We start from the raw sequence: 56347 nt of genomic DNA on the forward strand, positions 1-56347 counted from the left end.
AGGGTGCGGGCGAACGCCTGCGCCCCCGCCGACGCGGCGCCGGCGACGGTGTTGGTGTTGTAGGTGGCCAACGGGCCGTCGACCACGTAGTCGACGTTCGAGGCGGCGCTGCCCGAGCACCCGGTCAGCGCGAAGGCCGCCAGCAGCGTCGCGGCCAACGCAGCCGCCGCGGTCCCCCTCAGGTTCCCCCGGCCGGCCCCCAACATCTGGCCTACCGCCGGCCTGCGTTTCGCTTGCCGGTGGGGCGCCGGGTCCCGGTGGGGCGCACCGGGCGCGCGCCGGGCGCCGGCTTGCTCGGGGCGGCCTTCGCGGGGGCTTCGGACGCCTCGGACGCCTCGGCCGCCTCAGACGCTTCCGTGGGCTCGTCGGCGGCGGTCTCGGAGATCTCGACGGCCGAGTCGTCGGAGCGGCCGCGCCGCTTGAGGACCCGGCGGGTGTGGGTACGCACCAGCTCGGTGCGTTCGCGCAGGGTGACCAGCAGCGGGGTCGCGAAGAAGATCGACGAGTAGGTGCCCACCAGGATGCCGACCAGCTGCACCAGCGCCAGGTCCTTCAGCGTGCCGACACCCAGCAGCCACACCGCCACGACCATCAGCGCCAGCACCGGCAGCACGCTGATCAGGCTGGTGTTGATCGAGCGCATGAACGTCTGGTTGATCGCCAGGTTGGCGTGCTCGGCGAAGGTGCGCCGGTTGGTGTGCTGGAAGTCGCGGGTGTTCTCCTCGACCTTGTCGAACACGATGACGGTGTCGTAGAGCGAGAAACCCAGGATTGTCAGCAGCCCGATGACCGTGGCGGGGCTGACCTCGAAGCCGACCAGTGAGTAGATGCCGGCGGTGACGGTCAGGTCGAAAACCATGGTGGTCAGCGCGGAGATCGCCATGTACCGCTCGTAGCGGATGGTGATGTACAGGCTGACCAGCGCCAGGAACACCACCAGCGCGATCAGCGCCTTCTTGGTGATCTGGTCGCCCCAGGTCTCCGACACCGCAGTGTCGCTGATGGCCTGCTTGCTCGGCTTGCCGTCGGCGCCCTTCGGCTGGAAGGCGTCGAACAACGCGTTGCGAAGCTTGGTGGTCTGCTCGTTGGTCAGCGTCTCCGAGCGGATCTGCACCGTCGCCGAGGCGCCGTTGCCGACGATGACCACCGACTCCGCGTCCTTGCCGATCGTCTTCGCGAAGACCTCGGACACCTGCGCGGTCTGGGCGCTACCGCGCGGCATCGAGACGGTGGTGCCGCCCTTGAAGTCGATTCCGAAGGTGAAGCCGCGCAGCACGATGCTGAGGAGCGCGACCGCGACGATCGCGCCGCTGATCCCGTACCACAGCCGGCGCCGCCCGATGACCTCGAACGCGCCCGTGCCCGTGTACAGCCGGGAGATGAAATTGTGGTGCGGCAACTGGGCGCTGTCGGTCAGCGCGGTCGCATCCTTGGCGGCGCTCATGCCCTATCCCCGTCCCGTCTTCACGTCCGCGGCCCGGCGTTCGCGCGCGACCTGCTGCACGGCGCCCAGGCCGTTGTAGGCCGGCTTGGCCAGCGTCGCAGACTGGGACGCCAGGTAGACCAGCGGCCAGGTCACCAGGAACACCACCACGGTGTCGAGCAGCGTGGTGAGGCCCAGGGTGAAGGCGAACCCCCGCACCTGGCCGATCGCCAGGGCGTAGAGCACCGCGGCGGCCAGGAAGGTGACCGCGTTGCCCGACAAGATCGTCCGGCGCGCCCGCACCCAGCCCCGCGGCACCGCCGACCGGAACGAACGACCCTCGCGGATCTCGTCTTTGATGCGTTCGAAGAACACCACGAACGAGTCGGCGGTGGTGCCGATACCGATGATCAGGCCGGCGATGCCCGCCAGATCCAGGGTGTAGTCGATCTGGCGGCCCAGGATCACCAGGATCGCGAAAACCATTGCGCCGGACGCGGTTAGCGACAAGGCGGTGAGCAAACCCAACACCCGGTAGTACAGCAACGAATACACCAGAACCAGGACCAGGCCGATCGCGCCGGCGAGCAGGCCGGCCCGCAGCGAGGTCAATCCCAGTGTCGCCGAGACGGTTTGGGCCTCCGATGATTCGAAGGACAGCGGCAGCGACCCGTACTTCAGGACGTTGGCCAGCTGCTTCGCGGTCGTGGCGTTGAACGGCGGCTGGCCGCCGGAGATCTGGGTGCGCCCGCCGGGAATGGCCTCCTGGATCATCGGGGCGCTGACCACCTGGGAGTCCAGCGTGAAGGCGGTCTGGGTGCCGACGTGGGCGGCGGTGAAGTCCGCCCAGGTGTTGGCCGCCGCGGGCTTGAATTGCAGGTCGACGACGTAGCCGATGCCGCGCTGGTTCTGGCTCGACGTCGCGTCCGCGATCTGGTCGCCGCTGATGATCGACGGCCCCAGCAGGTAGGCGACCTTGTGGTCGGTCGAGCAGGTCACCAGCGGCAGCGCCGGGTCGTCGTTGCCGGCCAGGATGTCGTCTTTATCGCATTGGGTCGCCTGGAACTGCAGGGCCAGGAACTGGATGCCCTGGCGGGTGCTCTGCCGCCAGGTCTTCTCCTCGGAGATGCGCTCGGCCAGGTCCTTGCGTGGGTCCGGCGGTGCGGGCGCCTCCGGCGGCGGAGCGGGCGCCTCGGGCGGCGGCGCCGGTGCCGGGCTGGGCGCCGGGCCCGGGGGCGGGTCCTGCGGATAGGGCCGTGGTTGCGGGCGCGGCGCCGGCTGCGCGGGCGGCGCCGGTTGCGCGGGCAGCTGGGGTTGCGCCCCGCCAGGCTGGCCCGGCGCCGGCTGCTGGCCGGGCGCCGGCTGCTGGGGCGCCGGCCCGCCCGGGGGCGCCTGGGCCGGCGGCTTGGGCTGGGCGGCCTGCGCCGGCATCGAGTTGAGCACCGGCCGGATATAGAGGCGAGCGGTTTGGCCCAGGTTGCGGGCCTCGTTGCCCTCGTTGCCGGGCACCGTGATGACCAGGTTGTCGCCGTCCACCACGACTTCCGAACCGGACACGCCGAGGCCGTTGACCCGGGCGCTGATGATCTGCTGCGCTTGCGCCAGCGCCTCCCGGCTGGGCCGGGAGCCGTCGGGCGTGCGCGCGGTCAGCGTTACGCGGGTGCCGCCCCGCAGGTCGATGCCGAGCTTGGGCGCGGCCCGCTTGTCGCCCGTGAGGAACACCGCCAGGTAGACGCCGATCAGCAGCAACAGGAACACCGACAGGTAGCGGGCAGGGTGCACCGGCGCCGATGACGATGCCACTTTCCTCGTATCTCCTCGCGAATCGGTTTCTTGCCCCGGCAGAGCCTAGAAAAGCCTACGTGCCTGTCACCTACCGGCCCGGGTCGGTCAGCCCGTCGGATTCCTCCAAGTCGTCGGCACCGTCGTCGTCGCCGAACTCGTGGGCCCCGGTGGGCTCCTCGGGCAGGATCTTGTCGCGGATGGCCAGCTTCATCCACGTGGTGACCACGCCGGAGGCGATCTCCAGGTCGACCGTGTCGTCGGTGAGGGCGACGACGGTGGCTTCCAGACCCGACGTGGTGTGCACGCGGTCCCCGGGGCGCAAGGAGTCGTGCAGGTCGATGGTGGCCTGCATCGTCTTCTTCTGCCGGCGCCCCTGCAGGTAAATGAAGCCGACCATGATGAGCACGAACGGCAAAAACATGACCAAACTATTCATCGCGCCTATCTCTCTTATTCGGCATTCCGGGGCTCGAAACGACCAGTAACGGCCAGTCTGCCAGCACCCCGGGTGGCCGATGACTGGCCCCGCTGAGTGGCGGCCGACCAGATAGGCTTGACGCGCGACGTGACACTCGCGCCGCGGTGAGGAGGAGTCGTGGCCAGCCTCGAGCAGACTCGCCAGCTGGTCACCGAAATCCCCGGTCCCACATCGCTGGAACTCAACAAGCGCCGGGCCGCGGCCGTGTCCCACGGCGTCAACGTCTCGCTGCCGGTCTACGTCGCGCGCGCCGGCGGCGGCATCGTCGAGGACGTCGACGGCAACCGGCTCATCGACCTGGGGTCCGGCATCGCGGTCACCACGATCGGCAATTCGTCGCCACGGGTGGTGGACGCGGTGCGCGCGCAGGTCGCCGACTTCACGCACACCTGCTTCATGGTGACGCCGTACGAGGAGTACGTCGCCGTTGCCGAGGAGCTCAACCGGATCACCCCGGGCTCCGGCGAAAAGCGCTCGGTGTTGTTCAACTCCGGCGCCGAGGCGGTCGAGAACGCCGTCAAGGCCGCGCGCGCCTACACCCGCAAGCCGGCCGTGGTGGCGTTCAACCACGCCTACCACGGGCGCACCAACCTGGCGATGGCGCTCACCGCCAAGTCCATGCCCTACAAGAGCGGCTTCGGGCCGTTCGCCCCGGAGATCTACCGCGCCCCGCTGTCCTATCCCTATCGGGACGGCCTGCTCGACAAGGAACTGGCCACCGACGGCGCGAAGGCCGCCGCGCGGACGATCCGCGTGATCGAGAGCCAGGTCGGCGCGGAGAGCCTGGCCGCCGTCCTGATCGAGCCGATCCAGGGCGAGGGCGGGTTCATCGTGCCGGCCGAGGGATTCCTGCCCACCCTGCTGGATTGGTGCCGCCGCAACGACGTGGTGTTCATCGCCGACGAGGTGCAGACCGGCTTCGCGCGCACCGGCGCCATGTTCGCCTGCGAGCACGAGGGTCCGGCCGGCCTGGAACCCGACCTGATCTGCACCGCCAAGGGCATCGCCGACGGGCTGCCGCTGTCGGCGGTGACCGGCCGCGCCGAAATCATGGACGCCCCGCACGTCGGCGGCCTGGGCGGCACGTTCGGCGGCAACCCGGTGGCGTGCGCGGCGGCGCTGGCCACCATCGCGACCATCGAGAGCGACGGCCTGATCGAGCGGGCGCGGCGGCTGGAACGGCTGATGACCGAGCCGCTGTTGCGGGTCCAGGCATCCGACGACCGGATCGGTGACGTTCGTGGCCGCGGCGCCATGATCGCCGTGGAGTTGGTGAAGTCGGGGACGGCGGACCCCAACCCCGAACTGACCGAAGCGCTTTCGAAGGCCGCCCACGCGGCCGGGGTGATCGTGTTGACGTGCGGGATGTTCGGCAACGTCATCCGGCTACTGCCACCGCTGACCATCAGCGACGAGCTGCTGACCGAGGGCGTCGACACCCTGACCGGTCTTCTCAGCGAGCTCTAGGGCCGGTGTGCAACATCACACCCCGGGCGGGCTCGTTGAGGAATACCGTTAGTTTTGCTAACGTTTTTGACATCAGCGCAACGTCGCGCGACCCAATCACCTAGTGCTTACGCGTTAAAGGGAACCTTTATGTCGACTACCACCACGCAGGAACAATGGCTCGCCCGCCGCGTCGACGACCTCACCGCCAACGACGCACAGTTCGCCGCCGCCCGACCGGACCCGGCCGTCGCCGAGGCCCTTGAGCAGCCTGGACTGCGCCTGCCGCAGATCATCCAGACCGTGCTCGAGGGCTACGCCGACCGCCCGGCCCTCGGGCAGCGCGCCGTCGAGGTCGTCAAGGACGCCAAGACCGGACGCACGTCGCTCGAGCTGCTCCCCCGCTACGAGACCGTCAGCTACGGCGAGCTGCGCGACCGCGTCGGCGCGCTGACCCGCGCGCTGGCCCACGACTCGGTCCGGCCCGGCGACCGGGTGTGCGTGCTCGGCTTCAACAGCGTCGACTACGCCACCATCGACATCGCGCTCGGCATGATCGGCGCCGTGTCGGTGCCGCTGCAGACCAGCGCGGCGATCACCCAGCTGCAGCCGATCGTGGCCGAGACCGAGCCGAGCGTGATCGCGGCCAGCGTGAACCAGCTGCCGGACGCCGTCGAGCTGATCCTGGGCGGGCAGGCGCCGGCCAAGCTGATCGTGTTCGACTACCACCCCGAGGCCGACGACGAGCGCGAGGCCGTCGAGGCCGCCCGCGCGCGGCTGGCCGACACCGCCGTCGCTGTCGAGACCCTGGCCGACCTGCTGGAGCGCGGGAGCGCGCTGCCCGAGGCGCCGGGTGGCGGCGCCGACCCGGAAAATTCAGCCGACCCCCTGGCCCTGCTGATCTACACCTCCGGCAGCACCGGCGCGCCCAAGGGCGCGATGTACCCGGCGAGCAACGTCGGGAAGATGTGGTGCCGGTCGGCCCGGAACTGGTTCGGGCCGAGCGCCGCGTCGATCACCCTCAACTTCATGCCGATGAGCCACGTCATGGGGCGCGGCATCCTCTACGGCACCCTCGGCAACGGCGGCACCGCCTACTTCGCGGCCCGCAGCGACCTCTCGACGCTGCTGGAGGACCTCGAGCTGGTCCGGCCCACCGAGATGAACTTCGTGCCGCGGATCTGGGAGACCATCTACGCGGAATACCAGCGCCGGGTGGACCGCGGAGACGGCGAGGCCCAGGTGATGGACGAGCTGCGCCAGTACCTGCTGGGCGGCCGGTTCATCTTCGCGATGACGGGCTCGGCGCCCACCTCCCCGGAGCTGCGGGAGTGGGTCGAGTCCCTGCTCGAGATGCACCTGCTGGACGGCTACGGGTCGACCGAGGCGGGGATGGTCCTGTTCGACGGCGAGGTGCAACGCCCGCCGGTGATCGACTACAAGCTGGTCGACGTCCCGGACCTGGGCTACTTCGCCACCGACCGGCCGTACCCGCGCGGCGAGCTGCTGCTCAAGACCAACAACATGTTCCCCGGCTACTACAAGCGGCCCGAGGTCACCGCGGGCGTATTCGACGAGGACGGCTACTACCGCACCGGCGACGTCGTCGCCGAGGTCGCCCCCGACAAGCTGGTCTACGTCGACCGCCGCAACAACGTGCTCAAGCTCGCGCAGGGCGAATTCGTCACCGTCGCGAAGCTGGAGGCGGTGTTCGGCAACAGCCCGCTGGTGCGCCAGATCTACGTCTACGGCAACAGCGCCCACCCGTACCTGCTGGCCGTCGTGGTGCCAACCGAAGAGGCGTTGGCGGCCAACGACATTCAGTCGCTCAAGCCGCTGATCGCCGACTCGCTGCAGAACGTCGCGAAGGACGCCGGCCTGCAGTCCTACGAGGTGCCGCGCGACTTCATCATCGAGACAACGCCTTTCACGCTGGAGAACGGTCTGCTGACCGGCATCCGCAAGCTGGCGTGGCCGAAGCTGAAGCAGCACTACGGCGAGCGGCTGGAACAGCTCTACGCCGAGCTGGCCGAGGGCCAGGCCCACGAGCTCAGCGAGCTGCGCCGCAGCGGAGCCGACGCCCCGGCGCTGCAAACGGTCACCCGGGCCGCGGGCGCGCTGCTGGGCAGCGCGGCCGGCGACCTGTCCGCGGACGCGCACTTCACCGACCTGGGCGGAGACTCGTTGTCGGCGTTGACATTCGGCAACCTGCTGCACGAGATCTTCGACGTCGACGTGCCGGTGGGCGTGATCGTCAGCCCCGCCAACGACCTCGCGGCGATCGCCACCTACATCGAGGGCCAGCGCAAGGGCACCAGGCGGCCCAGCTTCGCCTCGGTGCACGGCTTTTCAAATAAGGAAGACGCGACCGAGGTGCACGCCGCCGACCTGACGCTGGACAAGTTCCTCGAGGCGTCCACGCTGACCGCCGCGCCGGAGCTGCCCAAGCCCACCTCCGAGGTACGGACGGTCCTGCTGACCGGCGCGACCGGCTTCCTGGGCCGCTACCTGGCGCTGGAATGGCTCGAGCGGATGGACCTGGTCGACGGCAAGTTGATCGCCCTGGTGCGGGCCCGCTCCGACGAAGAGGCCCACGCGCGGCTCGACAAGACCTTCGACAGCGGAGACCCCGAGCTACTGGCCCACTACCGGGCGCTGGCTGCCGACCACCTGGAGGTCGTCGCCGGCGACAAGGGCGAGGCCGACCTCGGCCTGGACCGGCAGACCTGGCGGCGGCTGGCCGACACGGTCGACCTGATCGTCGACCCCGCGGCGCTGGTCAACCACGTGCTGCCGTACAGCGAGCTGTTCGGGCCCAACGCGGTGGGCACCGCCGAGCTGATCCGGCTGGCGCTCACCACCAGGCAGAAGCCGTACGTCTACGTGTCGACGATCGGCGTGGGCGACCAGATCGAGCCGGGCAAGTTCGTCGAGGACGCCGACATCCGGCAGATCAGCCCGACGCGGGCGATCAACGACGCCTACGCCAACGGCTACGGGAACAGCAAGTGGGCCGGCGAGGTGCTGCTGCGCGAGGCGCACGACCTGTGCGGCCTGCCCGTGGCGGTGTTCCGGTGCGACATGATCCTGGCCGACACCACCTACGCGGGCCAGCTCAACCTGCCGGACATGTTCACCAGGATGATGCTGAGCCTGGTCGCCACCGGCGTCGCGCCCGGTTCGTTCTACGAGCTGGACGCCGACGGCAACCGGCAGCGGGCGCACTACGACGGCCTTCCGGTCGAGTTCATCGCCGCCGCGATCTCCACGTTGGTGCCGACCGAGGGGTTCGAGACGTACCACGTGATGAACCCCTACGACGACGGCATCGGCCTCGACGAGTACGTCGACTGGCTGATCGACGCCGGTTACCCGATCCAGCGCATCGCCGAGCACGGCGAGTGGTTGCGCCGGTTCGAGGGGTCGATGCGGGCCCTGCCGGAACGCCAGCGCCAGTACTCGCTGCTGCCGCTGCTGCACAACTACCAGAAGCCCGAGAAGCCGCTGCGGGGTTCGCTGGCGCCGACCGACCGGTTCCGCGCCGCGGTGCAGGAGGCGAAAATCGGCCCGGACAAAGACATTCCGCATGTCTCCCCGCCGATCATCGTCAAGTACGTCACCGACCTGCAGCTGCTTGGACTGCTGTAAACACCAATGCGATCGCCCAGCCCCCTTCGGGGCTGGGCGATTCGCTTTATCCGGAGACTCAGCCCTGCGGATGCGGCCAGCGCAGGTACGCCGCGTTCGGCGACCCCGCTTCGCGCTGGCGGCGCCAGCCACGCTCCATGCGGGGCTTGGTCAGCGCGCCCGACGACACCGCCGACGACTCCTCGAGGCCGGACGCATACGCAGGCTCCCCGCCCGGCGCAGCTGCATCGGACTCGCCATAGCCCAGTGATTCGACGTCGCGCGCGAGCCGGACGGCCGTGCGCGCCAGGACCACCCCGCCCACGAAGATGATCAGCGCGCCGAGACCCGAGAAGTAGGAAACCTCGAGCGCGGCCCGCTTGCGTTCGGTCGCGGCGATCGGGTCGCCGGCGGATCCGATGCCCAGCAGCGGAGCGATCTGCCCGCCGACCACGAACCAGGCGCCGGACAGCACCGCGAGCCAGCCGCCCAGCATCGCGGCGATGCGGTTGCCGGCGACGATCAGCAGCAGTCCCCCCACCACCGTGGCGCCGCCCGGGAGCACCTCGAGCCAGCCCCGCGCGGTCGTCCACGCCCAGTCGCGGTCGGGCGTGTACGCGAAGTTGAAGTGCGGACCGACGAACGGGATCAACGCACCCCAGGCGCCGAGGATCACCAGGATCAATCCGCTGATCGCGCCGCGCGAGCGCGGCATGGTCAACACGCCTGGATGGTCCCTATCTGCGTATTTCATTCCATCTCCTCAATTGAAGCCGGGCCGATTTCCGGCCCCCCGGGAGTACCCGACCCGGCCGCGATATAACACCGCGCGGGCAGAAGGAGCGGCAAAGCGTGACCAGTGGGGCTGCTGTTCCTGGTGTTACGAGGACAGGCCGAGCACCAGCAGCACGATGGCGATCACCGGCAGCGTGCCCTGGATCACCGCGGCGCGCGCCTTGTCACGCGCGGAGAACAGCAGCACCATCGCGGCGGCGGCCATGGATCCCACGCCGGCGAGAACGAGCGCGACGCCCACGGCCTTGTCGCCCATGATCACCGGGGGAATGCCGAGGATGGTGACGATCGCGAGAAACAGGTTGTAGAAGCCCTGGTTGAAGGCGAGCAGCCGGGTGGTCTCGGCCTCCTCGGGCGTCGTGCCGAAGATGGCGCGGGTGCGCGCCGAGGTCCAGGTCAGCGACTCCATCGTGAAGATGTACACGTGCAGTAGGGCGGCCAGCCCGGCGAACACCAACCCGGCGGTGATCATCGCTCCTCCTCGCTAGTCGAAGACCCAAGAACCATACCGAGCCGCCGTCGCCCTGGCGCGCAAAAAGCACCGGCGGCCCCTCAGGAACTACCGGTGCTCTCGCGCGGTCAGCGGGCTGGCACTAGACGCCGGCGTGATGGTGCCGGCGGAACAGGCCACCGCGGTGGAAGAAGCCGCCGCGGGCGGGCTCCTCGGCCCGCACGTCGCGAGGTGATTCGTCGTACCCGGCCGGTTCCGGTGCCGGCGTCGCGGCGACCGGTGCCGGTTCGGCCACTGCGACGTCCCGGACGTCGCGCGCATGCCGGACCGCGACGCGCGCCAGGGCGGCGCCGCCGAGGAACACGATCAGCGCGCCCAGCCCGGTGAAGTAGGTGACCTCGAGCAGCGCCCGTTTCAGGTCCGTCGCCGCCACCGGCTGGCCGACGTCGCCGATGTTCAGCGTCGCGGCGAACGCCCGGCCGACCACGAACCAGGCGCCGGCGAACACCGCCAGCCAGCCGCCGAGCATGGCGCTGGACCGGCTGCCCGCGACGAGCAGGATCAGGCCGCCCACCGCGGCGACGACGCCGGGCAACACCTCCAGCCAGCCTTTGGCGGCCGTCCACGTCCAGGCCGGGTCGACGGAATACGTCCACCTGATCAGGGGTCCGATGAACGGGGCCAGCGCCCCCCATGCACCCAAGAGGATCAGGAGCAGCCCGGACACCGCACCGCGGGTGCGTGGCATGTATGCCGTGCGTGGGCTTTCATAGTCAGGACCAGTGCGCCTCATCAGAATCTCCTCCGCCGAGCGGTTTGCTGATGCTGACGGGTACCCGGGTCGGCGGTGGCGTAACCGGCGCTAGTCGAAGAGGCCCGGTTGCCCGAGGCCGGCCGCCCCGGCGGGCGGGGTCAGGCCCAGGTGCGTCCAGGCCTGGGCGGTGGCCACCCGGCCTCGCGGGGTGCGCGCGACCATGCCCGCCCGCACCAAGAAGGGCTCGCACACCTCCTCGACGGTCGCGGGCTCCTCGCCCACCGCCACCGCCAGCGTCGAAACCCCGACCGGGCCGCCACCGAAGCCGCGGGTCAGCGCCGACAGCACCGCCCGGTCCAGGCGGTCGAGGCCGAGCTCGTCGACGTCGTAGACCGCCAGCGCGGACTTGGCCACGTCGCGGGTGATGACGCCGTCGGCGCGGACCTCGGCGAAGTCGCGCACGCGGCGCAGCAGCCGGTTGGCGATGCGCGGGGTCCCGCGCGAGCGGCGCGCGATCTCGGTGCCCGCGTCGGCGCCCAGCTCGATGCCGAGGATCCCGGCGGACCGGGCCAGCACCCGCTCCAGCTCGGCGGGCTCGTAGAAGTCCATGTGCGCGGTGAATCCGAACCGGTCGCGCAGCGGGCCGGTCAGCGCGCCGGACCGGGTGGTCGCGCCGACCAGCGTGAAGGGGGCCACCTCCAGCGGAATCGACGTCGCCCCAGGCCCTTTGCCGACCACCACGTCGACCCGGAAGTCCTCCATGGCCAGGTAGAGCATCTCCTCGGCGGGCCGCGCGATGCGGTGGATCTCGTCGATGAACAACACGTCGTGCTCGACCAGGTTGGACAGCATCGCGGCCAGGTCGCCGGCCCGTTCCAGCGCCGGGCCGGACGTCACCCGCAACGACGAGCCGAGCTCCGCCGCGATGATCATCGCCAGCGAGGTCTTGCCCAGCCCCGGCGGGCCGGACAGCAGGATGTGATCCGGTGTGCCGCCGCGGTTCTTGGCGCCCTCGATGACCAGTTGCAGCTGCTCGCGCACGCGCGACTGCCCGATGAACTCCCGCAGCGAGCGGGGCCGCAGGCTGACGTCGATGTCGCCCTCGCCGACGGTCAGCGCCGGCGAGACGTCGCGTTCGGAGAAGTCGTCGCTCACCGGGACTTACCCAGCAGGGACAGGGCGGCCCGCAACGCGCTGGACGTCGTCGCGTCGTGATCGCCGGCCAGCACCTTGTCGGTGGCCTCCTCGGCCTGCTTGGCGGCGAAACCCAGCCCGACCAGCGCCTCCACCACGGGGCTGCGCACCGCGTGGCCGTTGACCAGCGGTGCGCCCCCGGCCACGACCCCGCCGACCTTGTCGCGCAACTCCAACACCATCCGCTCGGCGCCGCGTTTGCCGATGCCGGGCACCCGGGTCAGGGCGGTGACGTCGCCGTCGTGCAGCACCTGTCGCAGCGTGGCGGCGTCGTGCACGGCCAGCGTCGCCATCGCCAGCCGGGGCCCGACCCCCGACACCGACAGCAGCGTCAGAAACAGGTCGCGGGTCTGCGCGTCGATGAACCCGTACAGCGTCATCGAGTCCTCGCGCACGACCATCGCGGTGATCAGCCTGGCCTCGGTCCCCTGCCGCAGCGTCGCCAGCGTCGACGGCGTGGCGTTGACCCGGTAACCGACGCCGGCCGCCTCGATCACGACGTGGTCGAGCGCCACCTCGAGCACCTCACCGCGCACCGATGCGATCATCGGGCGACCGCCTTGCGCTTCGCCGCCAACTTGGCCCGGTAGGCGTGCCGTTGCTGCGCCGCCAAGGCCTCCGCCTTGGCCATCCGGGCGATCATCGGCGCCCGCCAGCTGTGGCAGATCGCCAGCGCCAGCGCGTCGGCCGCGTCGGCCGGCGTCGGTTTCGTCTGCAGCGCAAGGATTTTGGTGACCATCGTGGTGACCTGCGCCTTGTCGGCCAACCCGTTGCCGGTCACCGCGGCCTTCACCTCGGTGGGGGTATGGAAGTGAACGTCGATGCCGCGCCGGGCCGCCGCCAGCGTAACCACGCCGCCGGCCTGCGCGGTGCCCATCACCGTCGACACGTTGTGCTGGGAGAACACCCGCTCGATGGCCACCACGTCCGGCCGGTGGGTGTCCAGCCAGTGCTCGACGGCATCGCTGACGGCCAGCAGCCGCTTGGTCAGCGGCGCGTCCGACGCGGTACGCACCACGTCGACGTCGAGCGCCACGACGTTGCGCCCGCCGCCGCTCTCCACCACCGCCAGGCCGCATCGGGTCAGCCCCGGGTCGACGCCCATCACGCGCATTTGCCGGCTCCTTCGTACGAACAGCTGTTCGATAGCCTAACCGGCGGCACCGACGGCACCCGGCAGGACACGCTGCCACCGGGTAAAAGCTGTTAACTTATAGCCTCACGTTCGCTCTAGCAGTGCGGCAACGGAAGGTTTGGCGTGGGAACACTCCTGCTCGTCCTCGCGGCGGTGCTGTTCATCGCGTCGGTCGTTGTGCTGGTCATCGCTTTGCGGCGGCCCAAGAAGCCTGCCCGCTCGGCCGGGCGTGCCGATCCGCTGTCGTTCAACGCCATGCCGCAGTTCGGGCCCCGCCAACTCGGGCCCGGCGCCATCGTCAGCTACGGCGGAGTCGACCTGGTGGTCCGCGGGTCCGTGACGTTTCGCGAGGGCCCGTTCGTGTGGTGGGAGCACCTGCTGGAGGGCGGCGACCAGCCGATCTGGCTGAGCGTCGAGGAGGACGACGGGCGCCTGGAGCTGGCGATGTGGGTGACCCGCAAGGACCTTTCGTTGCAGCCGGGCGACCAGTACGTCATCGACGGCGTGGCGTTCCACGAAACGGAGCGCGGCCGGGCGTCCTACACGACCGAGGGCACCACCGGCCTGCCCGCCGGCGGTGAGATGGAATTCCTCGACTGCACCAACGCCGACGAGACGGCCCTGCTCTCCTTCGAGCGCTGGGCCCCGGACATGCCGTGGGAGGTTTCGACGGGCAAGTCCGTGGTGCCCGGCGAGTTGACCGTCTACCCAGCGCCCCCACCCTCCTCGCCGTAGGAGCGCGTCGGTGCCCCTCCATCAGCTCGCCGTGACTCCGGCGGACGTATCCGGGGAAAGGCTGGGGCTCGCGCTCAACGCGCCCGCGCCGGCGCCGCTGGCCACCTGTTCCCTCGAGCATCCCGGCGGCGGCGCGCTGCTGCTCGGTGTGCTCGGCGCGTCGCATGTCGTCGCGGTCGAGCACGCGAAAGGCCGTTTCTCCGAACAGGTTTCGTGCACCGCCCGCGGCATCGGCGGCGACCTGCCGCGGCGCACCGACGCGCCCGGTTACCGCCTGCGGTCGCGCACCGAGACGCACGACGAGGCGAGCTTCCGCCGGCTGGCCGGCGAGCTTCGCGAACGCTGCGCGCGGCGGCCGGGCTGGCTCGGGGGCACCTTCCCCGGCGACGACGCCGCGCTGACCGCCCTGGCCGCCGAGCCCGACGGCGCCGGATGGCGTTGGCAGACCTGGCATCTGTACCCTCGGCCGGGCTCCGGCGGCGTGGTGGTGCACACCGACAGCCGGTGGCGCCCGTGAGCCGCAACCGCCTGTTCCTGATCTCCGGGGCGCTGGCCGTCGCGGCCGTCGTGTCCCTGGTCTTCGGAATCATCTTGCAGCAGAAGGACATCGGGTCCTACATCGCGAGCCACTACCACGAGTACTCCCACGACGTGAACGGAACGCGCTACCAGTGCAGCGGATCTCCCGATCAGGTGGCCGACGCGCTCGCCGACTATCAGGCCCCCGAGGCGCGCGCCGCCAACGGCGACAGCGAATACCTGCGCTACAGCAACAACATCGTGATCGTCGGGCCCGACGGCAACAATCCGTGCAGCATCCGCGTCGAACCGCTGAGCGCCGGATACAGCCACGGCGCGTTCATCTTCCTGGGCCCCGGGTTCTTCCCCGGATCCCCGTCGGGCGGCGCCGGCGGCACTCCCGGTGGCCCCGGCGGGACCAAGTGACGACCTAAGGCAGTAAACGCAAAGGAGACAACGATGAACCTCGCCGTCGAGATCGGCAATGTCGACGTCAATCCCGTCTTCAGGGGCGCGGTCGCGACGATCCTCTATTTCGCCGTCGGGATGGCGGTGCTTTTCGTCGGGTTCTACATGGTCGACTGGCTGACGCCGGGAAACCTGCGCCGACTGGTGTTCATCGATCGCCGCCCCAACGCCGTCATCGTCGCGGGCGCGATGTACATCTCGCTCACCGTCGTCATCATCACCGCGATCGCCAACAGCTACAGCCAGCTGGGCCAGGGGCTGCTCGGTGTGGCGGTGTACGGGCTGATGGGCGTGATCCTGCTGGGGATAGCGCTGCTGGCGATGCACCTGCTGATCCCGGGCAACTTCCACGAGCACATCGACGAGCCCACCCTGCACCCCGGGTCCTTCGCGGTCGCCCTGATATTGCTGGCCGTTGGAGGGGTGACCGCCGCGGCGGTGTCATGACGTCCCAGGGCCGTTGGCGCGCGGTCCTGTTGGCCGCCGTGGCGGCCTGCGCGGCCTGCGGCATCATCTACGAACTCGCGCTGCTGACGCTGTCGGCCAGCCTCAACGGCGGCGGCATCGTCGCCACGTCGCTGATCGTCGCGGGTTACATCGCGGCGCTGGGCGCGGGCGCGCTGCTGGCCAAGCCGCTGCTGGCGCACGCGGCGATCGCCTTCATCGCCGTCGAGGCGCTGTTGGGCATCATCGGCGGCCTGTCGGCGGCCGCGCTGTATACGGTGTTCGCGTTCCTGGACGGTTCGACCGGCTCGACGTGGGTGCTGGCGGCGGGCACGGCCCTGATCGGCGGGCTGGTCGGCGCCGAGGTGCCGCTGCTGATGACGCTGCTGCACAGCGGGCGGACGGCCGGCCCCTCCGACGCCGGCCGCACCCTGGCCAACCTCAACGCCGCCGACTACCTCGGGGCGTTGCTGGGCGGGCTCGTCTGGCCGTTCGTGCTGCTGCCGCACCTCGGGATGATCCGCGGCGCGGCGGCCACGGGCATCATCAACCTTGCGGCGGCGGGGATCGTGGCGGTCTTCCTGCTGCGCCGCATCGTGTCCGGGCGGCAACTGGCCACGGCGCTGTGCGCGCTCGCCGCCGCGCTCGGACTGCTGGCCACGCTACTGGTGCGCTCGACCGACATCGAAACCACGAGCAGGCAAAGGCTTTACGCCGACCCGATCGTCGCCTACCGGCACACCGCGTACCAGGAGATCGTGGTGACCCGGCGCGGCAACGACATGCGCCTCTACCTCGACGGTGGCCTGCAGTTCTCCACCCGCGACGAGTACCGCTACACCGAAAGCCTGGTCTACCCGGCGCTGGGTGGCGGCGCCCGCTCGGTGCTGGTGCTGGGCGGCGGCGACGGCCTGGCCGCGCGCGAACTGCTGCGCCAGCCCGGCGTCGGCAAGATCGTGCAGGTCGAACTCGACCCCGCCGTCATCGAGCTGGCGCGCACCACCATGCGCGACGCCAACGGCGGCTCGCTGGACAACCCGCGCGTCAAGGTCGTCATCGGCGACGCGATGACCTGGCTGCGCGGCGCCTCGGAAACCGGATTCGACGCGGTGATCGTCGATCTCCCCGACCCCGACACGCCCGTGCTGGGCCGGCTGTACTCCACCGAGTTCTACGCGCTGGCCGCCCGCGCGCTGGCGCCCGGCGGGCTGATGGTCGTGCAGGCGGGCAGCCCGTTTTCCACGCGGACGGCGTTCTGGCGCACGGTGTCGACGATCCGGGCCGCCGGCTACGCGGTCACGCCGTATCACGTGCACGTGCCGACCTTCGGGGACTGGGGCTTCGTCTTGGCGCAACGCGGCGACGTCGCGCCCGTGCCGCGGATGCCGCCCGACGCTCCCCCGCTGCGTTTCCTCAACCAGCCGGTGCTCGACGCGGCCACCGTCTTCGCCGGCGACATCGGGGCCCGCCCGCTCGAGCCGTCGACCCTGGACAACCCGCGCGTCGTCGAGGACATGCGGCACGGCTACGACTAGGGCGACTGGTCCGCCCGCACCACCCACACCGCGGCCCGGCCTTGGGGACGCTGGTCGACGCGCACGTCGACAAAACCCGCCGCCCGGCACTGCGCCGCGAACGATTCGGCCTGCTCCTCGGTCCAGCCGTGGCTGGCCAGGCCCGTGGCCCCGGGCTCCACGCGGCGCTCCAGCACCAGCAACCGGCCCGACGGCGCGAGAGCGCGACGCAGCTCGGCGAGCCCCGCGGTGACGTCTTTCCAGTGGTGCACCGTCTTGAGCGACCACGCGACGGTCGCCCAACCGTCGGCGACGGGCAGCGCCTCGGCCCCGCCTGGGGACCAGGTGATCCTTTGGCGGTCGCGCGTCACGGCGCGGGCCAGACGCAACATCACCGGGGACGGGTCCACCCCGACGACCCGCGCACCCCGCGCGGCGGCGGCCCGCGCGGCATTGCCTGGGCCACAACCGATGTCGAGGACGCGGTCGGCGTCCGACACCCCGGCAAGATCGACGGCCAGGCGCGCGTTGCCGCGACCCAAGACGAGTATGCCGAGGGCGGTCACCAGACCGATCGGGCCGCCGAAGCCCGCGTGGTCGGCGTGATGGTTGACGACGGGTGGCTCGGTCACTCGTCGTCGAGGGCGGCCAGCACCTCGTCGGAGAGGTCGACGTTGGTGTAAACGTTCTGCACGTCGTCGCTGTCCTCCAGCGCGTCGACGAGCTTGAATACCTTGCGCGCGCCGTCGAGGTCGACGGGGACGCTGACCGACGGCTGAAAGCTGGCCTCGGCCGACTCGTAGTCGATGCCGGCGTCCTGCAGCGCCGTGCGCACCGCGACCAGGTCGGTCGGCTCGGAGATGACCTCGAAGCTCTCGCCGAGGTCGTTGACGTCCTCGGCGCCCGCGTCGAGCACGGCGGTCAGCACGTCGTCTTCGGTCAGGCCGTTCTTCTCCAGCGTGACCACGCCCTTGCGGGAGAACAGGTAGGCCACCGACCCGGGGTCGGCCATGGTGCCGCCGTTGCGGGTCATCGCGACCCGCACCTCGCTGGCGGCGCGGTTGCGGTTGTCGGTGAGGCACTCGATCAGCACCGCCACGCCGTTGGGCGCGTAGCCCTCATAGGTGATGGTTTGCCAGTCCGCGCCGCCGGCCTCCTCGCCCGCGCCGCGCTTGCGGGCACGCTCGATGTTGTCGTTGGGAACCGAGGTCTTCTTGGCCTTCTGGATCGCGTCGTAGAGCGTCGGGTTGCCGGCCGGGTCACCGCCGCCGGTGCGGGCCGCGACCTCGATGTTCTTGATCAGCCGGGCGAACTCCTTGCCGCGGCGGGCGTCCTTGACGGCCTTCTGGTGCTTGGTGGTGGCCCACTTGGAATGGCCGCTCATCGGTGTTGCTACCTCTTCTTTTGCATTCTGGTGCTCGATAACTCGCCCAACGAGTCTACGTGGCGCTAGATGCGGCCGAGCGTCACGCCAGCGTGGCTCTCGCGGCCGAACGTCACGCCAGCGTGGCTGTCGCCCGTCAGGCCTCGCCCCGGACGATGTCGACGAACATGTGGTGGATGCGACGGTCGCCGGTCATCTCGGGGTGGAAGGCGGTCGCCAGCATCGGGCCCTGCCGCACCGCGACGACGTGCCCGGCCGCGCGGGCCAGCACCTGCACCCCGTCGCCGGTCCGCTCGACCCAGGGCGCGCGGATGAACACCGCCCGCACCGGCCCGTCCAGGCCTGCGAACGGTATGTCGTCCTCGAACGAATCCACCTGACGCCCAAAGGCGTTGCGCCGCACCGTCATATCGATCGCGCGCAGCGGCAGCGCCTGCCGCCCCCGGGCGCCGGCGTCCAGAATGTCGGTAGCCAGCAGGATCATGCCGGCGCACGCGCCGTAGGCGGGCAGCCCGTCTGCCAGTCGCCGCCGCAACGGCTCGAGCAGCTCCAGGTCGAGCAACAGGTGGCTCATCGTGGTCGACTCCCCGCCGGGAATCACCAGCCCGTCGACCGCGTCCAGCTCCTCGCGGCGGCGGACCGGCATCGACTCGGCCCCGGCCTCGCGCAACGCCGCCAGGTGCTCGCGGGTGTCGCCCTGCAGCGCCAGCACCCCGATCCGGGGGGCGCTCACGGCTGGTACCCGCGCCGGTAGCGGGTCAGTCCCTCCTGCATGACCGCCGCGACCATCTCGCCGGTCTGGGTGAAGATCTTGCCCTGGCACAGCGCGCGACCGCCGCTGGCCGACGGCGACGACTGGTCGTAGAGCAGCCACTCGTCGGCCCGGAACGCGCGCATGAACCACATCGCGTGGTCCAGGGACGCCACCTGCAGGTGCTCGCGCACGTCGAGGTGCGTGACCTGCGCCGACCCCAGCAGCGTGAGGTCGCTCATGTAGGCCAGCGCGCAGATGTGCAGCACCGGGTCGTCGGGCAGCGGGTCGCGGTGGCGAAACCACACCTGCTGCTGGGCGGCCTTGACCGGCGAGAGCTGCAGCTGGTCGCGGGGCACGATGCACACGTCCCACTCCTCGAACTGCTTGAACCCGGCGTCGTCGAACACCTTGATCGAGTCCAGGCCGGGCAGGCCGTCGGGCGGCGGCGCGGCCGGCATGGGGTCCTGGTGGTGGATGCCCTCCTGATCGGCCTGGAAGGACGCCGACATGGAGAAGATGGTCTCGCCGTGCTGGATGGCGTTGACGCGCCTGGTCGCGAACGAGCCGCCGTCGCGGATGCGCTCGACGAGGAAGACCGTGCGCTCCTTGGCGTCGCCGGGCCGCAGGAAGTAACCGTGCAGCGAGTGGACCTGGTAGCGCGGGTCGACGGTGCGCACCGCCGAGACCAGCGACTGTCCCGCCACATGGCCGCCGAAGGTGCGCTGGAAATATCCCGACTCCGGGCTGAACACGCTGCCGCGGTAGATGTTGACCTCGAGTTGCTCGAGATCGAGGATCTCTTCGATCGCCACGGGCCGTTTTACCAGCCGCGTTCGGCCAGGCGATGCGGCTGCGGGATCTGCTCCACGTTGATGCCCACCATCGCCTCGCCCAGCCCGCGCGACACCTTGGCCAGCACGTCGGGATCGTCGTAGAAGGTGGTGGCCTTGACGATCGCGGCGGCGCGGTGCTCGGGCGCGCCGGACTTGAAGATGCCCGAGCCCACGAACACCCCCTCGGCACCGAGCTGCATCATCATCGCCGCGTCGGCCGGGGTGGCGATGCCGCCGGCGGTGAACAGGGTGACCGGCAGCTTGCCCGCCCGGGCCACCTCGACGACGAGCTCGTAGGGTGCCTGCAGTTCCTTTGCGGCAACGAACAATTCGTCCTCGGACAGCGACGTCAGGCGGCGGATCTCGCCGCCGATGGCCCGCATGTGCGTGGTGGCGTTGGACACGTCGCCGGTGCCGGCCTCGCCCTTGGAGCGGATCATGGCCGCGCCCTCGCCGATGCGCCGCAGCGCCTCGCCGAGGTTGGTCGCGCCGCATACGAACGGCACGGTGAACTTCCACTTGTCGATGTGGTGGGTGTAGTCGGCGGGCGTCAGCACCTCCGACTCGTCGATGTAGTCCACCCCGAGGCTCTGCAGGATCTGCGCCTCGACGAAGTGGCCGATGCGCACCTTGGCCATCACCGGGATGGTCACGGCGGCGATGATGCCCTCGATCATGTCGGGGTCGCTCATCCGCGACACCCCACCCTGGGCGCGGATGTCGGCGGGCACCCGCTCCAGCGCCATCACCGCGACGGCGCCGGCGCCCTCGGCGATGCGGGCCTGCTCGGGCGTGACGACGTCCATGATGACGCCGCCCTTGAGCATCTCGGCCATGCCGCGCTTGACGCGCGCCGTGCCGGTCTGGTTGGCCTGGCCACCATTTGCCTGGGCGGTGTCCACTTCTCTCCTTCGCTCCGTCAATGCCTGCACCAGTCTAGTGGTGGCCAACAAACCGGTTTTTCCAGCTCGGGGGCCGGACCTGTTCTAGGGTCGGTTACTTAGCGAGAAAGAACCCCGCGATGAATTTCGCCGTGCTGCCGCCGGAACTGAATTCGGCGCAAATGTTCGCCGGCCCGGGCCAGGGCCCGATGCTGGCGGCGGCGACGGCCTGGGACGGGCTGGCCGAGGAACTGCGCGCCGCGGCGGGCTCCTTCGCGTCGGTGACATCCGAGCTGGCCGGCGACGCCTGGGCGGGCCCCGCGGCGACGGCGATGACGCGCGCGGCCGCCCCGTACGCGGCGTGGCTGAGCGCCGCAGCGGGTCAAGCCGAGCACACCGCCGCCCAGGTCCGGCTGGCCGCCGACACCTTCGAGGCGGCGCTGGCGGCCACGGTGCACCCGATCGCGGTGGCCGCCAACCGGACCCGGCTGGTGTCGCTGGTCGGGTACAACCTGCTGGGCCAGAACGCCCCCGCGATCGCGGCCGCCGAGGCCGAGTACGAACAGATGTGGGCCCAGGACGCGGCCGCCCTGTCGGAGTACTACGCCGGCGCCTCGGCGGCGGTCGCGCAACTGGTGCCGTGGCAGGGCCTGCCGCAGAACCTGGGCAGCGGAAACGTCGGCGTCGGCAACATCGGGATCAACAACGTCGGCAATGGCAACATCGGCATCGGAAACCTCGGCAACGCGAACTTCGGCATCCAGAACACGGGCAATCAGAACATCGGCATCGGGAACACAGGCAACTGGAACATCGGCTTCGGGAACCCGGGCAACGGCAGCGTCGGGGTCCTGCTCGTCAACGAAAACCAGGTGGGTGCCGGCGGGGCGACGGCGTTGATCATGGGCGGCACCGGCCTCGGCCCGCTGCCCCGGCCCATCGGTGTGCTGACCGCCGAGCAGTTCATCACGCACACCCATCCCGACTACCTCGCGCAGTTCGTCGTGACGCCCTCGAAGTTGTTTCCCTTCACCGGGCTGGACAGCCTGACGCTCGACCAGTCCGTGGCCCAGGGGGTGCAGAACCTGAACACCGCGATCGCGGCGCAACAGGCCCTGGGAAACCACGTCATCGTGTTCGGCGGCTCGCAAAGCGCCGTGGTGGCCACCCTCGAAATGCGCTACCTGGAAACCCTGCCGATCGGCGTTCGGCCGGCACTGGACCAACTGTCCTTCGTGCTGATCGCCAATCCCGACCGGCCCGACGGCGGGTTGCTGGCGCGGCTGCCCGGTTTCTCCATACCGGGCATCGGCTTCACGTTCTACGGCGCTACCCCCACCAACGCCTACCCCACCGTCGACTACGCGGTCCAGTACGACGGCGCCGCCGACTTCCCGCAGTTCCCGATCGACATCCTCGCCGACGCCAACGCCGTCGCGGGGTTCCTGTTCGTGCATCCCGCCTACGACACCGTGACGGCCGCGCAGATCGCGTCGGGTGTGGTCCAGCCGGTGTCGCCGGCGGACACGCAGACCACCTACATCCTCATCCCCAGTCACAATTTGCCGCTGCTGGACCCGCTGCGCGCCGTTCCCCTGGTGGGAAACCCGCTGGCCGACCTGGTCCAGCCCGACCTGCGGGTGCTCGTCGAGCTGGGCTACGACCGCACCGCCTATCAGGATGTGCCCACGGCGTTCGGGCTGTTCCCGCAGATCGATCCGGGCACGGTGGCCGCCGAGCTGCAGCAGGGGGCGGTGCAGGGGATCACCGACGCGCTGGCCGACGTGGGGCTGCCGCTCTGAAATCTCAGAGAATGGGCTGCGGCATCCCGGCGTTGGCGGCGGCGCCGTCCGCCAGCCGATTGGCCGCAGCCAGCAGCTCGCCCAGTTGCCGCGGGTACACCTGCTCGCCGGCCGCGGTCAGCTCGGCGATGTCGTTCGCGTCACACCAGCGGGCGCCGTGAATGTAGCTGCGTTCCAGCTCGGTTCGCCCCGCCAGGGACGGCTCGAACCGGCGGGTGCGGTGCAGCAGGTAGAACTCCTCGCTCTCGATCAGCGAGCCGTTGAACTCGAAGACCTCGTCGCGCCGCCAGACGGGTCCGATCATGTCGGCCGGCTCGACCCGCAGGCCGGTCTCCTCGGTCAGTTCCCGCGCGGCGGCCTCGACCAGCCGCTCGCCGCTGCCCACCTCGCCGCCCACGGTGAACCACCAGCGGGGCGCCCCGCCGTCGGGAAACGCCGGGTTGGCCGGGTCCGAGCCGCACAGCAGCAGCACGGCGCCGGACTCGTCGAGCAGCACCACCCGCGCCGAGGTGCGGTGGTTGGGCACGCCGCGCTCGCCGTGGGCCAGCGCGTGCGGGCGCTCCAGGATCTCGAAATAGCTTGGCAGCGTGGCGGTTCCGCCCAGCCGAAGGGTGCGGACCAGGAATCGCTCGCGCAGCGCGAGGGTGTCGCGAACGGCGTCGTTGTGGAAGCGGCGCGCCAGCACCACACGGGCCTCGGCGTCGGCCAGCTCGGCGATCAAACCCGCGGGCAGCGACGCGGGATCGACCACCGCCAGCGCGGCCGACAGCTCGTTCTCCGCGTTCTCGCGGGCCTGGCGCGGCGCGCGTTCGGCGGCGTCGGCCAGCGCCGCCAGCCGCCTGCCCTCGGCGGAATTGCCATACCCGTCGATCGCCACGGCCCGCGCCACCACCGAGCGTCGCGCCAGCGCCCCGTCGAGCGCCTGCCACGACAGGTCGTAGCGGACGTGCAGCCGGTCGAGCCGGTGGGCCGTCCGGTATGCCCAGCCGCCGGCGAAGGCGACCACGGCCATCAACGCCACGACGGCGATGACGAGCCACGTCATCAACTGGCCACCTGGACCTTGGCTCCCGACCCGGCGACCGTCTCGTACACCCGCATGATCTGGCTGGCCACCACCGACCAGTCGTAGCGGTGGACCTCGCTCGAGCCGGCCGCCACGTAGCGTTTGCGCAGCGCGTCGTCGGCCAGCACCTCGATCAGCGCGTCGGCCAGCGCGGCGCCGTCATCGACGGGCACCAGCCGCCCGCATTCGCCCTCGCACAGCACGCGCCGGAACGCATCCAGGTCGCTGGCCACCACCGGCGTGCCGGCGGCCATCGCCTCGACCAGGACGATCCCGAAGCTCTCCCCGCCCGTGTTGGGCGCGCAGTAGACGTCGGCGCTGCGCATCGCCGACGCCTTGCCGGCGTCGTCCACCTGGCCAAGAAAACGGAGGTGGCGGATCATTCCGCCTGCCTGCTCGCGCAATTCGTCCTCGTCGCCGCGACCGACGATCAGCAACTGCATGTCCGGGTTGCGCTCGACCACGCGGGGCAGCGCCTCGAGCAGCACCGTCATGCCCTTGCGGGGCTCGCCGTAGCGGCCCAGGAACAGCACCGTCTTGCCCGGCCGCGGGTATCCGTCCAGCGGCGGTGCCGAGGCGAACGACTCCACGTCGACCCCGTTGGGGATCTCCACCGCGTCGGTGCCCAGCGCCTCCATCTGCCAGCGGCGGGCCAGGTCGGACACCGCGATCCGGCCGACTATCTTTTCGTGCATCGGCCGCAGGATGCCCTGAAAGACCGACAGGGTAAGCGATTTGGTGGTCGACGTGTGAAACGTCGCGACGATCGGGCCCTCGGCGATGTTCAGGGCCAGCATCGACAGGCTCGGCGCGTTGGGCTCGTGCAGGTGCAGCACGTCGAAATCGCCGTCGGCGAGCCACTTCTTGACCTTGCGGTGGGTGGCCGGGCCGAACCGCAGCCGGGCCACCGACCCGTTGTACGGAATCGGGACGGCCTTGCCGGCGGAGACGACGTAGTCGGGCAACGAGGCGTGCGGCGAGACGGGGGCCAGGACGCTGACCTCGTGCCCGCGGGCGCGCATCACCTCGGCCAGTTGCAGGACATGAGACTGCACCCCGCCCGGCACGTCGAACGAATACGGACAGACCATCCCGATTCGCATCAGGTTTCCCTCAGCCTCGCCTGCTTCGCGTCCGACAGGTCCGCCAGCCATTGCGGCTGCATCATGTGCCAGTCCTCGGGGTGCGCGGCGATGTTCTCGGCGAACTGATCGGCCAGCGCCTGGGTGATGGCGCGGACGTCGCCGCTGCTGCAATCCAGCGGCGGGTGTATCGATACGCGCCAGCCGTCGGCTTCGTTCCAGCAGTGCGCCGGGCACAGGGCCGCCCCCGTTTCGATCGCGAGTTTCGCCGGCCCGGCCGGCATCCGGGTGAGTTCGCCGAAGAATTTCACTTCGACACCGGTGCGGGTCAGGTCGCGCTCGGCCATGAGGCACACCGGCCGGTTGGCCCGCAGCCGCTCGCACAACAGGTCGAACGGCGGTCGTTCGCCGCCGGACAGCGGAATCACCTCAAAGCCAAGGCTTTCCCGGTATCCGATGAAACGCCGGTACAGCGATTCGGGTTTGAGTCGCTCGGCGACGGTGGTGAAGGTGCCGCGCGTCTGCACCAGCCAGACCCCGGCCATGTCCCAGTTGCCGCTGTGCGGCAGCGCCAGCACCACCCCGCGGCCGGCGGCCAGGGCCGCGTCGATATTCTCCGCCCCGCGGAATGTCTCGTCGATCCGGCGGGCCAGCTCGCGGTGGTCCATCGTCGGCAAGCGGAAGGCCTCCCGCCAGTACCGGGCGTAGGACGCCAGCGAGGCCCGCATCAGCTGGTCGGGCACCTGATCCGGCGTCACGCCGATCACGCGGGCCAGGTTCTTGCGCAGCTGATCGGGCCCGCCACCGCGCGCCGCGTAGCGCGCTCCCGCGTCAAAAGCGTTGCGCGCGGCGAACTCCGGCATCGCCCGCACGGCCATCCACCCGGTCGCGTACGCCCAGTCGGCGGCCGTGCCGCGGGTCAGGCGGACCAGATCCATGATCACGGCATGGGCTCCGTCGCACCGGGGGAAGTGCGCACCGTGCGTAGTCGCTGCACGCAGGTGACCACGCTGGCCACCGCCAGCAGCCACATGGCCACCGGCAGCGCGGGCGGCCAGGCAATGTAAGGGAAGTCGGAGATGCCGGCGCCGACGAGCACGATGATCAGCCGTTCCGGACGTTCGATGATGCCGCCGTCGCCGCGCAGCCCGCTGGCCTCGGCCCGGGCCTTGATGTAGGAGATCACTTGCGAGGTGACCAGACAGATCAGGGTCGCCGCCACCAAGAGCTTGTCGTGCAGGCCGAAGGCCGCCCACCACAGCAGCCCGCAGAACACGGCGCCGTCGCTGACCCGGTCACACGTCGCGTCCAGCACCGCGCCAAAACGCGTGCCGCCGCCCCGTTCCCGGGCCATCGCCCCGTCGAGCATGTCGAACAGCACGAAGAACCAGACCACCAGCGTGCCGGCGAACAGCTTGCCCATCGGGAACAGCGTCAGCGCCCCCGCGACGGCGACGACGGTGCCCAGGATGGTGACGGCGTCGGGCGTCAGCCCGAGCCGAAGGCATGCCCGGGCGGTCGGGGTGGTGAGTCGCGCGAACGCCGCCCGCGACAGGAACGGCACCTTACTCACTGTCGGGCCCACTCCGTGGCCAGCAGCCGGCGGGTGTCGCGCAGCAACTGCGGGATCACCTTGGCGCCCCCGACGATGGTGATGAAGTTCGCGTCGCCGCCCCAGCGCGGCACGACGTGCACGTGCAGGTGCTCGGCCAGCGAGCCCCCGGCCGACGTGCCCAGGTTCATGCCCACGTTGAAGCCGTGCGGGCGCGACACGTTCTTGATGACGCGAATCGCCTTCTGGGTGAAGGCCATCAGCTCCGCGCTCTCCGCCTCGGTCAGGTCCTCGAGCTCGGAGACGCGGCGGTAGGGCACCACCATCAGGTGCCCGGGGTTGTAGGGGTAGAGGTTGAGCACCGCGTAGACGAGTTCGCCGCGCGCCACCACCAGGCCGTCCTCGTCGGAGAGCTGCGGGATGTCGGTGAACGGCTGCTCGGTCTTGCCGTTATCGCGCTTCATCGGCGCCTCGGCCAGGTAGTTCATCCGATACGGCGTCCACAGCCGTTGCAGGTGATCTTGCTCACCAACGCCCCGGTCGAGGATCGTGTCGTCGCGCTCGGAGTCACTCACCGCGGGTTACCTTCACCAGTTCGGCGGTGGGAGTAGCGTTTTCGCGATCGGCAATCCACTTCACGATCGCATCCACGGCGCTGTCTCGATCCACGCCGTTGATCTGCGTGCGGTCACCGAAGCGGAAGCTCACCGCGCCAGCCTGCACGTCGCGGTCACCGGCCAACAACATGAACGGGACGCGCTGGTTGGTGTGGTGCACGATCTTCTTGGCCATCCGGTCGTCGCTGCCGTCCACCTCGACCCGGACACCGTGCGACTTCAGCTGTGCGGCAACGTTTTCCAGGTACTCCACGTGCTCGTCGGCGACCGGGATGCCGACCACCTGCACCGGCGCCAGCCACGCCGGGAACGCCCCGGCGTAATGCTCGGTGAGGATACCGAAGAAGCGCTCGATGGAGCCGAACAACGCGCGGTGGATCAGCACCGGCCGCTGCCGCGAGCCGTCCGCAGCCGTGTATTCGAGTTCGAAGCGGTCCGGCATGTTGAAGTCGAGCTGGATGGTCGACATCTGCCAGCTCCGGCCCAGCGCATCCTTGACCTGGACCGAGATCTTGGGGCCGTAAAACGCCGCGCCGCCAGGGTCGGGAATCAGCTCCAGCCCGGAGGCCACGCCGACGTCGCGCAGGACCTCCGTGGCCTCGTCCCACATCTCATCCGACCCGGAATACTTCTCCGGGTCCTTGGTGGACAGCTCCAGGTAGAAGTCGTTGAGCCCGTAGTCGGCCAGCAGGTTGAGCACGAAATGCAGCACTGACGCCAGCTCGTCGCGCATCTGCTCGCGCGTGCAGTAGATGTGCGCGTCGTCCTGAGTCATGCCGCGCACCCGGGTCAGCCCGTGGATCACGCCCGACTTCTCGTAGCGGTACACGCTGCCGAACTCGAAGAGCCGCAACGGCAGTTCGCGATAGGACCGTCCGCGCGACCGATAGATCAGGTGGTGCATCGGGCAGTTCATCGGTTTGAGGTAGTAGTCCTGGCCCGGCTTGCGCACCGTGCCGTCCTCGTTGAACTCGGCGTCGAGATGCATCGGCGGGTACATGCCGTCGGCGTACCACTCCAAGTGACCCGACGTGATGTAAAGCTGCTCCTTAGTGATGTGGGGGGTGTTGACGAACTCGTAGCCCGCACGCTCGTGCTCGCGGCGCGAGTAGTCCTCGAGCTCGCGGCGCACGATCCCGCCCTTGGGATGGAAAACCGCCAGGCCCGAACCGATTTCGTCGGGGAAGCTGAACAGGTCGAGCTCCGCGCCGAGCTTGCGGTGGTCGCGGCGCTGGGCCTCCTCGATCAGCTCCAGGTGCTTTTCGAGCGCCTCCTGTGACTCCCACGCGGTGCCGTAGATGCGTTGCAGGCTCGCGTTGCGTTGGTCGCCGCGCCAGTAGGCCGCCGAGCTTCTGGTCAGCTTGAACGCGGGGATGTGCTTGGTGGTGGGGATGTGCGGCCCGCGGCACAGGTCACCCCAAACGCGTTCGCGGGTGCGGGGATTGAGATTGTCGTACGCGGTGAGCTCGTCGCCGCCGACCTCCATGATCTCCGCGTCACCGGACTTGTCGTCGACGAGCTCGAGCTTGTAGGGCTCGTTGGCGAGCTCGGCGCGCGCCTGGTCCTTGGATTCGTAGACGCGCCGGTCGAACAGCTGGCCGTCCTTGACGATCTGGCGCATCCGCTTTTCCAGCTTGTCCAGGTCCTCCGGCGTGAACGGCTCCGGCACGTCGAAGTCGTAGTAGAAGCCGTCGATGATGGGCGGCCCGATGCCCAATTTGGCTTGTGGGAAGAGGTCTTGGACGGCCTGGGCCAACACGTGCGCGGCCGAGTGCCGGATCACGCTGCGGCCCTCGTCGGTGTTGGCGGCGACGGGGACGACCTCGGCGTCGGCGTCGGGCGCCCAGCTCAGGTCGCGCAGCTTGCCGTCGGCGTCGCGCACCACCACGATCGCGTCGGGCGCGCCGCGCCTCGGCAGCCCGGCCTCACCGACCGCGGCGGCCGCGGTGGTCCCGGCGGGCACCCGGATCGGGGTCGCCGGGGCAGGGCTGGCGGCGGCGCTCATCGGGTCGGTTCTCCAACGTCTAGGTGATTAGTCGTTGCAATGCTATCGGGGTCGACGACCCTCAGGGCTGGCCAGGCTTGAGCCGCACGAACAGCGCGTCAGCCTCGGTCAGCAGGGTGTCGCCGTCGCTGAGCCGGCCGGACACGAAGATCTTGCGTCCGTCGACCCGGTCGATGCCGGCCTCGAACTGTAGTTCCTTTTCGATCGGCACGATGTGGCGGTAGTCGATCTTGAGGTACGCGGTGCGTTGGCGCGGACCGCCGGTGATCACCGAGGACGTCAGCCCGAGCACGCTGTCGAACAGCATCCCCAGCGCCCCGCCGTGCACGGCGCCGTTGCGCCCCAGGTGGAACCGGGTGAAGCGCGCCCAGCCGTGGATGCGGCCGTCGTCGCCCTTGGTCGCTTTCATCGGGATGCTCAAGATGTTGCCGCGCATCGGCAGGTCCATCCGGCGCCCGGACGGCGACTCCCACTCGTCGGCGTCGTAGGGGCTCAGTAACGCGGACAGCTTCTCCAACTGGTCGGCGGCCTCGGTGATCACCGCGTCGGGCGCGTCGACAGCGCGGGCGTGGTCCTGCAGCCGGCGGACCGCGTCGATGAACCGGCCGTAGTCGGGGCCGCCCTTGGTCGTCGGCTCGGGCGGGTTGAAGCCGCCACCGGGGTGTTTGTGATGGTCGCCGGCCACCAGGACACCGTATCGGTGTCAGGGGGGATTAACCGTGCTGGCCGGGCGCGCCGGTGCCACCGCCGGTTCCGTTGGCGCCCGCGTTGCCGTTGCTGGTTGACCCGGTGCCGAAGGCGCCGCCGGCACCGAGCGCGCCGCCCGTGCCACCGGTTCCCCCGGCGCCGCCGACGCCGGCGGCGCCGCCGACGCCCACCGGGCCCATCAGCAACCCGCCGGTCCCGCCCGCGCCGCCCAATCCGCTCCCGCCGCCGTTGCCCCCGCCGCCGCCCGTGCCGCCGTCGCCGCCGCTACCGCCGGAGCCACCATGGTTGAAAAGGGCAGCCGAGGCGTTGCCACCCGGACCCCCGTTGCCGCCAATACCACCCACACCACCGGTGCCGCCCATGCCGCCCACGCCGGCATTGCCGCCACTACCGCCGGAACCCAGCAACCCGGCGGCACCGCCGTTACCGCCTCCGCCACCGGCACCGCCGTTGCCGCCCACGCCGCCCACCCCACCGCCGCCACCAGTGCCGCCGGCGTTCCCAAACGCGCGGCCCGTGCTGAGGAGAGCGTCTCCACCAGCGCCGCCGGTACCGCCCAGGCCGCCGGTGGCACCGGTGCCCCCGATACCCCCTGCGCCTCCAGTGCCGCCGGCACCACCGTCGCCGACCAAGAGGCCGCCGTGACCGCCGTTGCCGCCCGCGCCCCCGATGCCGCCGACGCCGCCGGCCGTGCCGGTGCCGCCACCGCCGCCGGAGCCACCTAGGCCGCCGAGGCCGGTTCCGTTCTGGAAGGCTTGCCCGCCGTTGCCTCCGGCGCCGCCCGCGCCCCCGGGCGCCGAGCCCAAAGTCCCGTTGCCGCCACGGCCCCCGACGGCATCGCCCGAGCCGCCGGAGGGTCCAGCGGCCACGCCCCCGAGGCCGCCGGCACCCCCGTTGCCGCCCGTGCCGCCGGGTCCGCCAGCACCACCAAGAGCGTCTCCGGTGCCACTGGTGACGTTTGCCAGCCCGCCAAATCCGCCCGTGCCGCCGGTGGCGCCGAGTCCGCCATCAACGCCGGCACCGCCGGCGCCCCCACTGGCACTGGCATTAGCCACAGATTCGGAGACACCCGCGGCACCCATGGCCGCTTGGCCGCTGACCGTGGGATTGACACCATTGGCCCCGGTCAAGCCGGTGCCGCCCTGCCCCCCGGAGCCGCCATTGCCGAAGAGGAAGGCGTTGCCGCCGGTGCCACCGTGCCCGGGCAGGCCGCCGTTGATGCCGGCGAGCGCGGCCCCTCCCTGCCCACCGATCCCGCCGCTGCCGGACAACAATCCGCCCCTGCCGCCGGTGCCGCCGGTCGCCCCGGCCCCACCCATGCCGCCGGCGCCGCCGTTGCCGAGCAATCCTGCGGCGCCGCCGTGGCCACCGGACTGGCCGGGCAAACCGTTGCCACCGGGACCTCCATTGCCGAACAGCAAGCCGCCGGGTCCGCCGGCCTGTCCCGGGCCTCCGGGGCTGCCGTCGCCGATCAGCGGGCGCCCCAAGACCGCCTGGGTGGGGGCGTTGATCACGCCCAGCACGTCTTGCTCGACGGTCTGCGCCGACACGTTGGCGGCCTCCGCGGCGACATACGACCCCGCACCGGAACTCAGGGCCTGCACGAACTGCGCGTGAAACGACGCCGCCCGCGCGCTCAACGCCTGAAAGGCCTGCGCGTGGCCGCCGAACAGCGTTGCGATGGCCGCCGACACCTCATCCGCGCCCGCCGCCAGCAGTGAAGTCGTCGGGCCCGCCGACGCCGCGTGGGCCTGGCTGAGCGCGGACCCGATCCCCTGTAGGTCCCCCGCCGCCGCCGACAAAAACTCCGGTGCGGCAACCACAAACGACATTTCGGCCCTCCCACCACGTGCAGCCGTATCGGGCCCGTCGGCGCGGCGACGCGGCTACAGTAAGGCCGCATGGGCCGCCCGGAGCGTTTCCCTCCACAGTGTGCGCTGGCGGGCGGGCGCGGTTGATCCGGAATTTTCCCTGTTTTTGCTAAGCGAGTGGCCGTGGAGTGTTTGCTGGAGCGACAGGCGGCGCTGGCCGAGCTGACCGGGCTGGCGCACGCGGCGCGTCGCGGCGCGGGCCGCGTGGCGTTGCTGCGCGGAGAGGCCGGAGTCGGCAAGACGGCGCTGATCAACGCCTTCACGACTGCGCTGGACGGTTCCGAACGGCTGTTGGTGGGCTGGTGCGATCCGCTGGCGGCGCCGCGCCCGTTGGGCCCGGTGCTCGACGCGCTGGCCGGATTCGGGCCCGTGGCGGCCGGCGGTCTCGTCACGGCGATCGAATCCGGCGACACCGGTGCGCTGTATCGGCGGCTGCTGGCGATATTGCGCGACGGGCAGCGCTGGGTGTGGGTTATCGAGGATGCCCACTGGGCCGATGGTTCGACGTTGGATTTGATTCGCTTCCTGGCCCGGCGCATCGCGTCGCTGCCGCTGATGTTGGTGATCTCCTACCGCGACGACGAGATCGAACGCCAGCTCCCGCTGTCCGTGGCGCTGGGGGATGTGGCGACCTGCGCCGCGGTCAGCCGTGTCGCGCTGGAGCCACTAAGCCGAGATGCGGTGGCAGTCCTCGCCGCCGGCAGCGGGTTCAATGCCGACCAGCTACACCGCCTCACCGGGGGAAACCCCTTCTACGTCACCGAGGTGTTGGCCTGCGGCGTCGACGCGCTGGATCGGAATGTCTTGCCGAGCAGCGTCTCAGAAGCGGTGTGGGGCAGGCTGGTTCGGCTGTCGAGGGGGGCATGCGAGACCGCACAAGCGGTCGCGGTCTGTGGGCCGCGCGCCGACGCGGCGCTGGTCCAAAAGGTGTGCCCGGGCGCCGGCGCGGCTCTGGACGAATGCGTGGACGCGGGGGTGCTGGTCGCCGAGGGGGACGCGATCGGGTTCCGCCACGAGTTGGCGCGGCTGGCCACGCTGGCTCGCATCCCCGACTATCGGCGCCGGCTGCTGCACAAGCGCGCGCTCGTCGCATTGGCCGAACCACCGATTGACCCGAACATGTTGCCGGCGCTGGTCTTTCACGCCGACCAAGTCGGCGATGGTGACGCGGTGACGCGTTACGGCCCGACGGCGGCGGAGCGGGCCGCGGCGCTGGGCGCGCACGCTGAGGCCGCCGAGCTGTACGGCTTGACGCTGCGGCATCGCGGCACCGCCCCTCCCGAGCAGGAGGCGCAGTGGCTGGAGCGCCACGCATTCGAAAGCTACCTGTGCGGGCTGGCGGCGGCGTCGATGTCGTCGTGGCGCGCGGCCATCGATGTCCGCCACCAACTCGGTCATCCACTCGAAGAGGGCGATGACCTGCGCTGGCTGTCCCATCTGCTGGAACCGCTCGGACGCACCTCCGAAGCCATCGATGCGGGCCGCGCGTCACTTCGGCTACTCGATGATCTCGGTCCCTCCCCGCAGCTGGCCTGGTCGCTGATCAACATGGCGCACTCCTGCACCGTGGTGAGCTACGACCTGTCAGCAGCCGCCGAATATGCCGACCGCGCACTGACTCTCGGCGTCCAATTGGGCGACCCCGGCGTCGTCATCCGGGCGCGCGGCTATCAGGCGATGGGCCGCGTATTCCGTGGGAACACCGGCTGGGATGACTTCGATGCGGTCTGGCGCGACGCACTGGGCAGGCCGGACCTGACCGAACATGCGGCGGTGTTGGGCGTACTCATATCCTCGGCCGCCGCGCTGCGACGCGAGCCCGCCCGCGCCGAGGGCTATCTCAGCCGTGCGGCGGCGTTCTGCGACGACCACGACTTGGTCATGTTCCAGGCGCTGATTACCGGAGCGGAGGCGCTGACCATGTTGCACCGGGGCCGTTGGGCCGAGGCCGCGCGGCTCGCCGAGCAAGTCCTGACCCGCACGGATCTGAGCCCGCAGCATCGAATCCTGCCGCTCGTTGTGCTTGCGCTGACCCGCGCGCGCCGCGGCGAGCGGCCGGGGGACCTGCTCGATGAAGCCCTCGAGTCCACCGCGGGCAACGTATTAGGGCTGCAGGTGCGGGCAGCGCGGGCGGAGGCGGCGTGGTTGGCCGGCGACGACGACACCGCGCTCGCCGAGGCCCGGGCGGGGTTGGCGGCCCGCCCCACCGAAGCCGATGCGTGGTTGGTCGAACCCCTGCGGCGGTGGATGTGCCTGGCCGGCGGTGACGCCGACGATGCTGGCGACTGGCAAGCAGCCGCGGCGGCGTGGACAGGCCGCAACTGCCCCTACGACGCGGCGATGGCTGCGCTGAGCGGCGACATCGCCGCGGTGGAATCGGCGTTGGCGACGTTCCGCCGCCTCGGTGCGCGCGCCTCGGCCCGTCGCGCCCAGCAGCGCCTGGCGGCGTTGCGCGGCCCCACCCGTCGCGGCCCCGGCGCCAAGACGCTTGCCGACCCCAACGGGTTGACCCGCCGCGAACGCCAAGTGCTCGAGCTACTCGCCGCCGGGAAAAGCGACGCACAGATCGCCGCCGCGCTGCATATCAGCCCCAAAACCGCCGGCGGCCATGTGAGTTCGATCCTCGTCAAACTCGGCGTCGCCAACCGCACACAAGCCGCTACACACGCCCGGCAAACGAGCGACGCCTGACCGCGCCGGCTGGACGGGGGTCCGCTGGGGATCAGCCGTGCTGGCCGGAGTTGCCCGTGCCGCCCGTGTTGCCGTTGGTGCCATTGCCGCCGGCGGTGGACGTGCCCGACCCTCCCGCGCCGGCCAGGCCGAATCCGCCTCCGTCGCCGCCCGCGCCGCCGCCACCACCCAGGCCAGCGGTGCCGTTCGTTCCCGCACCTCCGAAGAGCGATCCACCACGCCCACCGATGCCGCCGACGCCGGTGCCCCCGCCGTTGCCCCCAGTTCCGCCGGTACCACCGTCGCCGCCGGTGCCGCCGCCACCGCCGGTGCCCGTGAAGCCGACGGCGGCGTTGCCGAGGCCGCCCCCACCCGCGTGCGCGCCCGTGCCACCGAGGCCGCCGCGTCCGCCGGCGCCGCCGGTGCCGGCGGTACCACCACCGCCGCCGCTTCCGAACAGACCACCGGCGCCCCCGTCGCCGCCTACGCCTCCGGCACCGCCGGTTCCGCCGGTTCCGCCGGTTCCGCCGAAGCCACCGTCGCCGCCGTGGCCGCCGGTGGCCAGACCGCCGGCGTTGCTCTGGGCACCGCCGCCGGTGCCCCCGAAGCCACCGTTGCCCCCCGTGGCACCGATGCCGCCGTCACCGCCGGTGCCGCCCGCGCCGCCGAGGCCGCCGTTGCCGACCAAGAACCCGCCATGACCACCGTTGCCGCCGGCACCCCCAATGCCGCCATTGCCACCCGACGCGCCGGTCCCGCCCACGCCGCCGCTACCCCCAACATTGGCCAGGGCACCACCGTTAGACGCAAGAGCGAAACCGCCCATGCCGCCGTTCCCACCCGCACCTCCGGCCGCGCCCGCCGCGGTCCCGTTACCGCCCGAGCCCGAGAAGGCGCCACCCGTACCGAGATTTAGGGCGCCACCGCCTTCACCGCCGGCGCCGCCATTGCCGCCAGCACCACCGGCCCCGCCATTACCAGCAATAGCAAGACCGTTGAGGGACACCTCCGCGCCCCCGCCCAGCCCGCCTGTGCCGCCGGTGGTGGCGAGTCCGCCACTGACGCCGTCACCGCCGTTACTGGAAATGGCGTTGGTGTTTGTCGTATCCGTCTGGACTCCGGACGTTCCAGTGGCAGCTTGGCCGCTAATGGCGGGATTCACACCGTTGGCGCCGGCCAGACCGGTGCCGCCCTGCCCACCGGACCCTCCACCGCCGAACAGGAAGGCGTTGCCGCCCGCGCCGCCGCGCCCGGGCAGACCACCGTTGATGCCCGCGAGCGCGGCACCGCCGTGGCCGCCGACACCGCCGTTGCCGTACAGCCACCCGCCCGTTCCTCCGGCGCCGCCGGCCGCGCCGGCCCCGCCCATTCCGCCGGTTCCGCCGGTGCCGATCAACCCGGCCGGTCCGCCGTTGCCGCCGGCCTGGCCGGGCAGGCCGTTGCCACCCGGGCCGCCGTTACCCCACAACAACCCGCCGGCCCCACCGGTCTGACCAGGGGCCCCGGGGTTGCCGTCACCGATCAGCGGGCGCCCCAACACAGCTTGGGTGGGCGCGTTGATCACGCCCAGCAAGTCCTGCTCGACGGTCTGCGCCGAGACGTTGGCGGCTTCCGCGGCGGCATACGTCGCCGCGCCAGCGTTCATCACCTGCACGAATTGGTTATGGAACGCCGCCGCCTGGGCGCTGAGAGCCTGAAAGGCCTGGCCGTGCCCGCCGAACATCGCCGCGATGGCCGCCGACACCTCGTCGGCGCCGGCCGCCAGGAGGCCGGTCGTCTGGCCAGCCGCCGCGGCGTTCGCCTCGGTGAGCGTGGCACCGATGCTCTGCAAATCCCTTGCCGCCCAAGACAACATGTCGGGCGCCGCAACCATAAACGACATCGCCGGCCTCCGATCTCGGCCCGAAAACGAAGGTTTTCAGTGTAGGACCGGTGCGGCGGCTCTGTATTTAGTTGGAAACGGATTGGGGACCAAAGTCCTCAGACCGTCCGCTGGGCTCCCGCGGCCGCCAGGGTCTCGAACTCGTCGTCGGTCAGCGTGATCTCGGCGGCCGCGACGTTCTCCTCTAGGTGCGCGACGCTGGACGTGCCCGGGATCGGCAGCATCACCGGCGAGCGCTTCAGCAGCCAGGCCAGCGCCAGCTGCGACGGGCTCGCGTCGTGCTCGGCGGCGATGCGCTGCAACGGCCCGTCGGGCGCCGCGAGCGGCCCGGCGGCCAGCGGGAACCACGGGATGAAGCCGATGCCCTGGCGGGTCGCGGCGTCCAGCAGCGGCTCGGCGCCCCGGGACGCCAGGTTGTACATGTTCTGCACCGACACGATCTCGGCGATCTGCTGGGCCGCGGTGAGCTGGTCGACGTCGATCTCGGACAGGCCGATGTGGCGGATCTTGCCCTCGTTCTTCAACTTGAGCAGCTCACCCACCTGGTCGGCCAGCGGGAAGTTCGGGTCGATGCGGTGCAGCTGAAACAGGTCGATGGTCTCGACGCCCAGGCGGCGCAGGCTCATCTCGCATTCCTGGCGCAGGTAGCTGGGATTGCCCAGCGGGACCCAGACGTCCGGGCCGGTGCGCAGCAGCCCCGCCTTGGTGGCGATCACCAGGCCGTCATAGGGATGCAGCGCGTCGTGGATGATCTCCTCGGAAACGTAGGGCCCGTAGGAGTCCGCGGTGTCGATGAAATTCACCCCGAGCTCGACGGCGCGGCGCAGGACCCGCACGCACTCGTCACGGTCGGCGGGCGGCCCCCACACGCCCTTGCCGGTCAGGCGCATGGCGCCGAAACCGAGTCGGTTGACGGTCAGGTCGCCGCCGAGGGTGAACGTTCCGGATGCTTGGGCAACAGTCTGAGTGGTCACTTCCTCGACCGTACGCTGAACACGTGGACCTGGAAACGCTCGAAGAACTTCCGCTCACTTACACCGAGGTGGGCGCCACGTCCGACGGCGAGCTGCCCGCGGGATACGACCATCAACACGTCGAACGCCAAATCGGCACGGGCCGAGAGCGTTTCGAGCGGGCCGCCGACGCCGTCATGCGCTGGGGCATGCAACGCGGCTCCGGGCTGCGCGTGCAGGCCAGCTCCGACGTCGCCATCGTCGACGCGGTGTTGGTGGTGCGGATGGGCTTTCTGCCGGCGCCGTGCCGGGTCGTCTATGTCGTCGACGAGCCCGACATCCGCGGCTTCGCCTACGGCACCCTGCCCGGGCATCCGGAGTCCGGCGAGGAACGCTTCGTCGTGCGCCGCGACCCGGCCACCGACGCGGTGTACGCGGAGGTGTCGGCGTTCTCCCGGCCCGCGGCCTGGTGGACCAAGGCCGGCGGGCCGGTCGTCAGGGCGGCCCAGCGCGTCATCGCCCGGCGCTACCTGCGCGCGGTGTGACGCTCGCTAAGTGCCCCAGCCGCCCAGCAGGCGCTCCGCACCCGCGCACATCTGCTCGATGATGTCCCCCACCGACGCGTCGTCGCGGATCATCCCGACGCCCTCGCCGGCGTCGACGGGGGCGACGCGGCGATCGTCGGCGGCGACGGCGGCGGCCAGTTCGTCGCATGCCGACACATCGAGCGCTTCTTCGTGGCCCGTCCAGCGCGCGACGAAGTCGTTGGCCAACACGCGCGACGGGAACTTCGCCGGCCAGGGCAGCCCCCTGGCGACGTCGAAGGCCCGGGTGACGGCGGTGTCGGTGGCCCGGGCGGCGATCAGCGCGCGGCGGCTGCCGTCACCGGTGAGCGCCTCCGGGCAGGCCGCCAGTCGGGTGCCCACCCACGCCCCGCTGGCCCCGGCGGCCAGCACGGCGGCCAGGCTCCGCGCCGAGGCGATGCCGCCGCCCGCGAGCACCGGCACCGCGACCGCGTCCAACACGTCGTCGAGCAGCGGCAGCGTCGCGAGTTTGACCTCGCCATGCCCGCCGCCCTCGGCCCCCCGCGCGACGAGGATGTTGACGCCGGCGTCGACGGCCTTACGAGCACCCAGGCCGTCGTAAACCTGTGTTACGGTGGGGATTCCGGCGTCGTGCGCCTTCGCGACCCACGACCAGTCGGTGCCGAAACTGACCGACAGCAGCGCGGGCCCGGCCGCCAGCGCATCGTCGAGCAACCCCTCCTGGGTGCGAATCACCCAGTCCACCAAGCCGATTCCGAATCTTTCCGGCACGTGCCGCAGCTGGGCGCGCAGCAGTTCCCTGTTGCCGTCGCTGCCCATCCCGACCATGCCCAGCCCGCCGGCCGCGGTCACGGCGGCGGCCAGCCGGCCACCGGCCACCCCGCCCATCGGGGCGTTGACGATCGGCACCCGCAGCCCGAAACCTCTTGACCAGGGCGTGGATAGCATCGGTGCTAATGGGCCCCGGGCTGGCTCTTCAGCACCGTCAGCATGACCACCGAATCCTCGACGGCGTGCAGCGCGTGCCGCTCCGCCGGGATCGCGACGTAGTCGCCCGCCTTGCCGTCCCAGGCGTCGCCACCGGTCGTCAGGCGCACGTGACCCTGCAGCACCTGCAGCGTCGCCTCGCCGGAGCTGTCGTGTTCCGACAGGTCGTGGCCGGCGATCAGGGCCAGCACGGTCTGCCGAAGCTCGTGGGTGTGACCACCGTGGATGGTGTGCGCGGCGCGTCCGCTGTGCGACCGCCCGGCCTCGGCCAGTTTTTCGGAGGCCAGTCCGGTCAACGAGATGGATTCCATGGTCGTCCCCTTCCGTCGTGCAAGCCCGCGATCAGACGGTCAATAGCAGTATCCCCGCCACGAGCAACGCCGCGGTCTTGACCGCCTCCAGGCCGACGTAGGCGTAATGCGCGTGGGACCGCGGCCCCTCCGATCCGGCGAGCACCGCATCGGAGCGGCGGGTCAGCGCCGGGCGCACCGCGATCAACTGGATCGCCAGGGCGACGAAGGCGACGGCGAACGCCGCCACGATCCGCGGCGGGGTGGATCCCCCGGTTCCCGATGCCACGATCGCGACGATGACGAGGGCGAAGGCGACCTCGACCGTGTTGAGCGCGCGAAAGACCAGGCGCCCGATGCCCAGCCCGATCTGCAACGTCACGTTGGGCGCGCGGAACTTCAGCGGGGCCTCGAGGAACGAGATGGCGAGCACCATGCCGAGCCAGACGAAGGTGACCGCGACCGCGATCGCCGATCCGGTGCTCACCGGGCGGACCCGGCCGGCGAGATGTGGGCCAGGCACAGATCCGGTTCGACGAACGCATCGAGGCGGTCGACGGAAATCGGTGCCCTCCAGGTCTCCAGGGCTCCCTGCATCAGCCCGAGGTGGATGGGGCACACGACGGCGCTGCGGGTTTCGGCCAGTTCGAGGAACGGGCAGTGCCGCAGGCCCACCACCTGCTCCCCGTCGGACGTCCGGCGTTCCGGGGCGAACCCGAGGTCGTCGAGCACTCCGACCAGCCGGTCGACGGCCTCCTCGGCGCTGCGGGCCTTCGGCGCCTTGGTGCGCGATTCGACGCTGCGCCCCCACGCCTTCCCCGCGGCCACCGCCTTCGCGCGCGGATTGCGGTCGGCGGCCAGCGCCTCGGTCAGGACCTCGGCGAGCATGCGGTAGTGGCGCGTCCCGCCGCGATCCATCTGCCGCACCGCCTGGAACATCAGCGGTGGGCGCCCGGGGCCCTTGGGGTCGTGCTCGACCTGCTCCACCTGCCGGCTCGCGAGCAGGCTGTCGAGGTGGAAGCGCACGGTATTCGGGTGCACGCCAAGCTGTTCGGCGATCGCGACGATGCTCAGCGGAACGGGCGACGACCGCAATAGCCGCAGCACCTCGCGGCGGCGGCGACCGGTGTTTTCTCCGACTGACGTAATGCCGCTCACGCTCCTTTGGTCTCGTCGGCCCTGGCTTGGGCGGCGACCAGCGGTGTGTCGACACCGAGCGGCCCGACTTTGGCCGCCCCGCCCGGCGATCCCAACGGCCCGTCCCGGCCGGGCAGGACTTCGGTGAAGAACGCCTCATTATCGGCCAGGTAGGGGTGGAGCTCCGCAGGCAGGTCGTCTTCGTAGTAGATCGCCTGGACCGGGCACACCGGCTCGCACGCGCCGCAGTCCACGCATTCGTCGGGGTGGATGTAGAGCGACCTGCCGCCCTCGTAGATGCAGTCGACGGGACACTCGTCGACGCAGGCCCGGTCCATCACGTCGATGCACGGCTTTCCGATCACGTACGTCATGCGCTACAGTTTACACAATCTTACTTGTAAAAACCAAGGAGTTGCGGAAACCACATGGCCGACACCGAAGTTGACGTGCGCGAGTTGCGCAAGCAGGACAAGCACCCGACGATCTTTGCGGCCTACGGCGCACGACCCCAAGCACCTGCGGGCCGAGTTCGACGCCGACCTGCCCGGTAGCTACGGCTGGGAATACCTCGAGAAGGGTCCGAAGGTCTGGCGGATCCGGATCAGCAAGCTCTTCGCCGCGAAAACTTCTGTGCCACTCTGCTCGCCGGATCGGTGACAAACGCCCCTGCTGGAACCCACCCGGCCCCGATACGGTCGTGCGTGAACGGCCACGCCGAGGAATCGAGGACTGGTGATGTCATCGCAGCACGCACATTTGGGAATCGTCGTCGGAATCGACGACTCGCCGGCCGCCAGGACGGCGGTGCAGTGGGCGGCACGCGACGCCGAGCTGCGCAACGTTCCGCTGACCCTGGTGCACGCGGTTTCCCCGGAGGTTTCGACCTGGCTGAGGACTCCCGTGCCCGCCGGCGTGCTGCGCTGGCAGCAGGAACACGGACGCCGGCTGATCGACGAGGCGCTCAAGGTCGTAGAAGCGGCCACACAGCACGGCGGTCCGGCCGGCATCCACACCGAAATCTTTTCCTCGGGGGCGGTTCCCACGTTGATCGACTTGTCCAAGGACGCGGACATGTTGGTCACGGGGGCGCAGGGCAGCGGCCGGTGGCCCGGCCGGCTGCTCGGCTCGGTCAGTTCGGCTCTGCTGCGTCACGCGCATTGCCCGGTCGCGATAATCCACGAGGACCCGCCGCGCGCCGGCCAGGGACCGGTATTGCTCGGCGTCGACGGCTCACCGGCATCCGAACCGGCGACCGCGATCGCCTTCGAAGAGGCCTCCCGCCGGAACGCGGACTTGGTGGCCCTGCACGCGTGGAGCGATCTCGATATCTCGGAATGGCCCGAACTTGATTGGCCCGCAACCCAATCCGCGGCCGAAGAGGTATTGGCCGAGCGGCTGGCGGGCTGGCAGGAACAATACCCCGACGTGCGGGTAACCCGTACCGTCGTGCAGGCCCAGCCGGCGCGCCAGCTCGTCGCGCAGTCCGCGGACGCGCAGCTGGTGGTGGTCGGCAGCCGGGGCCGCGGTGGTTTCGCCGGGATGCTGGTGGGATCCGTCGGCGAAGCCGTCGCCCAAATGGCGCAGGCGCCGGTGATCGTGGCGCGGGACGCCCCGGCCTAGTTGCCCAAACCGTGGTCCCCCACGAGGTGGGCATCGTCGGGGCGGAATCGCAGCCGCCCCGCCACCACTGAACCGGCGACGTCGGTGAGCGACTTTTGGTGGTTGTAGCCATACCCGCGCAACCGCACCAACGCCTGCAGGGGTGACACGCCGAGTTGCTCGGAAAGCAAGCCTGCCGCTTGGTGTACCTCGGCGTGCCACAGCACCGGACCGGGCCCGTTGGCGTGCTGCGCTTCCGGTGGCGGGACGCCACATTGGGCGTCGAGCACGAGCAGCAGCGCGGTGTCGGCATAGATCAACGCGTCCAGCAACCGGCCCTGGTCGAGGTGGCCCGTGGCGTCGCCGTAGAGGTCGAGCACCCCGACCTCGATGGCGCCCAGCGCCAGAGGAAGGCTGTACATCGCGCGTATCCCGAGGCGAGTCGCTTCCGGTGCGAAGATCGGCCAGCGACGCTCGCTCAGCGGCGCGGCCAGATCACTTACGAGGATCGGCCTGCCGCGGGCCAGCGCATCGGCCCCCGGGCCCTGCCCCAGCGTCACCTGCAGCTCTTCGGCCTCGCCGGCTCGCGAATCGCTGACATATGCGGGTTTCAACGTCCAGCTGTCGCTCGTCAGAAGCAGACCGGCGGCGCTGGCACCGACTGCCTCCATGCAGGCCAGGCACGCGTGCCCCGGGGAGATCGGGGCTCCGTCGCGCCCTGCGAGCGACGCGATCGACGCCCAGATCCGGGAATTGCGTTCACCGTTCAAGCCCCAGATGATTCCGGCACCATCACCGGCCCGTAAGAGCCGAACGTCACTTCCTTGCGCCGGCCCGCTAGCGGACGACGAGCACCGAGCATTCGGGGTGGTGGAAAAGCGGGTGCCCGTGCGGGCCGACCAGCCGGGCCAGCTGGCCGGCCTCGTCGCCGCTGATTACGGCGAGCAGAACTCGCTCGTCATTGGCGGCCAAGAAACCGGCGATGGCTTGCTTGGTGGTGATCGGGTAGACGCGAACCTCGGGGTTCCGCCGCCGCCAGTCCTCCACCCGGCGTTCGAACCGACCGTCGGCGTGCTCGGTGAGATCCTCCGGTCGCCCACCGAGGACGAGCATGGGCGCCCGCCGCAATTTCGCCTCCCCCACAGCGTGTTTGACGACGACGTCGTTGTCGTGGGCGTCGGTCATCCGGACCACGATCCAGTTGATGTCCGGCGGCGGCTGCTCGACATCCGTACGCAGGATCGCCACCGGGCAATGCGCCTTCTCGGCCAGCTCGGTCGCCGTCGAACCCAGGATCGAGCGGGCGTAGCGTCCGATTCCGGTGGACCCGACGCAGATCATCTCGGCGTCGGAGGACGCCTCGACCAGCAACGCGCCGGCCGGCCCGCGACCGATGTCGGTTTCGACGGCGACGGGTTTTCCGCTGGCCTCGATCGCCGATCGCGCCGCCCGAAGCGAATTCTCGGCATGGGTGAGGTCACGGGCGTAGTCGTCCGGGGACGGGTGCGTCGGCTTCATGACCGCGACAAGACGCAGCGGCACGTGGCGGCTGATGGCCTCGTCGACACCCCACAGCGCGGCCGGGATGGCCGCCGGCGAGCCGTCGATGCCCACAATGATCGGTTTCATAACCCTCCCAACACCTTTCGGCCGCTAAACGGGAGACGTCGTGGCCGGTCCATGGTGGGCGAGCCGGTAGACATCCATCAGCCGCGTGAGGTCGCTCGGCGTGACAATGCCGATCACCTCGCCGCCGTCGCGCACCAGCGCGCGGCTGCGGGGACCCGCCGGCGCCATCCGCTCGAGCAGGGCGGTCAGCGGCTCCCGCGGCCCGGCGGTGGGCACCGCATCCAGCGGCAGGGCGATGTCCCGCACCCGGGTGCTGCCACGCGCGGTCGGCGCGACGTCGCGCAGCTGCGTCAGGGAGACCAGCCCCACGATCGATCCGTCGGGGTCGGCCACAGGATATGCCGAATGACGGTCGCCCAGCACATAGCGCTGGATGAAATCCTCGACCGTGATCCAACCGGGCGCGGTGTGTGGCCGCGCGGTCATCGCGTCGGAGACGTGCACCCCGGCGAACAGCTGTTGGGTCGAAATCCGCATCTCCTCCTCGCGACTGGCCACGAAGATGAACCAGCCGAGAAAGGCCAACCAGACGCCACCCACGAGGCCGCCCGCGACGAATTGGGCTAAGCCCAAAGCGATCAGGACGAACGCGACGATCCGTCCGGCACGCGCCGCGCCGATCCCGGCGCGCACGATGTCGCCGTGGCGGCGCCACAGGTAGGCCCGCAGCACGCGGCCGCCGTCCAGCGGGGCTCCCGGCAACAGGTTGAACACGCCCAGCAAGAGGTTGATGAAGGCCAGCCACGAGGCGACGCCGACGACGACGGGAGCGGCCCGAACGGTGTCCAGCACCGCGACCAGCCCGCCGAAGCCCGCCGCCAGCGCCAGGCTGGTGACTGGCCCCGCGATCGCGATCCGGAAGGCCGACTTGGGTGTCTTCGCCTCGCCGCCGAGCGTGGTCACCCCGCCGAACAACCAGAGCGTCACGCTTCCCACAGCTACACCTGCGCGACGCGCCACGACCGCGTGCGCAAGCTCGTGGGCCAACAGCGACGCCAGCAGCACCAGCGCGCCACAAACCCCGGCGAGCCAATAGGCCAGGGGCGTATACCCTTTGACGGTGCTTGGCAGCGTGCTGGCGAGGCTCCACGTGAACAGCCAAAGGATGACCAGGACGCTCCAGTGCACCTTCACCGGAAAACCGGCGACCCGTCCCAACGGGATCGCATCGCGCACTTTCAACCTCCAAAGTCGTGGGCCGACAACACCTGCTGCCGAAATTAGGACCGCGCCGTGCCCGCCACTAGGGTCGTTGGACCTCCCCTGGCGGCCAATGGACCTGCCCGACGGGAGTCTGCTGAGTACCCAGGTCGTTCACCGAAATTCAGCTTCCAGAAACCCGATGGGGACTTGAGTCCCTATCGCAGCATCGCCCTCTGTGATCGGATTTAAGTGTCTTTCAGGCAACTCACAACACATTCAGGAGAACACAATGACCACCACCCTTCCTGCGACCCAGAAGCCACAGCATTCGCTGTTTCCCGAGTTTGCGGACTTCTTCGCGGGGTTCCCGTCGTTTGCGGGCATCCGCCCAATGTTCGACACCCGGCTGATGCGGCTGGAGGACGAGATGACCGACGGCCGCTATGTGGTCCGCGCCGAAATCCCCGGCATCGACCCGGCCAAGGACGTCGACATCACCGTCCGCGACGGCCAGCTCACCATCAAGGCCGAGCGCAGCGAGAAAAAGGAATTCGACGGCCGTTCGGAGTTCTCGTACGGCTCCTTTGTCCGCACGGTCTCACTGCCGTCCGGCGCCGACGAGGACGACATCAAGGCCACTTACGACAAGGGCATCCTGACTGTGTCCGTGGGAGTTTCGAAACCCGCTTCCGCCGAAAAGCATGTGCAGGTAGCGACCGGCTAAAGCCGAATCCGAATAGCGACGGGCCCGGGGATCTCGATCCCGGGCCCGTCTCCGTTAACCGTGTTCAACAGCCGACGGCGTCGGCGTAATCGTCTGAGACCGCTCGACCCGGTGCTTGACGCCCAACAACAAAGCTCGTGTGCCCAAGGCAATCACCGGCCTGACGAGTTCCAGGGCAAACACCTCGCCGGGGTAGCGCAGGGCGATCCTGACGCGGGTGAGGAGCCTTACCCGGTCTTCCCAGTGCGGCTGAATGTGGAAGGACCACACCACATTCCAGCGCAAGTCCGCTCGAGTGGCGTTGAGCGCGATGTACTTCTCGCCGACGAGCTCGGCGACGTTCAGCGTCACCCCGTCGGGGAAGCCCATCCAGCCTTCGGGTGCCAGGCGCACGACGTCCCCAACCGCAAGTTGTTGTGATTCCGGTTGGGCTTGATCGGCGCCGCGGCGCCGCTGACCCGCCTGCAAAAGCTCAGACCAGACGGCCGACACCGGCGCATCGATGTACACGGCCTCCGTTGTCTGAATAGCCGGGTCCGTCACCAAACTGTCGCCGGGCAGCGCCATCCGGCACTCCGCCTTGGTCGCACCCCAATTGCGGTAGTACCGTCGCGCGGCGTAGAGCAGCCCAAGGAGCGCCGCCGTCTCGGTGATCCGTCTTATCGCATTGGCCATGACGCCAGTCTTCGTCGTCGGCCGCGCCGTCCGACAGAGTCGATGGTCCTCGCGACCGGGCCAAATTTGCTCCGATGCCCGGGCTGTCGAGGACTTTGGGCCCTATCCGCAATATGCGCGTGACTCAACAATGACTTTGTCTGACGTAATTTGGCAGCGGCGGTTTGCGGCTGAACAAAGGAGCATGGCGGTTATGGGTGGCAACCCATCATTGTTGTTGACCGACACTGACGTAGACGCCTTGGCGCGGGAATTTCTGGTCTCGCGCTACCTCGGCCCCATTTATGCCGACTGGTCGCCCGACCGGCGGCTGGACACCTTCCTGCGGCGACGCGGCCTGTCCCGTGTTGCCGACAACGGCGATCTGTCCACGATCGTGCTTGATCGCATCATGGCTCAGGTAAGCGCCGCGCCGCGCTCCTAGCTTCGGGACCAACGGCACTATCGGCGCTCGCGCCGCGGACGCATATTGATGCGCACCAGCGTGGATCGGAGATGATTGCCGATGGAACAGCTAACCACCATGGAGGCCAGCTTCCTGGAGGCCGAAGACGCCGATCGACATTTGAGTCTGGCGATCGGCACGCTGGCCGTGATCGATGGGCCGATGCCCGACGTGAAGACGTTCACCGCGGCACTGCACGAGCGGATACAAAGCGTCCCTCGGTTCACGCAGCTGCTGCATAAGCACCCCTTCGAATTGGCGGCACCCGAATGGATCGACGACGCCCACTTCGACATCGCCCATCACCTCCGGCGAACGGCACTGCCGCGGCCCGCCGACGACCCCGCGTTGTTCCGGCTGATCGCCGACCTCATGGAGCGCAGGCTGGATCGAGACCACCCGCTGTGGGAGTGCTGGGTCATCGAAGGCTTGCCGGAAGGGCGCTGGGCTGCCCTGGTGAAGGTGCACCACTGCATCGCCGATGGGATCGCTACCGTGCAGATGTTGACCACTATCGCCGACGCCGCCGCGGGTGAGACGTTCGCCAGCGACATCCGCGCCGCCAGGGAGCTGACGTCGTCGATCGTTCTTTCGGCGGGACTCAGTCGCAACCCGCTGACCTGGGCCGGAGGCCTGTGGCGCGCGTCGCTGGCTACCACCTCGGCGGCCGCACAGACAGCCAGGGGCGCAGCCGAATTCGTCACCGGTCTCGCAATGCCGGCGACGGGATCCTCGCTGCACGGCTCCGTGGCCAACAGGCGCCGCTACAGCGCGGTGCGGGTGTCACTCAAGGAAGTCGACGCCGTGTGCGAGGCCTTCGGCGTGACGCTCAACGATGTGGCACTCGCGGCGATCACCGACAGCTTTCGCACCATGCTGCTGCGTCGCGGCGAGAAGCCCCGGCGCAACTCACTGCGCACACTGGTCCCGGTGTCGGTGCGCACGCCGGATGCCATGAACCGCACCGATGTTCGCGTCTCGGCGATGCTGTCAGCCCTGCCCGTCGAACAGCAGGATCCTGTCAAGAGGCTAAGGCTCGTACACGCCCGACTGGACAGGCTCAAGGGCAGCGGTGAGCGGCAAGCCGCCAACGCCTTCGTCGCGCTGACTAATTACCTACCATTTGTCGTAAGCGCATGGACGATTCGGCTGTTGACGCGCCTGCCGCAGCGCAGCATCGTCACCCTGGCGACTAATGTGCCCGGCCCCCGCCAGCGGCTGCAGGTGCTGGGGCGCCCGGTGGAACAGCTGTTGCCGGTACCGCCGATCGCAATGCAGTTGCGCACCGTGATCAGCATGCTCACGTACGTCGATGAGCTGGTCTTCGGCATCACCGCGGACTACGACACCACACCCGACGTCGACGAACTCACCAGGGGCATCGAACTCGGCGTCGCGCGGCTGGTCACCCGCGCCCTGACACGCAAGCCGGCAAGGAAGCGCGGCCGTCGTCCGGCCAGGCTGGCCCGCTAGCGCTGTTGTTCTGAAGGCAGATAACGCTTTTCCACCGCCTGCACGAGTTGGTCGCGGATGCGTTCCACGTCCGCCGCGCGCCGCGCCTCCAGCTCGTCCTCCCAGGCCGCCACCCGCACCGCCAGATCCTTATCGGCGATGGTGCCGTCCAACCAATGCGAGAAGTCGCCCCGTTCGAGATGGTATTCGAGCGCCTGCTGGTCGAGATGTCTTATCGCACTGCAGAAGTCATGCATGCTTGCGGCCGCCGCGACGGAATCGCCGTTGGTGGTGCGAAAGTAGAACCGCCGTTCGGGCGGGAGCCGGACATCGGCGTATTTGTGCCGGTGCCGTACGTGTGCGGTGTGGCGCTCCGCGATGGTGAAACCGCGAGGCGGCCCCGATCCGAAACGGATGGTGGCCCGCCGTCGTGCGGCGATGTCTGCCGCGATGTCGGTATAGGCGAGGGTTATCGCGACGTCGCTGCTGTCGATCTCATGTGCGGGAAGCGCTGCCGGGGCAAACGAACACAACACGTAACCGCCGCGGCGCGCCCAGTGCGCTTCCTCCTCGTTGCCGAGGAGATGGGCCTCGTCGTAGATCACCCAGTGCGGGAAGCCATGCCGTTCGCGGTGCGCCTCGGCGGTCGACCGGAGTCGGCGTACATAGTCGCTCTTGCTCGGCTCGGCCAGTCCCGACAGGTCGACCACCACGCTGGAGTTTGGACGCAGTGCGTGGACGACCTCGGCCGGTTCGGGGAGGTGGTGACCGCCGTCGACGACCTGCACCTGATTGAGCTGCTGCAATTGCAGGTGATCGCCCTCGGGGTCGATGACAAGCACGCAGTATCCGGCCAGGACCCATCGTTCGGCCAGCAGGCCGAGCAGGTAGCTCTTTCCCGACGCGGCCGGCCCGGTAACGAGAATGCGGCCCTGGCTTCCCGGCAACCCTGTCGTGGTCCCGTCGTCAAACGTTCCGATGTCGACCCAGCGGCGCGGCGGGCACCAGCGTTGTGCGCCGGAAAGATACGGGTGGCTGAGCAGCTCTGCGACGCCCGCACCATCCGGTCGATCCAACACGACATCGGCGAATCGCCGGACCGACGGGACGGCGTCCGCCACCGCGGCACCGACCTCGGCGACACCGAGTAACGACAAGTCGTTCTCGGCGTCGCCGACCGCAACGGTGTTGTGCGGGGACAGGTTCATCTTTGCCAGTAGGGCGCTCAGCCCGGTGCCTTTGGTGACTCCTGCCGGCAGCACCATCAGCGCGCCCCGATTCCGTATCACCTGATAATCCATCCCGAGTTCGCCGATCACCTCGACGACGGTCCCGGCGTGCTCGCCGTCAACGGCCACCAGCACCTCGCCGCGCCGGCACGGGACGCCCCGGGTGGCGAGCGCCTGATCAAGGCCGCGATCCACCGGTTCCGCCAGCGCATGCGTCTGTCCGCCGATGACCACCACCGCTCCGTCTTCCAGTACCAGCGCATCGAAATGGTCGGCTATCTGGGGGAACTCGGCACGCAACTCGGCTCCGATGCGGCCGGTGACGAGCACGATGGTCAGGCCGTCTCGCCGGGCCCGATCGATCGCCTCGACGGCTTCCGGGCCCAGGTTGCCGCGCGAGGTCAGGGTGCCGTCGAAATCGACTGCGACGACTTTGAAAAATGCCACAGCCTTCCCATCTGCCTTGTTCCCCATGGCGAACCCTAGGCCGGCGGCATGGAGCTTTGTAGGGCCGTTTGGCCTCCGTCGGAACCGCGGGGCTGAGTCAATCCACGGTAGCGACGGATTCGAGCTCGGTCAGGCACTCCTCGGTGAGCGGGATCAGCGTGTCGATGTCGGGCACCACATCGGCACCCGCGACGTATCCGAATCCGATCCGGTCGGCGTATGAGCATGTGGTCACGTTGAGTGCCATACCGTCATAGACCGTCGATACCGGATACATTTCGTCGACATGCGCACCGTTCCAATACATTTCGGCGCCGGGCCCTGGCACGTGCGAGATGGGCAGGTTGTATCCGGTGCGCACCTTCGGCATGAACGACAGCAGCGGCATGACAACGGTCGCGGCGATGTTCGGCGCGGCCGTCAGCAGCGACGCCGCCGATCCGCGCTTGGCGACCCAGCGCTTTCCCTCCGACATCGACCGGTGGATCAGGTCCAGCCGTGTCGCCGGGTCCTCCATATGGGTGCCCAAGGGACACGCCCACAGCCCGAACATGTTGCCGTGCTGGTCATTTGCCGCGTCGTACTCGCGATCGCGCACGGTGATCGGGCAGACGCCCACCAGTGACTGCTTGGGCAGCTCGCCCCGCTTTAGCAGCCAGCGACGCACCGCCCCGGCCACCATCGCGGTCACCACGTCATTGCCGCTGACACCGGTGGCCTGTTGCACCGTGTGGATGCGGTCCTTCGGCCAGCTCCCGGCCGCGACGGCGCGCCCGGGGCCCAGGCGGCCGTTGAACCGGGTGTAGGGCGCCTCGAAGGGCAAAACGGTCGTGTGCCCGACCAGCGTGTCGAGGACGGTCGACAGCTCGCCCGTGACCACCCGCCCGACGAGCCCGGCGCTCGACGTCGCCGTGCCGAGCAGTGATCGCAGCGGCGCGACAAGACGCGCGGCCAGCCCCGTCCCCTCCGACTGCGGCGAGGATTCGTGACGGCGGTCGGCGTAGAAGGGCGGCATCGACCGGTCTGCCGGATCGGTGCTCAGCGCGTCGCCGATCATCTGGAAGCCGGCCACCCCGTCGATGACGGTGTGGTGCACCTTGATGTAGAACGCGAAGCGGCCACCGGCGAGGCCGTCGATCAGGTACGACGCCCACATCGGCCGGGACCGGTCGAGCCGCTCCGCGTCCAGCTCTCCGACGAGCCGCCAGAAATCGTCGGGGTCTCCCGACACGGTGCGGCGCTGGCAATGCCGGCTCAGGTCCAGCACGTCCAGCTGACGCCAGACCCAGACGCCGCCGGTGTCCAGGCCGCGGTGCGGATACCTGCGCAGCCGGGGATCGACCGGACCCTTGCCGGCGAGGGCCTCGCGGTACAGGTCCTCGACGTAGTCCGGGCCGGCGTCGTCCGGCGGTGACAGAATCAGCACCGCGCCGACGTGCATCGGGCTGGCCACCAGCTCCGCGGCCATCATCGCCACGTCCAAGGGGTCCAGCGGATCCATGATGTTGCGCCTAAGCCGGGCGGTCGCGCCGCGTCGGCGGCGCGTCAAGTAGCCCCGACTGCTGCAGCGCATCCCACACGAAGTTCTGCACCGGCCGCGACCGGAAGAATCCGGTGTGACCGCCGGGATACCAGACGATTTCGGGTTTGCCCCAGTGTTCCCAGAGGCGGACCACCTGCTCGCGCGGGTGCACAACCCGGTCGGCGACGCCGGCATAGATGAACCGGCCCGGCATCGGCACCAGCGGACTGAGCGACAGCGGCGACGTCATCCGTCCGATGGGTTCGGCCAGCTCCATCGTGCGCCGGCGGGGGTCGTCCTCGCTGAGACCGGAGTGGCGGCCGAGCAACTGCACCAGGTCGGCCACCGGAACGCCGAGGATCGCGCAGGTGAGGCCCTTTTCGAGGCTAGCGACCAGCGACGCGATGTAGCCGCCGAGGGAAAGGCTGTTCAACCCGATCAGCGACTCGGGCTCCTGCAACCGGACCCAGGACAACAGCCGCCGGATGTCCCACACCGCCTGACCCGTGGCGTGCACGTCGTCGAGGATGTCCTCTCCCGGAAACACCGCGGTCTTGGGCAGGCCGCGGGCCCGGGGGCCGTGCATCGGCAGTACCGGCATCACGACGTTCAGCCCGAGCTCGTCGTGCAGCTTCCAGGCGCGAAACAGGGCGAGATCCAGCGCGGCCCGGCCCATTTCCGTCCCGTGCACACACACCAACCAGGGCCGCGGTTCCGGATGGCGGAGTACCAGGGCGTATTCGCGGTCGTTTGCGGTGTAGCTCATCCAACGCTCCGCGCCCGGTTCACCCGGCCGCGGCAGATACCCGCTGTCGAACGATATGCGATAGAGGGAGCGGGTGCGCCCCTTGACCTTTCGGACCGTGACGTCGGAAAGCGGCGGCGGCGTGCCGAAGAATCTCTTCGGGTGATCGAGCCATCCCCTTTTGCCGTAGAACTCCAGCGCCGCAAGCACCTCGCTGGTGATGCGCTCGAAAATCTCGGGCCGGCTGACCGGGCGGCGTGCCTTGAGGCCCATCAGGACGATCTCGTCGCGAAACGCCTGCGCGGCCAGGGCGAGGGTGGGCCGCGCAATCGGAAGTTCGCCGGGCGCCTTTCCGAGGTAATCGCGCCACGACTGCGCGACGTATCGGCCGGTGCCGGCGAACGGTTCGACGGCCTTGCCCAAACCGTCGACGGCCGGTGCGCTCCAGCGAGGAACGCCCGATACTTCCCGTCCGTGGCTGTCGGGTGTGGCCATGGCCGCACGCTAGCACCTCGCCGATCCGGCACGTTAGGGACCTACGGCCCTGCGAAAGTCACGAAAGTCCTTGACCGGCAAGCACAGATCACCGGGACTTTTGGCTCTCGTGCCGGGGGCTTTGTGAGTCGTAACGTCGGGGCGTCGGCACGCAGCCGACGACAGGAATCCAGGAATATCACAAGGAGTTGACAATGACAGCACCCGAAAAATCAGAGCCGCGCTGGGCGGAGCTTTCCGACGACGTGCTCGAGTCCGTCGAGAACGGCCGCAAGCAGGCCATCGACGCCGTCCGCAAATTCGTCGATCAGATCAGCCCCGTGCTCCCCGAGCAGTCGCACCGCAAGACCGTCGTCGATGCCGCCCTCAACCTCGCCGACGAGTTGGGCGCCGCGCGCATTGAATTCTTCCGCAGCGTGGTGCACAGCGCGGGCCAGGCGGTCGGCAAGCACAGCGAGTGAATCTCATCATTCGTGGCCGGGCGGTTCGACGAGGCACCGCCCGGCCATCCACTTTTCGGGCACCAATCACTCGACGTCCGCCTCCCCCGACAGATCCAAGACGACCTTCCGCGCGGCGCGCTGCAGTTCGACTGCCGCAGACCAGTCGGTACCCGAAGGCCGGATCGGCTCACCAACCGCGATGTCGACGCTCCCCCGCCGCGGGAAGTGATGTTCCGGCCGCAGTATCGTCCGCGTCCCGCGGATGGCCACCGGGACGACTGGCACGCCGGTTTGAGCGGCCACCGCGAACGCTCCCATGTGGAAGGGCCGCAATCCTGGAGCACGTGCCAGCCGACCTTCGGGGAAGATGACGAGTGACTGCCCGGCTCCCACCAGGGCTGCGAGCCGGCCGACGTCGGCCACGCCGTGTTCACGCTCGTGGCGTTCGACGAACTGATGGCCCAACCTCCTCAGCACGAACCCGTTGAGCCCCTGATGCTCCAGCACTTCGGCGGCAACGAAGCGAAACGACTGCGGCATCACCGCGGCCAGCGCCAGCGGGTCGATCCAGCTGGGGTGGTTGGCCACCGCGATGGATGTCCCGGGTGGGAAGCGGTCGAGGCCATGCACGCTGATCGCCGTGCCGGTCAAATGGGCCAGTAGCCGGACCGCTTCGCGTGCTACCCGCCAGCGCCACCGCGGTCGCGGTAGCAGTAAGAGCGCGAGTGCCACCGACAATCCGAGGATCGCGTACACCACCCATGCGTAGGCGGCGAATGCCACGGCCCCCGCCGCGCGACGTGCGCGACGCAGCGACGGCGCCGCACCGCGAAGGCGAAGGCGGGCCAATTCCCACCACACCGCACGCGGTCGCGCACCGATCCTGCCGGCCTGGTAGATCGCCCGGCTGGCGGCCCGCCTGATCTTTCCGCTCGAGGTCTTCAGGACCGTGCGCGGTGGCGCCAGAATTACGTCGTCGGGAGCCACCCCCAGCAGATCCACTGCGGTGGCGGCGATTTCGGAGCGCAGTGCGCTACGGACGTCGTCTCCGATCGCCCGGGTTTCGGCCAAGACGACGAGTCGCTCGGGCCCGCCCGATGCGTCGGGCGAGGCGAACACGGCCACACATCCCTTGCGGACGCCTGGGAGGTTGCCGACCGCCTCTTCGAGCTCGGCCGGGTGCAGGTTGCGACCGGCTCGGATGATCACATCCTTGACCCGGCCGGTGACGTATACGTCGGCGCCGGCCAGGTAGCCCAGGTCGCCCGTGTCGAGCCAGCCCTCGTGGAACAGCGCACGCGTCGCCGGCGCGTTGTTGAGATAGCCGGCGGTTGCCGACGGACCGCGAAACTCGATGCGGCCCTCGCGGCGGTCGCCCAGCTCGTTGCCGGCGGCGTCGACGACGCGAATCTCGTGCCCTGGCAGGGGTTGGCCGCACGCGACGAAACGAAGGTCGGGCTCGCCCGGCTCCGCCGGCTCGGCACGCCCGGAGCCCACGAACGCGTCACGGCGGATCCGGTCGATGAGCGGACCCCGTCCCAACGGCGGGAAGGCCAGGCCCACGGACGACTCCGCCAACCCGTACACCGGCGTCATCGCCTCCCGCCGAAACCCATACGGGGCGAAGCGATCACCGAACCGCTCGATGGTTGCGGCGCTGACGGGCTCGGCGCCGTTGTAGGCCAGCCGCCACGAGCTCAGGTCAAGCCCTGCGATCTCGTCGTCACGGATCTTGGTGAGGCACAGCTCATAGGCGAAGTTCGGTCCGGCCGACATTGTCGCCCGGTTGGCGTGAATCGCCCAGAGCCATCGCGACGGTCGGATCAGGAACGACTGTGGGCTCATCACCACCAGCGGGACACCGAAATACATGCAGCCGAGCCACGCGCCGATCAAACCCATGTCGTGATATAGCGGCAGCCAACTGACGAAGGTGTCCGATCCGCATGCCCCCGCCGCCTGACCCATCACCCGGATGTTGGCCAGCAGGTTCCGGTGTGTGAGCGCGACCCCCTTGGGGTGTCCGGTGCTGCCCGAGGTGTACTGCACCAGCGCGAGATCGTCGGCGCGCGGTCTCGGGAGAGGTGGCAGCGGGTCTTCGCTTGCGCCGGTGAGGGATTCGGGTACGACGACGTGACGCAGGCTTTCGACGTTCGCGCGCAGCAGGTGCGCCAGCGGAACGGCCTCGGGCACGGTCACGAGCATGGTTGCCCGGGCGTTGGCGAGGATACCGGCGGTGCGGCGCAGGTGATCGGCCAGCTGGGAAGGCCGTGCCGGCGGGTAGACCGGGACCGGGACGGCCCCGGCGATGACCACCGCGGCGAAGGTGACGAAATACGCCCGACAGGTGGGCAACATGATCGCGACCGTCTCGCCCGGCATGATCTCGTGCTCGATCAGCCCGGCAGCCACGGCGGCCGCCTCCCGGTGCAGCGTGGCATAGGTCAGGTCTACGGGACCGACGGCCTCGTCGAGGATGCGGATGTGTGTGCGGTCCGGTGTCGCGTCGACGTGCCAGCTGAGGGCGTCATTCAGTGTTTGCGCCGTTTCGGGCACCATGCCGCCCGGCACGGGCGAAGGGAGCGGGACCACGTCACGGTCTTCCCCGACGGCGGGACCGCCGCGGGCGACCGCGGCTATCAGGTCGCGCGGCGTCTCCGCGCTGGCCAGGATGTGCGGCGGGAGGGCCACCCCGAATTTGTCCTGAACCCGCAGCAACAGTTCCGCCAGCTCGAGGCTGCCGATGCCGAGGTTCTCGAAGGTGCTATCAAGCGTGACCGCGGGCGGCTTGGCGTGTGGGTGAACCTCGGCGACGAGGCCGCGCACCAACGCGAGGGTGTCAGCGGCGCGCTCTTGGGTTGGCATTGGTCATGAAGCGGCCTGGGGGCGCTCGACGCGTTCGCGAAGGCGCGCAACAACTTCCGCAGCTGAATCGAGGTCGCGGTCGTCGGGCCGTCCCCTGTTGATGCCGCCGATGAATCCGAACGGTCCCATGGTGTCGAAGCCGCGACAGGAAAACGAACCGATCACCTCAAAGCCCTTCGCTTCGAGGTGTTTCCGAACCGGTTTGTTGTAGTCCAGCAGCGGAACCGCCCGGGCGCCGCTGGTGAAGAAGGTGAACGCTCGCACGTGATCGACGGTCGGGAGGCGACGGATCAAGTTCCGTAGCCTCTCGTCCACCGCCATGTAGTAGATGCCGGATCCGAAGCCGACGAGATCGTACTGGTAAATCGTTTCGGGGTCGACTGACTCCGGTTCGACGACCTCGGCACCAAGCACCTCTGCCATCCGGTCGGCCACGCGCCGGGTGTTGCCGTGCGATTTCGAAGTGCAGACGATGAGCGACTTCATTGCCCAACTCCTTTGAGAACTTGGCCCGGAAGCATCCATACTGGGCGCCCGGCCCGCCATCGGATAAGGGCGCAAAGGCACGAAGCCCCGGGGCATAAGTCACTTCGAAGCCGTCATTGGGTCAGTCGAAAGCCTGGATCACCTGTCGGGCCACCATTCGGATCTGCGTAAGGGTTCCTGAATCGATGGGCAGGTCATCGGGGGCCGGGATATCCCCCGTCGTGGCAAGGACGCCGGGTTCCTCGTGCTCCCAACGCGCATTGACCTTGTCGCCCAGCACGCGCGCGGGCGGGTTGTCGGCGAGCACCCGGGCGTGAAAGCGTTTGACGCCGTCGACACGGGCGGCGACCGCCAGCGCGCCGAGCAACAGGGTGCCGATCCCGCGATTCTGATAGGCGTCCGCGACGGTGAGAGCGACCTCTGCCGAGGCCGGGTCATCTTCATCACGAATGAACCGGGCGTCTGCGATCACCGGCCCGCCCTCACAGTCTGTGATGACCCAGACAAAGTGGTCGACATAGTCGACTTCGAAGAGATAAGCCAACCGGGCGAGGGTGGGCGCACCGCCCTGGTAGCGCCGATACAGCGTCTCCCGCGAAAAGGAACCACTGCTCTTGAACCGCTCGGCATCACCGGGCAGCACCGGACGCAGCAGAAG

At 69.7% G+C, this 56347-nt stretch carries 56 protein-coding genes (2 of these 56 running past the window's edge); 16 read left to right on the forward strand and 40 right to left on the reverse strand.

Annotated elements, in window-relative coordinates; genetic code table 11:
- From AC5Y5E_RS07060 to yajC, 4 genes are all read right to left on the reverse strand, one after another.
- Positions 1-206: the 5' portion of an ABC transporter substrate-binding protein gene (locus AC5Y5E_RS07060; RefSeq protein WP_499902269.1), read on the reverse strand. 1453 nt of this gene lie to the left of the window's left edge; only the first 206 of its 1659 coding nucleotides appear in the window; the start codon lies at positions 204-206; its stop codon lies beyond the left edge, outside the window.
- Positions 207-211: 5 nt separating this feature from the next.
- Positions 212-1444, reverse strand: coding sequence for a protein translocase subunit SecF (gene secF, locus AC5Y5E_RS07065; RefSeq protein ID WP_499902270.1), 1233 nt, complete (start codon positions 1442-1444; stop codon positions 212-214).
- 3 nt (positions 1445-1447) lie between these two features.
- The gene (gene secD, locus AC5Y5E_RS07070; RefSeq protein ID WP_499902271.1) at positions 1448-3226 is read right to left on the reverse strand and encodes a protein translocase subunit SecD; all 1779 of its coding nucleotides are present in this window, start codon (positions 3224-3226) and stop codon (positions 1448-1450) included.
- 70 nt (positions 3227-3296) lie between these two features.
- Positions 3297-3644 carry a preprotein translocase subunit YajC gene (gene yajC / locus AC5Y5E_RS07075; protein WP_499902272.1) on the reverse strand — a complete coding sequence of 116 codons (348 nt, stop codon included), beginning with the start codon at positions 3642-3644 and terminating at the stop codon, positions 3297-3299.
- A gap of 159 nt (positions 3645-3803) precedes the next feature.
- Here yajC and gabT point away from each other — a divergent pair, with 159 nt between their 5' ends.
- Positions 3804-5153 (forward strand): 4-aminobutyrate--2-oxoglutarate transaminase, encoded by a 1350-nt coding sequence (gene gabT, locus AC5Y5E_RS07080; protein ID WP_499902273.1) that lies wholly within the window; start codon positions 3804-3806, stop codon positions 5151-5153.
- 129 nt (positions 5154-5282) lie between these two features.
- Positions 5283-8780 (forward strand): carboxylic acid reductase, encoded by a 3498-nt coding sequence (gene car / locus AC5Y5E_RS07085; RefSeq protein ID WP_499902274.1) that lies wholly within the window; start codon positions 5283-5285, stop codon positions 8778-8780.
- 58 nt (positions 8781-8838) lie between these two features.
- Here the strand turns inward: car and AC5Y5E_RS07090 are convergent, their stop codons facing one another.
- The 6 genes from AC5Y5E_RS07090 to ruvC form a co-directional block, all read right to left on the reverse strand.
- On the reverse strand, positions 8839-9513 hold the full coding sequence (locus AC5Y5E_RS07090) for a hypothetical protein (protein ID WP_499902275.1): 675 nt from the start codon (positions 9511-9513) through the stop codon (positions 8839-8841).
- A gap of 126 nt (positions 9514-9639) precedes the next feature.
- Positions 9640-10026: a DUF1304 domain-containing protein gene (locus AC5Y5E_RS07095; protein ID WP_499902276.1), complete on the reverse strand. Its 387-nt coding sequence runs from the start codon at positions 10024-10026 to the stop codon at positions 9640-9642.
- Positions 10027-10147: 121 nt separating this feature from the next.
- Entirely contained in the window at positions 10148-10798 is a 651-nt protein-coding gene (locus AC5Y5E_RS07100) for a hypothetical protein (protein WP_499902277.1), read from the reverse strand.
- A 69-nt stretch (positions 10799-10867) separates the two neighbouring features.
- Positions 10868-11914 carry a Holliday junction branch migration DNA helicase RuvB gene (gene ruvB / locus AC5Y5E_RS07105; protein ID WP_499902278.1) on the reverse strand — a complete coding sequence of 349 codons (1047 nt, stop codon included), beginning with the start codon at positions 11912-11914 and terminating at the stop codon, positions 10868-10870.
- On the reverse strand, positions 11911-12501 hold the full coding sequence (ruvA, locus tag AC5Y5E_RS07110) for a Holliday junction branch migration protein RuvA (protein WP_499902279.1): 591 nt from the start codon (positions 12499-12501) through the stop codon (positions 11911-11913). Before ruvA ends, ruvB begins: the two co-directional genes overlap by 4 nt.
- Positions 12498-13067, reverse strand: coding sequence for a crossover junction endodeoxyribonuclease RuvC (gene ruvC / locus AC5Y5E_RS07115; RefSeq protein WP_499902280.1), 570 nt, complete (start codon positions 13065-13067; stop codon positions 12498-12500). The genes ruvA and ruvC overlap by 4 nt, the downstream gene beginning before the upstream one ends.
- Positions 13068-13211: 144 nt before the next feature.
- Between ruvC and AC5Y5E_RS07120 the strand changes: the two genes are divergently transcribed.
- From AC5Y5E_RS07120 to AC5Y5E_RS07140, 5 genes are read left to right on the forward strand one after another with little or no spacing between them, the layout of a single operon-like run.
- Positions 13212-13823: a DUF4178 domain-containing protein gene (locus tag AC5Y5E_RS07120; RefSeq protein ID WP_499902281.1), complete on the forward strand. Its 612-nt coding sequence runs from the start codon at positions 13212-13214 to the stop codon at positions 13821-13823.
- A gap of 10 nt (positions 13824-13833) precedes the next feature.
- Positions 13834-14340, forward strand: a complete 507-nt coding sequence (locus AC5Y5E_RS07125; RefSeq protein ID WP_499902282.1) for a DUF2617 family protein — start codon at positions 13834-13836, stop codon at positions 14338-14340.
- Positions 14337-14768 (forward strand): DUF4247 domain-containing protein, encoded by a 432-nt coding sequence (locus tag AC5Y5E_RS07130; protein WP_499902283.1) that lies wholly within the window; start codon positions 14337-14339, stop codon positions 14766-14768. Before AC5Y5E_RS07125 ends, AC5Y5E_RS07130 begins: the two co-directional genes overlap by 4 nt.
- Before the next feature lie 33 nt (positions 14769-14801).
- Positions 14802-15257, forward strand: coding sequence for a DUF350 domain-containing protein (locus AC5Y5E_RS07135; protein ID WP_499902284.1), 456 nt, complete (start codon positions 14802-14804; stop codon positions 15255-15257).
- Complete coding sequence (locus tag AC5Y5E_RS07140; protein ID WP_499902285.1) at positions 15254-16789, forward strand: polyamine aminopropyltransferase; 1536 nt, start codon at positions 15254-15256, stop codon at positions 16787-16789. Before AC5Y5E_RS07135 ends, AC5Y5E_RS07140 begins: the two co-directional genes overlap by 4 nt.
- On the opposite strand, the gene AC5Y5E_RS07145 is transcribed toward AC5Y5E_RS07140, so the two are convergent.
- From AC5Y5E_RS07145 to pdxS, 5 genes are all read right to left on the reverse strand, one after another.
- Positions 16786-17400 (reverse strand): class I SAM-dependent methyltransferase, encoded by a 615-nt coding sequence (locus AC5Y5E_RS07145; RefSeq protein WP_499902286.1) that lies wholly within the window; start codon positions 17398-17400, stop codon positions 16786-16788. The genes AC5Y5E_RS07140 and AC5Y5E_RS07145 overlap by 4 nt on opposite strands.
- On the reverse strand, positions 17397-18152 hold the full coding sequence (locus AC5Y5E_RS07150; RefSeq protein ID WP_499882006.1) for a YebC/PmpR family DNA-binding transcriptional regulator: 756 nt from the start codon (positions 18150-18152) through the stop codon (positions 17397-17399). The genes AC5Y5E_RS07145 and AC5Y5E_RS07150 overlap by 4 nt, the downstream gene beginning before the upstream one ends.
- A 136-nt stretch (positions 18153-18288) precedes the next feature.
- Positions 18289-18885, reverse strand: coding sequence for a pyridoxal 5'-phosphate synthase glutaminase subunit PdxT (gene pdxT, locus AC5Y5E_RS07155; RefSeq protein ID WP_499902287.1), 597 nt, complete (start codon positions 18883-18885; stop codon positions 18289-18291).
- A complete protein-coding gene (tesB, locus tag AC5Y5E_RS07160; protein WP_499902288.1) occupies positions 18882-19718 on the reverse strand; it encodes an acyl-CoA thioesterase II in 837 nt (278 codons plus the stop codon). Before tesB ends, pdxT begins: the two co-directional genes overlap by 4 nt.
- Positions 19719-19726: 8 nt before the next feature.
- Positions 19727-20641: a pyridoxal 5'-phosphate synthase lyase subunit PdxS gene (gene pdxS / locus AC5Y5E_RS07165; protein WP_499902289.1), complete on the reverse strand. Its 915-nt coding sequence runs from the start codon at positions 20639-20641 to the stop codon at positions 19727-19729.
- Positions 20642-20760: 119 nt separating this feature from the next.
- On the opposite strand from pdxS, the gene AC5Y5E_RS07170 reads away from it, so the two are divergent.
- Positions 20761-22422, forward strand: coding sequence for a PE-PPE domain-containing protein (locus tag AC5Y5E_RS07170; RefSeq protein WP_499902290.1), 1662 nt, complete (start codon positions 20761-20763; stop codon positions 22420-22422).
- A gap of 4 nt (positions 22423-22426) precedes the next feature.
- On the opposite strand, the gene AC5Y5E_RS07175 is transcribed toward AC5Y5E_RS07170, so the two are convergent.
- The 8 genes from AC5Y5E_RS07175 to AC5Y5E_RS07210 form a co-directional block, all read right to left on the reverse strand.
- Positions 22427-23467: an NUDIX hydrolase gene (locus tag AC5Y5E_RS07175; RefSeq protein WP_499902291.1), complete on the reverse strand. Its 1041-nt coding sequence runs from the start codon at positions 23465-23467 to the stop codon at positions 22427-22429.
- Positions 23467-24591: a glycosyltransferase family 4 protein gene (locus tag AC5Y5E_RS07180; protein WP_499902292.1), complete on the reverse strand. Its 1125-nt coding sequence runs from the start codon at positions 24589-24591 to the stop codon at positions 23467-23469. Before AC5Y5E_RS07180 ends, AC5Y5E_RS07175 begins: the two co-directional genes overlap by 1 nt.
- Entirely contained in the window at positions 24591-25508 is a 918-nt protein-coding gene (locus AC5Y5E_RS07185) for a phosphatidylinositol mannoside acyltransferase (RefSeq protein WP_499902626.1), read from the reverse strand. The genes AC5Y5E_RS07180 and AC5Y5E_RS07185 overlap by 1 nt, the downstream gene beginning before the upstream one ends.
- Before the next feature lie 2 nt (positions 25509-25510).
- Positions 25511-26143 carry a phosphatidylinositol phosphate synthase gene (gene pgsA / locus AC5Y5E_RS07190; protein ID WP_499902293.1) on the reverse strand — a complete coding sequence of 211 codons (633 nt, stop codon included), beginning with the start codon at positions 26141-26143 and terminating at the stop codon, positions 25511-25513.
- Positions 26140-26697: an ATP adenylyltransferase gene (locus AC5Y5E_RS07195; RefSeq protein ID WP_499902294.1), complete on the reverse strand. Its 558-nt coding sequence runs from the start codon at positions 26695-26697 to the stop codon at positions 26140-26142. Before AC5Y5E_RS07195 ends, pgsA begins: the two co-directional genes overlap by 4 nt.
- Entirely contained in the window at positions 26690-28744 is a 2055-nt protein-coding gene (thrS, locus tag AC5Y5E_RS07200; RefSeq protein ID WP_499902295.1) for a threonine--tRNA ligase, read from the reverse strand. Before thrS ends, AC5Y5E_RS07195 begins: the two co-directional genes overlap by 8 nt.
- Positions 28745-28805: 61 nt before the next feature.
- Positions 28806-29429, reverse strand: coding sequence for a PaaI family thioesterase (locus AC5Y5E_RS07205; RefSeq protein ID WP_499902296.1), 624 nt, complete (start codon positions 29427-29429; stop codon positions 28806-28808).
- 28 nt (positions 29430-29457) lie between these two features.
- Positions 29458-31284, reverse strand: coding sequence for a PE family protein (locus AC5Y5E_RS07210; protein WP_499902297.1), 1827 nt, complete (start codon positions 31282-31284; stop codon positions 29458-29460).
- 156 nt (positions 31285-31440) lie between these two features.
- Between AC5Y5E_RS07210 and AC5Y5E_RS07215 the strand changes: the two genes are divergently transcribed.
- Positions 31441-34014, forward strand: coding sequence for an ATP-binding protein (locus AC5Y5E_RS07215; RefSeq protein WP_499902298.1), 2574 nt, complete (start codon positions 31441-31443; stop codon positions 34012-34014).
- 31 nt (positions 34015-34045) lie between these two features.
- Here AC5Y5E_RS07215 and AC5Y5E_RS07220 read toward each other — a convergent pair whose 3' ends face one another.
- Positions 34046-35875 (reverse strand): PE family protein, encoded by a 1830-nt coding sequence (locus tag AC5Y5E_RS07220; protein ID WP_499902299.1) that lies wholly within the window; start codon positions 35873-35875, stop codon positions 34046-34048.
- A gap of 98 nt (positions 35876-35973) precedes the next feature.
- Positions 35974-36849 (reverse strand): aldo/keto reductase, encoded by an 876-nt coding sequence (locus AC5Y5E_RS07225; RefSeq protein WP_499902300.1) that lies wholly within the window; start codon positions 36847-36849, stop codon positions 35974-35976.
- 23 nt (positions 36850-36872) lie between these two features.
- Here AC5Y5E_RS07225 and AC5Y5E_RS07230 point away from each other — a divergent pair, with 23 nt between their 5' ends.
- A complete protein-coding gene (locus AC5Y5E_RS07230; protein WP_499902301.1) occupies positions 36873-37373 on the forward strand; it encodes a DUF1990 domain-containing protein in 501 nt (166 codons plus the stop codon).
- A gap of 6 nt (positions 37374-37379) precedes the next feature.
- Here AC5Y5E_RS07230 and AC5Y5E_RS07235 read toward each other — a convergent pair whose 3' ends face one another.
- Genes AC5Y5E_RS07235 through fdxA form a run of 5 tightly spaced genes read right to left on the reverse strand, consistent with a single transcriptional unit; the run spans position 37380 to position 40161 of the window.
- On the reverse strand, positions 37380-38321 hold the full coding sequence (locus AC5Y5E_RS07235) for an NAD(P)H-dependent flavin oxidoreductase (RefSeq protein WP_499902302.1): 942 nt from the start codon (positions 38319-38321) through the stop codon (positions 37380-37382).
- A 5-nt stretch (positions 38322-38326) separates the two neighbouring features.
- Complete coding sequence (locus tag AC5Y5E_RS07240; RefSeq protein ID WP_499902303.1) at positions 38327-38671, reverse strand: cupin domain-containing protein; 345 nt, start codon at positions 38669-38671, stop codon at positions 38327-38329.
- 31 nt (positions 38672-38702) lie between these two features.
- Positions 38703-39137 carry a hypothetical protein gene (locus AC5Y5E_RS07245; protein WP_499902304.1) on the reverse strand — a complete coding sequence of 145 codons (435 nt, stop codon included), beginning with the start codon at positions 39135-39137 and terminating at the stop codon, positions 38703-38705.
- The gene (locus AC5Y5E_RS07250; protein ID WP_499902305.1) at positions 39134-39808 is read right to left on the reverse strand and encodes a helix-turn-helix transcriptional regulator; all 675 of its coding nucleotides are present in this window, start codon (positions 39806-39808) and stop codon (positions 39134-39136) included. The genes AC5Y5E_RS07245 and AC5Y5E_RS07250 overlap by 4 nt, the downstream gene beginning before the upstream one ends.
- Positions 39805-40161 carry a ferredoxin gene (fdxA, locus tag AC5Y5E_RS07255; RefSeq protein ID WP_499902306.1) on the reverse strand — a complete coding sequence of 119 codons (357 nt, stop codon included), beginning with the start codon at positions 40159-40161 and terminating at the stop codon, positions 39805-39807. Before fdxA ends, AC5Y5E_RS07250 begins: the two co-directional genes overlap by 4 nt.
- 115 nt (positions 40162-40276) lie before the next feature.
- Here fdxA and AC5Y5E_RS07260 point away from each other — a divergent pair, with 115 nt between their 5' ends.
- Positions 40277-40447: a DUF2249 domain-containing protein gene (locus AC5Y5E_RS07260; protein ID WP_499902307.1), complete on the forward strand. Its 171-nt coding sequence runs from the start codon at positions 40277-40279 to the stop codon at positions 40445-40447.
- Between the two features lie 78 nt (positions 40448-40525).
- A complete protein-coding gene (locus tag AC5Y5E_RS07265) occupies positions 40526-41410 on the forward strand; it encodes a universal stress protein (RefSeq protein WP_499902308.1) in 885 nt (294 codons plus the stop codon).
- Here the strand turns inward: AC5Y5E_RS07265 and AC5Y5E_RS07270 are convergent.
- The 3 genes from AC5Y5E_RS07270 to AC5Y5E_RS07280 all read right to left on the reverse strand — a co-directional run bounded on the left by AC5Y5E_RS07270 (position 41407) and on the right by AC5Y5E_RS07280 (position 44194).
- Complete coding sequence (locus AC5Y5E_RS07270) at positions 41407-42159, reverse strand: GAF and ANTAR domain-containing protein (protein WP_499902309.1); 753 nt, start codon at positions 42157-42159, stop codon at positions 41407-41409. The two genes, AC5Y5E_RS07265 and AC5Y5E_RS07270, sit on opposite strands and share 4 nt — an antisense overlap.
- Before the next feature lie 67 nt (positions 42160-42226).
- A complete protein-coding gene (locus AC5Y5E_RS07275) occupies positions 42227-43018 on the reverse strand; it encodes a universal stress protein (protein WP_499902310.1) in 792 nt (263 codons plus the stop codon).
- Between the two features lie 24 nt (positions 43019-43042).
- Positions 43043-44194: a site-2 protease family protein gene (locus AC5Y5E_RS07280; protein ID WP_499902311.1), complete on the reverse strand. Its 1152-nt coding sequence runs from the start codon at positions 44192-44194 to the stop codon at positions 43043-43045.
- A 256-nt stretch (positions 44195-44450) separates the two neighbouring features.
- Between AC5Y5E_RS07280 and AC5Y5E_RS07285 the strand changes: the two genes are divergently transcribed.
- On the forward strand, positions 44451-44885 hold the full coding sequence (locus tag AC5Y5E_RS07285) for an Hsp20/alpha crystallin family protein (RefSeq protein ID WP_499902312.1): 435 nt from the start codon (positions 44451-44453) through the stop codon (positions 44883-44885).
- 54 nt (positions 44886-44939) lie between these two features.
- On the opposite strand, the gene AC5Y5E_RS07290 is transcribed toward AC5Y5E_RS07285, so the two are convergent.
- Positions 44940-45560 carry an SRPBCC family protein gene (locus AC5Y5E_RS07290; protein ID WP_499902313.1) on the reverse strand — a complete coding sequence of 207 codons (621 nt, stop codon included), beginning with the start codon at positions 45558-45560 and terminating at the stop codon, positions 44940-44942.
- A gap of 217 nt (positions 45561-45777) precedes the next feature.
- On the opposite strand from AC5Y5E_RS07290, the gene AC5Y5E_RS07295 reads away from it, so the two are divergent.
- Both AC5Y5E_RS07295 and AC5Y5E_RS07300 read left to right on the forward strand, forming a co-directional pair.
- A complete protein-coding gene (locus AC5Y5E_RS07295) occupies positions 45778-45984 on the forward strand; it encodes a hypothetical protein (protein WP_499902627.1) in 207 nt (68 codons plus the stop codon).
- An 81-nt stretch (positions 45985-46065) separates the two neighbouring features.
- Positions 46066-47478 carry a WS/DGAT/MGAT family O-acyltransferase gene (locus AC5Y5E_RS07300; protein ID WP_499902314.1) on the forward strand — a complete coding sequence of 471 codons (1413 nt, stop codon included), beginning with the start codon at positions 46066-46068 and terminating at the stop codon, positions 47476-47478.
- Here AC5Y5E_RS07300 and AC5Y5E_RS07305 read toward each other — a convergent pair.
- The 3 genes from AC5Y5E_RS07305 to AC5Y5E_RS07315 form a co-directional block, all read right to left on the reverse strand.
- Positions 47475-49133, reverse strand: a complete 1659-nt coding sequence (locus AC5Y5E_RS07305) for an HAD family hydrolase (protein ID WP_499902315.1) — start codon at positions 49131-49133, stop codon at positions 47475-47477. The genes AC5Y5E_RS07300 and AC5Y5E_RS07305 overlap by 4 nt on opposite strands.
- 97 nt (positions 49134-49230) lie before the next feature.
- Positions 49231-50634 (reverse strand): wax ester/triacylglycerol synthase family O-acyltransferase, encoded by a 1404-nt coding sequence (locus AC5Y5E_RS07310; RefSeq protein WP_499902316.1) that lies wholly within the window; start codon positions 50632-50634, stop codon positions 49231-49233.
- Between the two features lie 10 nt (positions 50635-50644).
- The gene (locus tag AC5Y5E_RS07315; protein WP_499902317.1) at positions 50645-51895 is read right to left on the reverse strand and encodes an alpha/beta hydrolase family protein; all 1251 of its coding nucleotides are present in this window, start codon (positions 51893-51895) and stop codon (positions 50645-50647) included.
- Between the two features lie 194 nt (positions 51896-52089).
- Here AC5Y5E_RS07315 and AC5Y5E_RS07320 point away from each other — a divergent pair, with 194 nt between their 5' ends.
- Positions 52090-52356 carry a hypothetical protein gene (locus AC5Y5E_RS07320; RefSeq protein WP_499902318.1) on the forward strand — a complete coding sequence of 89 codons (267 nt, stop codon included), beginning with the start codon at positions 52090-52092 and terminating at the stop codon, positions 52354-52356.
- Positions 52357-52422: 66 nt separating this feature from the next.
- On the opposite strand, the gene AC5Y5E_RS07325 is transcribed toward AC5Y5E_RS07320, so the two are convergent.
- The 3 genes from AC5Y5E_RS07325 to pat form a co-directional block, all read right to left on the reverse strand.
- Positions 52423-55203, reverse strand: a complete 2781-nt coding sequence (locus tag AC5Y5E_RS07325) for an AMP-binding protein (RefSeq protein ID WP_499902319.1) — start codon at positions 55201-55203, stop codon at positions 52423-52425.
- Between the two features lie 3 nt (positions 55204-55206).
- The gene (locus tag AC5Y5E_RS07330; RefSeq protein ID WP_499902320.1) at positions 55207-55689 is read right to left on the reverse strand and encodes a flavodoxin family protein; all 483 of its coding nucleotides are present in this window, start codon (positions 55687-55689) and stop codon (positions 55207-55209) included.
- A 121-nt stretch (positions 55690-55810) separates the two neighbouring features.
- Positions 55811-56347, reverse strand: partial view of an acetyltransferase Pat gene (gene pat / locus AC5Y5E_RS07335; protein WP_499902321.1) — the 3' portion only. It continues 495 nt past the right edge of the window; 537 of the gene's 1032 nt are visible here — the last part of the coding sequence; its start codon lies off the right edge, out of view; its stop codon occupies positions 55811-55813.

The organism is Mycobacterium sp. NGS54, assembly GCF_059812465.1.

Bases quoted from the DNA above. Each gene is read 5' to 3' on its own strand.
- AC5Y5E_RS07220 (WP_499902299.1), bottom strand. From the start codon at position 35,875: ATGTCGTTTATGGTTGCGGCGCCCGACATGTTGTCTTGGGCGGCAAGG.
- AC5Y5E_RS07090 (WP_499902275.1), bottom strand. From the start codon at position 9,513: ATGAAATACGCAGATAGGGACCATCCAGGCGTGTTGACCATGCCGCGC.
- AC5Y5E_RS07170 (WP_499902290.1), top strand. From the start codon at position 20,761: ATGAATTTCGCCGTGCTGCCGCCGGAACTGAATTCGGCGCAAATGTTC.
- AC5Y5E_RS07315 (WP_499902317.1), bottom strand. From the start codon at position 51,895: ATGGCCACACCCGACAGCCACGGACGGGAAGTATCGGGCGTTCCTCGC.
- AC5Y5E_RS07290 (WP_499902313.1), bottom strand. From the start codon at position 45,560: ATGGCCAATGCGATAAGACGGATCACCGAGACGGCGGCGCTCCTTGGG.
- AC5Y5E_RS07235 (WP_499902302.1), bottom strand. From the start codon at position 38,321: ATGCTATCCACGCCCTGGTCAAGAGGTTTCGGGCTGCGGGTGCCGATC.
- AC5Y5E_RS07100 (WP_499902277.1), bottom strand. From the start codon at position 10,798: ATGAGGCGCACTGGTCCTGACTATGAAAGCCCACGCACGGCATACATG.
- ruvA (WP_499902279.1), bottom strand. From the start codon at position 12,501: ATGATCGCATCGGTGCGCGGTGAGGTGCTCGAGGTGGCGCTCGACCAC.
- AC5Y5E_RS07175 (WP_499902291.1), bottom strand. From the start codon at position 23,467: ATGACGTGGCTCGTCATCGCCGTCGTGGCGTTGATGGCCGTGGTCGCC.
- AC5Y5E_RS07300 (WP_499902314.1), top strand. From the start codon at position 46,066: ATGGAACAGCTAACCACCATGGAGGCCAGCTTCCTGGAGGCCGAAGAC.
- AC5Y5E_RS07095 (WP_499902276.1), bottom strand. From the start codon at position 10,026: ATGATCACCGCCGGGTTGGTGTTCGCCGGGCTGGCCGCCCTACTGCAC.
- yajC (WP_499902272.1), bottom strand. From the start codon at position 3,644: ATGAATAGTTTGGTCATGTTTTTGCCGTTCGTGCTCATCATGGTCGGC.
- AC5Y5E_RS07285 (WP_499902312.1), top strand. From the start codon at position 44,451: ATGACCACCACCCTTCCTGCGACCCAGAAGCCACAGCATTCGCTGTTT.
- car (WP_499902274.1), top strand. From the start codon at position 5,283: ATGTCGACTACCACCACGCAGGAACAATGGCTCGCCCGCCGCGTCGAC.
- AC5Y5E_RS07140 (WP_499902285.1), top strand. From the start codon at position 15,254: ATGACGTCCCAGGGCCGTTGGCGCGCGGTCCTGTTGGCCGCCGTGGCG.
- thrS (WP_499902295.1), bottom strand. From the start codon at position 28,744: ATGAGCGCCGCCGCCAGCCCTGCCCCGGCGACCCCGATCCGGGTGCCC.
- AC5Y5E_RS07185 (WP_499902626.1), bottom strand. From the start codon at position 25,508: ATGGATCTGGTCCGCCTGACCCGCGGCACGGCCGCCGACTGGGCGTAC.
- AC5Y5E_RS07240 (WP_499902303.1), bottom strand. From the start codon at position 38,671: ATGGAATCCATCTCGTTGACCGGACTGGCCTCCGAAAAACTGGCCGAG.
- fdxA (WP_499902306.1), bottom strand. From the start codon at position 40,161: ATGACGTACGTGATCGGAAAGCCGTGCATCGACGTGATGGACCGGGCC.
- AC5Y5E_RS07325 (WP_499902319.1), bottom strand. From the start codon at position 55,203: ATGCCAACCCAAGAGCGCGCCGCTGACACCCTCGCGTTGGTGCGCGGC.
- AC5Y5E_RS07265 (WP_499902308.1), top strand. From the start codon at position 40,526: ATGTCATCGCAGCACGCACATTTGGGAATCGTCGTCGGAATCGACGAC.
- AC5Y5E_RS07320 (WP_499902318.1), top strand. From the start codon at position 52,090: ATGACAGCACCCGAAAAATCAGAGCCGCGCTGGGCGGAGCTTTCCGAC.
- AC5Y5E_RS07150 (WP_499882006.1), bottom strand. From the start codon at position 18,152: ATGAGCGGCCATTCCAAGTGGGCCACCACCAAGCACCAGAAGGCCGTC.
- AC5Y5E_RS07330 (WP_499902320.1), bottom strand. From the start codon at position 55,689: ATGAAGTCGCTCATCGTCTGCACTTCGAAATCGCACGGCAACACCCGG.
- AC5Y5E_RS07310 (WP_499902316.1), bottom strand. From the start codon at position 50,634: ATGGATCCGCTGGACCCCTTGGACGTGGCGATGATGGCCGCGGAGCTG.
- ruvC (WP_499902280.1), bottom strand. From the start codon at position 13,067: ATGCGCGTGATGGGCGTCGACCCGGGGCTGACCCGATGCGGCCTGGCG.
- AC5Y5E_RS07210 (WP_499902297.1), bottom strand. From the start codon at position 31,284: ATGTCGTTTGTGGTTGCCGCACCGGAGTTTTTGTCGGCGGCGGCGGGG.
- AC5Y5E_RS07180 (WP_499902292.1), bottom strand. From the start codon at position 24,591: ATGCGAATCGGGATGGTCTGTCCGTATTCGTTCGACGTGCCGGGCGGG.
- AC5Y5E_RS07275 (WP_499902310.1), bottom strand. From the start codon at position 43,018: ATGAAACCGATCATTGTGGGCATCGACGGCTCGCCGGCGGCCATCCCG.
- AC5Y5E_RS07135 (WP_499902284.1), top strand. From the start codon at position 14,802: ATGAACCTCGCCGTCGAGATCGGCAATGTCGACGTCAATCCCGTCTTC.
- secF (WP_499902270.1), bottom strand. From the start codon at position 1,444: ATGAGCGCCGCCAAGGATGCGACCGCGCTGACCGACAGCGCCCAGTTG.